The organism is Photorhabdus antumapuensis, from assembly GCF_020387775.1.
Classification (GTDB): Bacteria; Pseudomonadota; Gammaproteobacteria; order Enterobacterales; family Enterobacteriaceae; genus Photorhabdus; species Photorhabdus antumapuensis.
In genome coordinates this window covers 115,344-166,212 of sequence record NZ_JAHZMK010000033.1, presented here as the reverse complement: position 1 = coordinate 166,212, position 50,869 = coordinate 115,344, and the positions used below count along the sequence as shown (strand labels likewise).

The following is a 50,869-nucleotide window of genomic DNA, read 5'->3' as shown; positions in this document are numbered from 1 at the left end:
CCGTGATGGTGAAGATAAAGCCAAAGCAGCCGCTACCGCCGTGGCCGCAACTGCCCGTAGCGCGGTAGCGGAAGGGGAAGGGCTGGTGATGCGTTACATTGGTGGAGATGCCACCAGTGCCGGGCGCTGGCTGGCGGCACCCAATCCGGTAACGGTTGGGTTAATGGGGCTGTTTTATTCACCGGAGTTGAATGACGGTGAGGAAGATTACCTAACCCCGCATCGCTTGAGACAGATAGCGGAACAGTACGGTAAAGCTTCTACTCGCGTGCGTTTTCGCTGGATCAGAGATGAAAAAAGCGGCAGGATAACGGTTCAGGGATATCATGTCAGCCCGGAAGGCGGTCTGGATAAAGTGCCGGTTCGCATGATGACGCTGAATCGGACCACCGGTAATTACGAGTTCTGGGAACCGGGGGAGAATAGGCCAACGATTTTATGGACGCCGAACGAGCAGGAGTTTCAGGTTCCAGCCCATACCGGGAATGAAGAACGACCGTTTATTCCGTCGCAAATAACCGTGTTGCCTATCCCGGATAAAGTGGGCAGCGATATTGAATCGTTACCTATGCCGGAAGAGAAGGATTTCCGCGATTATATTTTGGTTCTCCCTATTCCGAATATGCCGCCGGTGTATGTGTATTTGAGTAAGCCGCCGGTGAAACCGCTGGAGGTAGGGGAATATAATGATCTTGCGGGGCGTAGCCGTAATGATGGAATGGATATTGATCATATTCCTTCTAAGGCAGCGTTGAAAATTTATTTGGCAGGCAAGTATGGACATAAATTATCTGGGGATCAGTTGGAAGCTATCCTGAAAGAAGGGGTTGCTATAGCTATTCCTAAGCGCATACACCAAAAATATAGTGAAACCTATGGTGGTCGTAATTCTTTGACTAGAAAGCTTCAAGATGCTTCTGATTTGAAAACAGCGGTAGATAGTAATTTTAATGCTCAATTACCCGCTTTACGGGAAGAGGGGTATACCGATGAGCAGTTAAGCAAAGCATTGGAAGAGCTACACCGATTGAACAAAGAGCAAGGGTGGTATGAATAATGGTAGATATTATAGCAATCATAAAAAGCTTGGGGCTGACGGCAGATTTTTTGGTTGAAAAGAAAATTATTTCTGCTGGAAAATTTAAGTATATGTTTGAGGGAGATGAGGAATTTTTTTATAAACCTGAATCAGGTATGAGACTTGTTTTTGATGATGCTTCAAAGCAGTTAAAATCGATACAATTCACGTTGACCAATATCTATGACAATAGTGGTGTATATAGTGGAGAAATGCCTTATCCATTTTTACATTCAATGGATAGAGCAATCGTTAGAGCATTTATGGGGGAACCTGATTCTGTTGGTAGTCCAGAGAAAATCCCTGTCATTGGTATCGTTGGTGGATATGATTCATATACACATAAGCTGAGTGAGCAATATCCTAATACAGAAATTCGTTTTCTCTATTTGGCTGATCTACGGGTGCATGCATTAATCTTTGAACGTATTGTATAAGCGCTTTCTGGAATATTTTTCTACTTTTATTGGATAGCGGTTAATAAACCGTTATCCGTGTTTATATGTTAGGAAAAAGGTGTTCTTTTGAAACCCATCATGTGGATCCGGTCAAAAATGGTGGTTAATGTTAAAGTATTAATAAATAGTCTAATAAAATCTTATTAGGAAATTCTTTATTTAAGAGCAATTTCTTAATTATTTCTCTTGGATAAAGGGTGTTAATTATGATTATTTAATCTCTCTACGAGAAAGTTTACTCCAGATTGAAAACGTTAATAAAATCATTTCATTTTGGAAAATGTATTTTATGATTAAACGACTCATGTTCTGATTTTTCTTTTTCCCCAAAATGGATATAAGTATTAATAGCATTAATTTTTGTTTTTCATTTTTCACTGATAATTTTATAATAAGCCGGTTTTAAACTGTTTTAAAAGCCATGATGTTAATCATTGGTTTTAATCGGTATAAATTTTTAACCATTTTTTCAACTATGGTTTTTACCACTTTTAACGTCTGCTTTTTATCAAGTTTAATCATCATGGCATATCGTGGTTTTACGTTTAATGAACGTTAATCATACCCGATTTTATTTTTACTGACGTTGTTTTACCGGAAATTCTGGGCAGTTTTAATAAATTACCATCCTTTATTTTATCTTGATAAATCAGTAAGTAACCTGATGAGATTACGGATAATCAACTTTTTTCAGGGCTTAAATCCTGCCAGATTAACCGTTTTATCCATTTTTTTGTTGCGTTATTTTTAGAGTTTCCTTCATAAAATAATGGCGAGAAAGCGTTTAAATACCAGTCTGTTCGGATAATATTCCTGTATTCACATTTTTAAATGGTTATAGCAGTAAAATAAGCAGAGTATAAAATCGTTGATAAGAAACCCCACGCTAATCACTTGTGATTGAGTGTGGGGAGTAAATCACACATCTTCAATGATTATGGTATACCAACAAGTTTGATTCACGACTCTACATTTACAATGCTTGTTGCTTCAGGAACCTCAATTAATTTTCCTGACTTCACATCATAGATGTACCCATATATAGCGATATTTGCGGGCACAAGGGGGTGAGTACGAATACGGTGAATATCTTCAACTAAACTATTAACTTGATTATCAATAGTAAGCCATTTGATATATTTTCCCTCGGATGAGCCTGTGCCGTTGCCGATATCTTTAAATCCCTCATCCGTCATGATTACACTTTCCAGGCTGCTTTCCAGTAGATCGCCCATGATATTGTCTGTAAAAAGTTCCATCCCACAATGAGTATGGTGAATGACAAACCACTCTTTTGTTCCAAAAAGTTTGTAAGAAATGATAAGTGAACGAATGGCATCATCACTGGCTCTTCCGCCTGCGTTACGAATAATATGAGCGTCACCTTCAGATAAACCTGCAAATTTTGCTGGGTCCAGCCTAGCATCCATACAAGTCAATATGGCAAATCGTCTGACAGCCGGTAAACCAAGATTTTTTTTATCATCACCAAAAGTTTCTGCATATGCAATATTAGCATCACTTATTTCTTTGATAACGTTGCTCATCCTCTCTCCTTCATATTTTTTGGTTTAGTAAATTATAATGTAAAACAAAAAGATAGAAATAAAACTCAACTTCTTGATAAAGCCAGAATATCTATTTAATAAATGAATATGAGTCTGAAAACACAGAATACATAAATAAAATTTATGAAAATATATACTTGTATCCTTTGTACTGGTCAAGTGAAACAGGGTGTTTTTTTGAAGGGCTCTGGATTGCATATCGAAGATTGGACTGTTTAAGAGCGCCGTAGGAATGTAAAAATACGGCGCTATTATTTGAAAATAAAGAAATTATTTCAATTTGGCAAAGCAGCGGGCGGCAGCATTAACAGTACGTTGAATATCTTCATCAGTATGAGCGATAGACATAAAACCCGCTTCAAATGCAGAAGGGGCTAAATAAACCCCTTCATCAAGCATCAGGTGGAAGAAATGTTTAAAACGTTCAATATCGCAATTCATCACATCCTGATAACTAGATACTTTTTCCTCATCGGTAAAGAAAATGCCAAACATACCGCCAACATGGTTAACCACCAGCGGAATGCCAGCCACTTTTGCTGCCTTCGTCAGGCCAGTAGCCAAATTATCTGTTAGCTCAGTCAGGCGTTGATGTACACCGGGCTGAGAAACTTCTTGCAGGCAAGCAAGGCCGGCAGCCATTGCAATCGGGTTACCGGATAAGGTTCCAGCCTGATAAACAGGGCCAATGGGGGCTAATTTCTCCATCACTTCATAACGCCCGCCGAAAGCGCCAACGGGCATACCTCCGCCAATGATTTTGCCAAGGCAAGTTATATCGGGTTCGACATCGTAATAAGATTGTGCGCCGGATAGGGCGACGCGGAAACCGGTCATCACTTCGTCGATGATCAACAAAGCACCGAATTCATCACACAGCGCGCGTAGACCGGGTAGGAATTCAGGTAATGGCGGTACGCAGTTCATGTTGCCGGCGACAGGTTCGACAATAATACAGGCGATCTCTTGAGGATATTTTTCAAACGCTTCCCGAACTGAACTCAAATCGTTATAGGTACAGGTTAGTGTATGTTTGACGAAATCAACTGGAACCCCCGGTGAATTTGGTTGGCCGATAGTCAACGCGCCAGAACCAGCTTTCACCAGCAAGCAATCAGCGTGGCCGTGATAGCAACCTTCGAATTTGATGATCTTATCGCGATGGGTATAGCCACGGGCCAACCGGATAGCACTCATGGTCGCTTCTGTGCCTGAGTTGACCATGCGTACCATATCCATTGATGGCACCAGTTCAGTTACCAATTGTGCCATTTCCACTTCGGCGGCGGTGGGGGCGCCAAAACTTAATCCTTGCTCCGCAGCTTTGATAACGGCGTTACGGATAGCGCTGTGGTTATGTCCCAGTACCATTGGCCCCCAAGAGCCGACATAATCGATATAGGCTTTACCATCAACATCATAGAGATAAGCGCCATCAGCATGTTTGATAAACAGCGGCGTGCCACCAACACCGTTAAATGCACGTACCGGAGAATTGACACCGCCGGGAATAAGTTGCTTTGCCTGAGAATAGAGGATGTCGGATTGGCTCATGGAAGGCTCCTGAATCTATTTTTAAGTGGGTTTGTCGTTTGCCCCACGGATTATAATGCTCTTAGAACGATAATTCCGGGTTTATTCTTGACATAATCAAGAAATGGCGAATCGACAACTTTTTTATTCGCAGCAAGTGAGGATGCATTCCTCAGCATTGGGCCATGATCTGTCATAATAAAAATCCCTGTGTGTGTAACATCCAGCCCGGCAAGATGAGTATATATTCCAATATAATCGCCCGTTTTTAGGTTCTTAATAACGGAATCATCGACTTTATCGCCAGGAATATATTTAATATCTCTTTTGATAACACTTAGCCCGGGGATATATTTGTTACCATCAGCCTTTTTATTTAGACTTTTGGTGATTCTTATGTAAGAGGAGCTTATTTCATCTGTTACATCTTTGGCATTTAATTTTTCTCTGGTTGACCAGTCTGTAAAGAAGTGTTTTCTTTGCAAAAAGCTAATCTTTCCGTCGATATATCTTGTTTGGATGAGATTTTTTACAAAATCATTTTGGTCGTTGGATTTCCTTAGCGATTCTACATAGTCAAGGAAAGTAAAACAGTCTAGCCCGTTGAAGTCTATAACTAATTTTTCAGATTCAGTAGGGGAACCAATGAGTTTATTTGCGGCATAGGGTGTGCCCAGGAATTGATAAGAGACGTTTTTTATTATTTCACCAGGATTATCTTTATTTCCCGGTTTTACCTGATTTTCTATAATTTCATTAATTTTTTTCGAGGCATAGCTGTCAATATCGACTTGTTTGCTATGAGCAGCACAGCCTGCCAAGGTGACAGCAAGCATCAGTGGCAACATTTTTCGCATAGGAACTCCATGTGGTTACTTTGAAAAATATTCAATAAAGTAACTAATCATGATGATAAATCAATATTTTTTCTTTCTTAACCGTTGATTGATTGACGGAGGGTTTAACTATACGTGGCGGCTTACCGCCCTTTGAGGCTATTATAAAAGGTCGGCATTTGTCGCTAAGGTAGCATCAATGGTAAACAAATGTGTGATAATTTTTTGGCGGTTCGTGTGTTACCAAAATGACAAAACTTGAACGAACTAATCAGGTATTGGATAATTCGAGTTATTAATGATCGGCAAATTTCTGAATGTTTTTGCCGGGTTCCGGTCTGGAGTAAAAATGATGAGCGATGATATCGCATTACCTTTGCAGTTTACTGATGCTGCTGCTAACAAAGTGAAAATCTTGGTTTCGGATGAAGAAAACTCAAACTTGCGTTTACGGGTTTATATCACCGGTGGAGGATGTAGTGGCTTCCAGTATGGTTTTACCTTTGATGATCAAATAAATGAAGGTGATATGACCATTGAGAAACAGGGTGTGGAGTTGGTTGTTGATCCGATGAGCCTGCAATATTTGGTTGGCGGCTGTGTTGATTATACCGAGGGTCTGGAAGGTTCACGTTTTATCGTCACGAACCCTAATGCGAAGACAACCTGTGGTTGTGGCTCTTCTTTTAGTATCTGATTCCAGGCGATTTCCCGCGATGGGGCTGTGAATATAATATGGCCTATTCGCGGGATATTCCTATACATAGTTGTTCTGCTGCCAGAATGATGCGTGGTCCTGCGCGATGAAACCAATCTTCATGTAATGTAATCACTTTGGCACGCAATTGTGGATGCCAGAAATTTTCAATTAGTCTGACCTGTTCTTGCCCACCACTGATAACAATCGTCTCAGGTTTCCGAGTAAGTACTTGCTCACGGCTTACTTGTGGCCAGGGAACGGGGCTGTCAGCGAAAATATTTCTGCCACCACAGATTGAAAGCACTTCACTTTGCAGTGTCTGTCCTGAGGCAGTAAACAGAGACTGAGTGCCGAATTGTAAAAAGACTGGTTTTGGGGTTGTAGTGGCATAGTTTTGTTTCAGTGCAGTGAATCGTTGCCGAAGTTCAGTCGCCGATTTTTTTGCCTGTTCAGGATGAGGGCTATATTCAGCGAGCCGCTCTAAATCCTGAGCTATCTGTTCGGTGGTGGTAGGATCGGAATAAAAGATTTTAATACCAAAAGAAGCGAGTTGTTCCAATGGACGTTGGGGGTTACCGCCACGCCATGCCAGAATCAAATCGGGTTTAAGGGTAATAATTCGTTCCAAATTAATGCCTTGCCAGTTGGCTACTTGCTCAAGTTTACGGGCTTGAGGGGGATAATCAGAGTAGGCGCTGGCTGCAATCAGATTGTCACCTAACCCGGCGGCATAGGCCAATTCTGTGGTTGACGGAGATAAACTGATTACCCGTAAGGGTGTAGCATACAGAAAATGACTGAAACTACTGAGAAACAGTAAAAGCAATAATCCAATTGAACCCGTGCTTTTTATCCATTTCATTGATGTTCGCTCTTTAAAACATGAAATATGTTGCCCGCAAACACGCCCGAAAATATTAATCAGGGCGTGATTCTTTCAATAATATATTATTGGTCTTTACTCAGCGTTGTCAGCATTGCGTTGACCATTAATGTAGATTGGCGGGCTGCCACGGCAAGAAATTCATCAAAGCTGATATGAGATTCTTTATCCGCCACATCAGAGATAGCACGCACAATTACAAACGGAGTGTTGTATTGGTGGCAGACATGCCCTATTGCTGCGGCTTCCATTTCTACCGCCGTCACTTGTGGGAAAGTCGCCCGGATACGTGCCAGTGGTTCCGCGCCATTAATAAATGCATCACCACTGCAAATCAGCCCACGTACTGCGTTCAGATTCAGTGAATGAATACACTTTTCTGCCAGATCAATTAGCGGGTCATCCGCTAAAAAAGCCGGGGGGCATTGTGCCATCTGACCGGGTTCATAACCAAAAGCGGTAACATCAGCATCATGATAGCGAACTTCGCTGGATACCACGATATCACCAATTTGTAGCTTCGGATCAAGACCACCCGCTGATCCGGTGTTAATAATCACATCAGGCTGACAATGTTCAAGCAGCAAAGTTGTACCAATTGCAGCAGAAACTTTACCAATACCGGATTTTAATAAAGCGATCTCCACGCCGTTGAGTTTACCGGTATAGATTTCGCAGCCACCTCGTGACAATGTTTGGCGATCTTCAATTTGATCGCGCAGTAAAGTCACTTCTTGCTTCATAGCACCTATCACGCCTACTTTCATGATGTCATACTCGCTGTTGATTAATTAATCATATAAAATCATTCCGTGTTTGAGTTTAACATCTAATACGAAACAATCAGATAATCTGTGGTGTAAAGCAGTGCTATCTCACAAGTCGGGGGATAAATGTCCGGGATAGACTTTAGTCAGAAGCTTAATTATCAGCGTAAATATCGTCAGTATGATATTGATCCTGAGGATGAAGAACGGGTTATTCGTCAGTTTGAAAGCGATCGTGGGCGGATTATGAATTCAGCGGCTATTCGCCGTTTACAGCAGAAAACACAGGTTTTTCCGTTAGAAAATAATGCGGCTGTCCGCAGTCGCCTGACGCATTCATTGGAAGTGCAACAGGTTGGGCGCTATATTTCTAAAACGATTATTAACGAATTGAAAACGCGTAATTTGCTGGCTTATTACGGGTTGGATAAACGGCTGTCATCATTTGAAAGTTTGATTGAAATGGCTTGTTTAATGCACGATATTGGTAATCCGCCATTTGGTCATTTTGGTGAAGCGGCAATTAAAGATTGGTTTGCCAGAAAGCTCGATCTTAATTTTTCCTTGGAAAATATTAAGCGAGAAGATCGATGCGAAATATTGGCGTTGCGTTTGTGTGGTGATGTGAAAAAAGATCTCTTTCGTCGCCAGTTGCGTAAAGATTTATGTCAGTTTGAAGGGAATGCTCAGGCTATCCGTATGGTGCATAGCTTATTAAAACTCAATCTGACTTATGCCCAGGTTGGCTGTATTCTAAAATATACTTGTCCTGCTTTTCGTCTTGAAGGAACACCAAATCAATTTAATTATCTGATGAAAAAACCCGGTTTTTATTGGTCGGAAAAGAATTTTGTCCGTGAATTGCGTCGTGAGCTTAAGATGGGTGAGTTTTGCCGCTTCCCGCTGACTTATATTATGGAAGCAGCAGATGATATCTCTTATTGTCTTGCTGATCTGGATGATGCTGTTGAAAAAGCGATTTTTAGCGTCGATACATTGATGGAATATTTGGAACAGGAGTGGCAAGGGAACGGCGGTCATCGGGCCGGGGATCTATTCGATGTGACGGTCAGAAAGGCGTATAAGGGAACTCATGGTAACGAATTACGTCGAAGTCAGCAGGATCAATTTTTTATGTATCTGCGGGTTTATATTACCGGTAAGCTTGTGCCTTATACTGCTCGTCGTTTTATTGATCATCTTCCAGCTGTTTTTGAGGGTTCATTTAATCAAGCGTTACTTGAAGATAAGAGCGAGGAGCATCGATTACTTAAAACGTTGAAGAACATTGCTTGTAAGAGAGTGTTTAATCATCCAGAAATTGAAGAATTGGAGTTACAGGGATATCGAGTTATTAATGGGTTATTGGATTTTTATTATCCGTTATTGAAGATGGCTCGTCAGGATTTTGTGGAATTAAACCAGAACAATTTCCACAAGGACTATTTTATGGAAACTCGACTGTTACACAAACTTTCTACCAAGCATCGTCTGGCTTATGGTGAAGCAGTGGAGAAAATAGTTGCCACTGATGAATCTGAAAAAGACCTAATGGAATTCTATTACCGTGCCCGTCTTATCCAGGATTACATCAGTGGCATGACAGATAATTATGCTTACGAAGAGTATCGCAGATTTATTGTATGCAATTGATATTTTCGCCGCTACTCAATATCTTTTGGGCGGCGGTAAGGACATGATCAATTTCATCTGTCAGTTCCAGCAATTCAGGTTCGATATTCGTTAATGGAATGCCTTGTTGTAATTGTTGTTCAATTAATTGGCAGAGGGCTTTAAGTTGTGGTACACCGCTATAACAGCAACTACCGTGTAGTTTATGGATCTGCTGTTGATAATCTTCCACCATTTCTCCTGACAACACTTTTTCTGTGATTGTTTTAATCGTTGGCAGTGAATCTACCAACATTTGCAACATGATTATAGCTAACTGCTCTTTTCCTACTGCCTGTTGTAGTGCTAATGCCCAGTTAATATGTTGTGATTTTGGCATTTTGACGTAGCGATTTAACACCGATCTCAGACGATCTTCATCGAGAGGTTTAGTCAGGAAATCTTCAAACGGAGATTGATCTGTATCGCTCTTTGGTCGGCAGGTATAAGCGGTAACCGCAATGATCGGTGTACTGCGGTGTTGCGGCAGTTGGTGGATGTGTTCGGAAGTACAGATGCCATCCATGTCTGGCATATGAATATCCATCAGAATAACATCAACATGGTGAGAGTTTGCTGACTGCAAAGCCTCTTCTCCACTGCTACATAGCACTGTTTTTTCTACGGTTTCTTCCAGTAATGAACCTATTAGTTTGAGGTTGGCTGGATTATCATCAACGGCCATGATTGTCATGGGTAAACGCGGGGGATGGATAAGTGTTTTTTGTGGTACAACTGAGTCGGTTAGAATGAAGTCATCTTTTCCTAGCCACAAATCAAAACGGAAAACAGAACCTTTTTCTGGCTCGCTGGTAAAACTAATATTTCCGCCCATTTCCCGGATTAGTTTCCTTGTAATAACCAGACCGAGGCCGGTACCGCCATAACGGCGAGAAATACTGGCATCTGCTTGATGAAAAGCCTGAAATAGATGCGGTTGCTGCTCAGGGCTGATACCGATACCTGTATCGCTGACAATAATCTCTAAATTGATTTTATGGTGTTGCTGTTGTATCAGATTGATCGTTATCTCCACGGAACCTTGATCAGTGAATTTAATTGCGTTACCAATGATATTGGTGAGTATTTGCTGAAGGCGCGTGGGATCGCCTATGACCAGGTTGGGGATTTGGGGATCAATATGGTGAGTTAGCTGAATATTCTTGCTTTTAGCGCTGAGTGTTAGTAGAACCATGACTTCATCAATCGTATCTTGTAGCAGGAATGGAACGTTTTCTAGTATCAATTTATCAGCTTCAAGCCGTGAAAAATCCAATATGTCATTGATAATGTTCAGCAGATGATTAGCGGAACGTTCAATAACATACAGATATTCAGTTTGCTGCATTGTTAAAGATGTTTTCAGTGTTTGGCGGGTAAAGCCAATTACGCCATTAAGTGGTGTGCGTAATTCATGAGACATATTTGCCAGAAATTCAGTTTTTATTCTGGCGGCTTCCTGCGCGCGTTTTTTCGCTATTGCCAGCTCAACGTTCTGAATTTCGAATTGCTCCATTGTTTCCCGCAGATCCGACGTGGCCTGATCAATATCATTTTGCATATCTTCTTTATAGCTGGAAAGCGATTTTGCCATTGCGTTAATGCCATTTTTCAGCGTATCTAATTCACCAAAATATTTCCCTCTGACACGGCTGTTTAATTGCCCTTGGCGAATGCTATCGACAGTACTGACCATATCGCTGATAGGTTTTGTGATCTTACGAACCAAATGGTAGGCGAACAGTGATGCCCAACTAAGGCAAATCAGTAATAGCAATATAAAAATAACGATTTCTTTATATTGCTGTAAGTGAGCTGATCGTAAATCAAGATCAATGGCGATATAACCAATTGGATGCAAAGATGGGGTATCATAATTTTGCTGATTCTGAGATAAATGGTGTTCTGAAATAATGGGCATGTGTAAAATAATACTGTTTTTAACCTCCATTTTTGTCAGGGTTGTTGGTAGAGGCATATCGGGTGCTATCTGTAGTTGAGCTGAATTGTATTTATAGTTTGATATATCAAATAGCTGATTATCATCATTAAAAATAGCAATCGCCCGAACTATCTCAGAATTTCTGCGGTGAAGCCGGGTTATCAATGAATTGACACGTTCACGGTTATGCAGGTTGATGCCAATTTCACTGGCGATGGAAAGAGGTTCAATAATACTGATCCCGGATCGAACAATCTGGTTTTTCAGTTCACGATAGTGATAACAGAGGAATGAGATACTGAAAAACATGCCAACCAGTAAAATTGGAACCAGAATCAGGCTCATCATGCGGATGCGTAAGCTATATTTGGTCATAATCGTCCATTATGGGAAAATAAGAACTTAATAATTCATAGTCCATAAGAATCATGGTGCAATTTTATTCCCCCAATCGCCGAACAGTAAATCGACATATCATCACAGTTACTGCTGATAATCTGGATGCCCAGGGGCAGGGCGTAGCTCGCCATCAGGGTAAAACTATTTTTATCGCCGGGTTATTGCCCGGTGAACAAGCACAGGTACAACTAACGGAGGAGAAGCGCCAGTTTGCAAAAGCAAAGTTGGTTAAGCGTTTATCTGACAGTCCATATCGTGTAAATCCTCGTTGTCCCCATTTTGGAGTATGTGGCGGTTGTCAGCAACAACATGTTGCACCGGATTTACAACGTGAAAGTAAAGCCAACGTTCTCGAACATCTGATCAAGCGGGAAACGGGTGTAGCGGTTTCTGCTAAGCCGGTGATTCTTGGTCCTGAATATGGTTATCGGCGCCGGGCAAGGCTTGGTTTACATTATCAAATCAAACAGCGCCAACTGATGATGGGATTTCGGCAAAATCAATCCAATGAATTAGTTGCTATAAAAGAATGCCCTGTTTTGCGACCTGAACTGGAACAGTTATTGCAGCCATTATCTCAGTGTCTGAATAATTTGAAAGCGGTTAAACGGTTAGGGCATGTGGAATTGGTGCTAGCAGATAATGGTCCATTGATGATATTGCGCCATCTTGATCCCTTGAAAGAGGAAGATAAGGAGAAACTATGCACGTTTTCTGTGCAACACAACGTTGCTATCTATCTAGCGGCGGATGAAACTTCACTTGAATCGCTGAATGAACCTTCGGAACCTTGGTATCAGGTAGGTGGCCTGAAACTGGTTTTCAGTCCAAGAGATTTTATTCAGGTTAACGATCAGGTGAACCAACAAATGGTTGCTCAGACGATGGAGTGGCTCGATTTACAACCGAATGACAGAGTACTCGATCTGTTCTGTGGAATGGGGAATTTTACCTTACCTATTGGTCGCATAGTGCAATCTGTGGTCGGAGTCGAAGGGGTTGCCACGTTGGTAGCGAATGGGCAATATAATGCCAGATTAAATAATTTGGATAACATATCTTTCTGCCATGAAAACCTGGAAGCTGACATACATCATCAACCCTGGGCGAAACTGGGGTTTAACAAGGTCTTATTAGATCCGGCGCGTGCTGGGGCGGTAGGCGTCATGTCACACATTGTTAAGCTGGCGCCGGAAAAGGTGGTCTACGTCTCTTGTAATCCAACAACATTGGCGCGGGACAGTAAGATTCTGCTTGAGGCTGGCTATCAAATTATCAGTGTGCGGATGCTTGACATGTTTCCGCATACGGGTCATCTGGAGTCAATGGTACTATTTAGTCGTTAGATCGTGGTTGGGTAGACGCTATGAAGTCGTCGGGAGAGATTATGGTTGCGGTAAGAAGTGCTCATTTAACCCCTGCGGGAGAGTTTGCAGTAAACAAGTGGATCGCGAGTTTAAATGTAGCGAATCTTCAATTGGGTGAAACATTAGCCGAAACCTGGCGTTATTGTCACGAAAAAGCGCAAAATCATCCTGATTCAGAACTTCTTTTATGGCGTGGTGTAGAGATGGTTGAGATCCTCTCCACGCTAAGTATGGATAATGACAGTATGCGTGCTGCGCTACTGTTCCCGCTGATGGATGCCAAATTACTTGACGATCAAACCGTCACCGAGGCGTTTGGTAGTGTGATTACCAATCTGGTGAAAGGCGTTATGGAAATGGATGCTATTCGTCAGTTGAAAGCCACTCATCACGATTCAATCTGTTCCGTGCAGGTTGATAATGTTCGCCGGATGCTACTGGCAATGGTGGAAGATTTTCGCTGTGTCATTATCAAATTGGCAGAGCGGATTGCCCATTTGCGGGAAGTTAAAGAGGAGACTGAAGATGAGCGTGTATTGGCTGCGAAAGAGTGTTCCAATATTTATGCGCCGCTCGCTAACCGACTAGGTATTGGTCAACTTAAATGGGAACTTGAGGATTACTGCTTCCGTTATCTCCATCCTGATGAATATAAAAAAATTGCGAAATTACTGCATGAGCGCCGCATTGATCGTGAGCAGTATATTGATTACTTTGTCAATACATTACGTAAGTATACGCTCAAAGAGGGTGTCACCACTGAGATATACGGGCGTCCTAAACATATCTACAGCATCTGGCGCAAAATGCAGAAAAAATCGCTGGCATTTGATGAGCTGTTTGATGTTCGGGCTGTACGGATTGTAGTTGAACGTTTGCAGGATTGTTATGCGGCACTAGGGATAGTACATACTCACTATCGTCATTTGCCGGATGAATTCGATGATTATGTGGCTAACCCGAAGCCTAATGGCTACCAATCTATTCATACCGTAGTGCTTGGGCCGGGTGGTAAGACACTGGAAATCCAGATTCGCACTCGTCAGATGCATGAAGATGCAGAATTGGGAATAGCCGCCCACTGGAAATATAAAGAGGGGGCAATGGCGGGCAGTCGTGCGGGATATGAAGGACGCATTGCATGGCTACGTAAATTGATCGCATGGCAGGAAGAGATGGCTGATTCTGGTGAGATGCTGGATGAAGTTCGCAGCCAGGTGTTTGATGATCGGGTATATGTATTTACACCGAAAGGGGATGTTATTGATCTCCCAGCCGGCTCTACGCCGTTGGATTTTGCTTACCATATTCACAGTGATGTGGGGCATCGTTGTATCGGTGCGAAAATTAGTGGTCGTATTGTGCCATTCAGCTATCAATTGCAAATGGGCGATCAGATTGACATCATCACGCAGAAACATCCGAACCCAAGCCGCGATTGGTTAAATCCAAACTTGGGCTATGTCACCACAAGCCGTGGTCGGGCGAAAATCCATAATTGGTTCCGCAAACAAGATCGGGATAAAAATATTATTGCGGGTCGTCAGATGCTGGATAACGAACTGGCCCATCTGGATCTCAGCCTAAAAGAAGCGGAAAAGTTGCTGATTGCCCGTTATAACGTCCATACACTTGATGAAGTGTTGGCGGGCATTGGTGTGGGTGATATCCGCATTAACCAGTTAACCAATTTCTTGCAAAGCAAATTTAATAAAACCACCGCAGAAGATGCAGATCGGGAAGCGCTTCGCAATTTAGAGAGTAAATCACATCCTCAGCGCAGTTCTGCTAAAAATGATGGGCGGATTGTGGTAGAAGGTGTGGGTAACTTGATGCATCACATTGCCCGTTGCTGCCAGCCCATTCCCGGCGATGAGATTGTCGGTTTTATCACTCGTGGTCGGGGTATCTCTATCCACTGGGTTGATTGTGAACAACTGGCTGAGTTGCAGGAAAATGCGCCGGAAAGGGTAGTAGATGCGGTTTGGGGAGAGAGTTACTCCAGCGGTTACTCACTGATTGTGCGTGTCGTTGCGAATGATCGCAGTGGATTATTACGTGATATCACCACGATCCTGGCGAATGAGAAGGTGAATGTGCTTGGGGTGAGTAGCCGCAGTGATGTAAAACAGCAGATTGCTACCATTGATATGAATATTGAGATTTATAACCTGCAAGTACTGGGACGGATCTTGGCGAAAACCAATCAGTTACCGGATGTTATTGAAGCCAAACGTCTTCATGGCAACTGACCGCAGGAAAATTTGGATAAAAAATGAAATCATCTGCTATATACACTATGGATTTCAAGATGCATCGCGACGGCAAGGGAGAGAATCCCCGGGAGCATAGCGAACTATGTGACCGGGGTGAGCGAGTGCAGCCAACAAAGAGGCAACTTGAAAGATGACGGGTATAAAACGGTTATTAGAGATTATGGCGCAGTTGCGCCATCCTCAACAGGGATGTCCCTGGGACAAACAACAAACATTCAAAACTATCGCACCTTATACATTAGAAGAGACTTATGAAGTCATTGATGCCATTGAGCGTGGTGATTTTTCTGATCTGAAAGAAGAATTGGGTGATCTATTATTTCAGGTGGTGTTCTATGCTGAAATGGGCAAAGAACAGCAGTTGTTTGATTTTGATGATATCTGCCATGCGATTAGCGATAAGCTGGAGCGCCGCCATCCACATATTTTCGGTCAGCAACAGAATATCAGCAGTGATGTCGCTACGAGTGGTTGGGAAAAACATAAGGCGCAGGAAAGAGCGCAAAAAGATCTACATTCGGTCCTTGATGACATTCCGACAAGTCTGCCGGCATTGATGAAAGCGTATAAAATACAGAAACGTTGTGCTGTAGTTGGTTTTGACTGGGATACTTTAGGGCCAGTGCTGGACAAAGTTTACGAAGAGATCGACGAAGTGATGGATGAAGCTCATCAGGCGGTTGTTGATCAACAGCATCTGGAAGAGGAGATTGGCGATTTATTGTTTGCCGTTGTGAACTTATCCCGCCATCTGGGATACAAACCGGAAATTGCATTGCAAAAAGCATGCAATAAGTTTGAGAACCGATTTAGAGAAGTAGAAAAACTTATCCTGAACCAAGGCCACACCTTGGAAGCGGCGACATTGGAAGAAATGGAACAAATGTGGCAACAGGTTAAGAAGCAATAATCGCAAAGCTGAGATTTTCAGTTTCTTGCAGTAAAGGCGATTTTTCTTAAAGAAACTAACCTAATGAATTTAAATAATAATTAGGGGGGGTTCTTGATTAAGGTATGGTGGAAAATACCTTATTTGCGTTCAGATTATTTGTGGCAAATTTAAGGTTCGGGTATACTGCTTTCCCGTCCTGGTTATATCCATCATCTTTAAACCTAAACTTTCAGGTTCAGCATGAAAACTAATTATATTTTTGTGACCGGCGGGGTCGTATCCTCTCTGGGTAAAGGCATTGCCGCAGCCTCTTTGGCGGCTATACTCGAAGCCCGTGGACTCAATGTCACTATTATGAAACTGGACCCGTACATCAATGTCGATCCAGGTACGATGAGCCCAATCCAACATGGGGAGGTCTTCGTTACTGAAGACGGCGCTGAAACTGATCTCGATTTAGGTCACTATGAGCGTTTCATCCGCACTAAAATGACTCGCCGCAATAACTTTACGACGGGGCGGGTTTATTCCGAAGTTCTGCGCAAAGAGCGCCGTGGCGACTATTTGGGGGCGACTGTTCAAGTTATTCCTCACATCACCAATGAAATCAAAGATCGCATCATCAGTGGTGGTGAAGGTCATGATGTGGTGCTGGTGGAAGTCGGTGGTACTGTCGGTGATATTGAATCTTTACCATTCCTTGAAGCGATTCGCCAAATGGCAGTAGAAGTTGGCCGTGAACACACTTTATATCTGCATCTGACACTGGTGCCTTATCTGGCAGCGGCTGGCGAAGTCAAAACTAAACCTACTCAGCATTCGGTAAAAGAACTGCTTTCTATCGGTATTCAACCGGATATTCTGATTTGCCGCTCAGATCGCGTCATTCCTGCTAATGAGCGTGCAAAAATTGCTCTTTTCTGTAATGTACCAGAGAAAGCGGTTATCTCCCTAAAAGACGTTGATTCCATTTATAAAATCCCAGGGCTATTGAAATCTCAAGGCTTAGATGATTATATTTGTAAACGATTCAGCCTCGATTGTCCGGAAGCAAATTTGTCCGAATGGGAGCAAGTCATTTACGAAGAAGCTAATCCTGCCGGTGAAGTTACTATTGGGATGGTGGGTAAATATGTTGAACTGCCTGATGCGTACAAATCCGTGATTGAGGCATTGAAGCACGGTGGATTGAAAAATCGCCTGACGGTTAACATCAAACTGATTGATTCCCAGGATGTTGAAACTCGTGGCGTTGAATTATTGAAGGGGCTGGATGCGATTCTGGTTCCTGGTGGTTTCGGTGGCCGTGGTGTGGAAGGCAAAATCATGACAGCCCGTTATGCTCGTGAGAACAAAACTCCTTATCTGGGGATCTGTCTCGGCATGCAGGTAGCATTGATTGAGTTTTCTCGTCATGTTGCGGGCTTGGAAAAAGCCAGCTCAACAGAATTTGAACCTGATTGCCGGTTCCCAGTTGTTGGTCTGATCACCGAATGGCGTGATGAAGACGGTAATTTAGAAGTGCGTAGCGAAGAGAGTGATCTTGGTGGAACGATGCGTGTGGGTGGTCAGCCATGTCACCTGACAAAAGATAGCTTGGTGCGCGCTTTGTATGGGGCAGATACGATTGTTGAGCGTCATCGGCATCGTTATGAAGTGAATAATTTACTGCTGAAACGTATTGAAGATGCTGGTCTGCGGGTAGCAGGTCGTTCAGTGGACAGTAAATTAGTAGAAATTATTGAGATCCCAGACCATCCTTGGTTCGTGGCTTGTCAGTTCCACCCAGAATTTACTTCCACTCCTCGTGATGGCCATCCGTTGTTTACTGGTTTTGTTAAAGCCGCCGGTAAATACCAGAAAGGCCAGCTCAAATAAGATGTGCAGTGAGTGACGGTATGAACTATTCCGTCACTTATCTGAAATGTAACTTGTACTGAGGAAAACCTAATGTCCAAAATCGTTAAAGTGATCGGTCGTGAAATCATTGACTCCCGTGGTAACCCAACCGTAGAAGCAGAAGTGCATCTGGAAGGGGGTTTTGTGGGTTTAGCGGCTGCACCCTCTGGTGCATCTACCGGTTCTCGCGAAGCGTTGGAACTGCGTGACGGTGACAAATCCCGTTTTATGGGTAAAGGTGTACTGAAAGCTGTTGATGCAGTAAATGGCCCGATTGCACAAGCAGTTATCGGTCAGGATGCTAAAGATCAGGTTAACATCGACAGAATCATGATCGACCTGGATGGTACTGAAAATAAATCTAAATTCGGTGCTAATGCGATTCTGGCGGTTTCTCTGGCTAATGCTAAAGCCGCAGCAGCAGCGAAAGGCATGCCGTTGTACGAGCACATTGCTGAATTGAATGGCACTCCGGGTAAATTCTCTATGCCATTGCCGATGATGAACATCATCAATGGTGGTGAGCACGCGGATAACAACGTTGATATCCAGGAATTTATGATTCAACCGATTGGAGCAAAAACGCTGAAAGAGGCGGTTCGTATCGGTTCTGAAGTTTTCCATCACTTGGCTAAAGTTCTGAAAGCAAAAGGCATGAGTACTGCGGTTGGTGACGAAGGTGGCTATGCGCCTAACCTGGAATCTAACGCTGCTGCGCTGGCGGCTATTAAAGAAGCGGTAGAACAAGCAGGCTATGTTCTGGGCAAAGATGTTACTTTGGCTATGGATTGTGCTGCTTCTGAATTCTACAACCCAGAAACCGGTAACTACGAACTGAAAGGGGAAGGTAAGACTTTCACTTCTCAGGAGTTCACCCATTACCTGGAAGATTTGACCAGAAAATATCCGATTGTTTCTATCGAAGATGGATTGAATGAATCTGACTGGGAAGGCTTTGCTTACCAGACGAAAGTATTGGGCGAGAAAATCCAGTTGGTTGGTGATGATCTGTTTGTTACCAATACTAAGATCTTGAAAGAAGGTATTGAGAAAGGCATTGCTAACTCCATTCTGATTAAATTCAACCAGATTGGTTCTCTGACAGAAACACTGGCAGCGATTAAAATGGCAAAAGACGCAGGTTACACTGCGGTAATCTCTCATCGTTCTGGTGAAACAGAAGATGCGACTATTGCTGATCTGGCCGTAGGTACTGCGGCAGGTCAAATCAAAACCGGTTCTATGAGCCGTTCTGATCGCGTTGCTAAATACAATCAGTTGATCCGTATTGAAGAAGCTTTGGGTAACCGAGCTCCTTTCTATGGCCTGAAAGAAGTAAAAGGTCAGTCTTAATAGGTAATTAATTAAGTATTAGAATTAAAATTAAACAGGAGGGGTAAAACCCTCCTCAGATAATTGGCTACCAAGTCATATTTATAATCTTTTGACGTGTGGCTACAAAAAGGCTACGGTGTTCTAATCAAACACACAGGGGAGCATTTACTATGACTGATACTGTTGTCAGAGCCAGGGTGTCACCAGCCTGCAAAGCGGCGGCAATGGCAAATGCCAAAGCACTTGGGCTCGATTTATCTACCGTTATACGTATGGTTATTAATCGATTAGCCGCAGAAGGTCGGCTACCGGATGGGTTGCTGCAACCGAATAGCGAGACGTTACAGGCAATTCATGATCTAGAGAACGGGATAGGTGTTCACCGTGCCAACACGCTTGATGAATTAAAAAGTGATTTAGGCTGGTAACAGTGTTGATTTTCGTTTATCAGAGCCGATTTAAAAGGGATGCCAAAAAGTACGTCAACAATAAAAAAGCGCAAGAAATCATTATGAAAACCCTTGCGCTTTTGCAAACCGGCCAGCCATTACCACCGAAGTATAAAGAACACCGCCTGAATGGTAACTATATTGGTTATTTGGAATGTCATGGAGCACCGGGTTTACTACTGATTTATCGACGTACGGACACTGAATTGATCTTGTATCGATTTGGTAGCCATGCTGATTTATTCGGATAGTAAGAGGATAACTGATGGATTTTTAAATATGTTTGTTGAGCGGAGAGCTAGCTGTGATTCGAAGAGAAAAAATTAAGTTGAGCTGTGTGTAATAGGTTGATGTTTGAGCATGACAAACCTGAAATAATTTTATTCTTCCAAATGAAAGGCTAAAACCCTCCTTCATAAGGGTAATAGCCTGATAACTTCTACAACGTCAATTTTTGAGTTTTCCTGAGGCAGTCGGTCGGTGCAGCCATGTTTTCACATATGAAACTTTTCGCCGATGGCTTAATAGCGAGAATCCCCCCTTTAATGTTGCTGAGAAGATTTACCTTGATATAACGGATTTTAGTTAGCTGTCTTAATAACAGTTCGGACATAGTCGTACTTGGCAACTGGACCTTGTATTGGTGTGACAGAATTCCCCGGTAAACTGAGAGCGGGATGATGTCCGATGGTCGGGCTCGGAGCTACGGCTGCAAGGTCAAAAAGAAAAAATGTTTAAACAAGACGAAGATCTATTTTTTGATAAAAAAGATACGCTAACCTTTATCCAACTTCTTTTATGGGAATTATACCCTTGTCTAATATCATACATACTTGTTTTATAACCGGGATCGTAAGAGAAAAAGGTATTCAGCGTACGTGAAATTATAAAGATCTCCTTATATTCCATACGTTATATCAATCACTCTTTAAGAACTCCCCTGCTCCAAAAATTAATGGATCCTTCGGGCATCCTTATACATATGATCCATCATGGTAAAGGATATTGATGAAAATGAATCAGCGAGAAACTAACGTAAGTATACTGGCAGGGAATTCACGAGTTTATCTTAATAAGGATAGTGAGATAATTGTTGAGGCTCAGTTGAAAGCCTTTGAGGCTGCTCTGATGTTCGCCAAGCGAAGCCAAGATGAATGTGGCCAATTACCGAGGATATCCGTGGCATTCGATCATCATGGGATATTCCGCCTCCAGTTCCTGATAAATAACCTCACTAATTCTCAAAAACGGAACCCCCGCCTGAGTCATCTCCATGCCTCGATCAGGAATATCTTCTTGCCCGTAGCAGAAAAATGTCAGATTCCGCTTAGTGAAATACGTGTTATTCACGAAGATTCAGCCAGGCAGCACCTTGTCCATATTTTAGCCTCCGGGGAAATACCCGAAACCATCACACGGCGGATGGTGTCCAAAAACCTCGCTGACGGCAAACCGTCGACATCAGATGTTTCTTACGAAGAGCCGACTCAGAAACTCACCTGTGCGGCAATTACGAAGGAGTATTTTGAGAAAGCCGCAGGTGATCACAAAAGCTCAGACGCTATTCTGGAGGTGTTCTTTGAGGACTGCGCTTGGTCGAGAGCCTTGGCATATGTGCGTGGGCTACAACTCAGCCATATGCTTGGTGTTTCAACTGCCATTCGTCTTAATCTTGTTAATGAAGAGGGGGAGGTGAGTAAAGGCGATGTCATTACTGCCTAGCAGATATAGTCAAGATAATAAAAAAATAATTTCATCTTTGTTTATTAAGGGGGAGAATTATGTACAACTTAACTCGGCCGATATATTTGGATAACAATGCTACAACGCCATTAGATCCCGATGTGCTTCAAACTATGATGCCTTATTTTACCTTCGCTTATGGAAATGCTTCCAGTAATAACCATGCATTTGGGTGGAAAGCTATGGAAGCTGTTGATAATGCAAGAAAAGTGATATCAACATCGATAAATGCGACGAGTCATTCCGACATTATATTCACATCTGGCTCCACTGAGTCGAACAATCTTGCAATCGCGGGCCTTCAACATCGGGGCAAAAGAGGGCATGTCATTACATCGACAATCGAGCATAAGGCGGTTCTTGATTGTTGCGGCAGGCTCGAATCAATGGGAACGGAGGTGACCTATTTACCGCCGCAAAGCGACGGCATCGTATCTCCAGACTCAATATCTCGTGCAATAAGAGATGATACTTATCTTGTTTCGATTATGGCCGCTAACAACGAGATTGGTTCAATACAAAAAATTGAAGAGATAGGCGCGATCTGTAAGGAACGTGACATTCCTTTTCATACAGACGCCACGCAAGCGCTCGGCAAAATAAAATTTGATGTACAGCGCATGAATATAAGCCTTGCCTCATTTTCCGCGCACAAAATATATGGACCAAAGGGGGTTGGTGCACTTTATATTGATTCCCGCAATAAGAATATAACACTCTCTCCTCTCATTGTTGGAGGAGGACATGAACGAGGCTTACGTTCTGGAACCCTTAACGTCCCGGGGATAGTAGGTTTCGGGCGCGCCGTCGAACTGTCTGTTAAAAACTTACCTGATGAGTCGATGAGGTTACGTTATTTACGGGATTTGCTTCGATTGTATATTATCGAGAATATGGCTGACGTTCGGATAAACGGTCATCTCACCGAATGTCTTCCCGGTCTGTTAAATGTCTCTTTCAACGGTTTGGATGCTGATTCGCTTTTGCTGGAGCTTTCCGAGATTGCGTTGTCCTCTGGGTCTGCATGCACATCCGCTAACAGAGCTCCGTCACATGTACTGAAGGCAATAGGGGTCAGTGATGCTCAGGCTCAAGCCAGTGTGCGCTTCGGACTGGGCAGATTTAATAATGAGGATGAGATACGGTATGTTTGTCTCCGTCTGGAAAAAGCGGTGAATAAACTGAGGTCGATGGCGCCAAAGCCATTCGGCATCCTGTAATAATTAAGATGGAGTTTGACTCATGCGAACAATGTCGGCACTTTTTCTCCTGTTCGGAACCCTGTTCACAGCGGGGGGATATGGCGCCACCTTTCTTATTTCCGCGTATTTTCGGTCACAAGGGGGGAGTGACATTGACACTGGGACGACCCTTGGCGTGGCCTTGGTCGGCACCTTGATTGGCGTTCCTTTGGTGGGATGGTTTGCCGGGCAACTGGAAGCATCGCGCCTTGCAGCCCTTGCGGCGTTGGCGATGTCTTGTGGTTATTTTCTTTTAGGCGGTTTCAGTGGTGAACTGAGTTACATCCCGCGTATTGCGGCGTTCTTGATTGGACTCGGTTGGGGAATGTTCTATATCAGTGGGCCTATGGCATTGTCGGAGCGTGTCACTGACGCTGACCGGGGGCACTGGTTTACTCGTTTCAGCGCGTTTCAAATGGCTGGGATTTGTGGCAGTCCCATCCTCCTTGCCGCAGCGGTTGAACAGGCAGGAATACCCATCCAAATAACGTTTCTCTTTGTTGGTGTCATTGGTATCCTCGCCTCATTACTTCTGGCGACTTTTGGGATCAAGGAGCCGCATGGTCAACGGGAGTTATCACTGAGACCTTGGGTGAAAAAAATAACCAAGATTGCTGCAAGTAGCGCGATCCGTCCCATTGTGATGGTGGGTCTGGGGGGCTGTGTATTCTCTGGAATGATGTCGTTCCAAAGTTCGCTGGTCGAAGGGACTCGAGCAAATGCAAGTACATTCTTTGCTGTACATGCAGCGACCGTGGTTGTGTCGCGGCTTTTGTTGGCCCGACATTTATCGACGATGCCTCGTATCCCGTTAGTCATCGCGCTGATGTTATTCTTAATCATGGGCATTTTGGCTTTGCTAGGCATACCTGTTCACCCTATGTTCCAGATTGTGGCGGCCATGTTAACGGGAATAGGGTATGGATTGGTGTATCCCGTTATTCAAACATGGGCAGTAAACGACTCTGCGCTTGAGAATCGTCATGCTGCCCTCACTTGGTTCGTTGTCGCCTACTTTGTGGGGATATTTGGATTTCCGGTAATAGGTGGATGGATATTAGTTGGTGCGGGCAAGACCTTATTTATCCTAACTCTAGCTGCAATAGCTTCTCTTGAACTTGTGGTGGCATTATTGGGAGGGCGGTGGTTTGATCGCATTAAGGACAGGCTGACGGCACAGAATTAAGCATGTTAACGGTTATTCAGCCAGTCGATAATTATCGACTGGCTGATTTGCCGTTGCACAAGCAATTTTTCGATGACCATAAAGTATTTAAATTTTGAATCTGTCTAGTCCCGCACTTCGACATTATCGATTGAGCTGGGAGCAGTCACTTGGCGTCATTCCTCGTAATAGAAGCGCTTTTTTAGGGCATTCTCTAATGTATTTAATGCGGCTTCCAACATTTCCCAAAACAACTAAACTTTTTGAATATTCTAATATCTAGAAAAGAAAATTTTTGAACAATTAAAGTTCATTTATGACCGTTTAATCGTTAGATATAACATTTTCCTATTCGGAGAATATTTGGCTGTACTTAACGGGGTTTTACGTCTTGGTGCAGCTATTTTTAAATATTCCGCACCAGTGCGGACTCAGGGAAAAGCTGTAACAATATAAAAATATTAATTTGAAGAGAGTATGAATATAGCACCTTGAATAACCAAACTGAGAGGAGAATAAGGAATGATTGTCAAAAACGACTGGCACCCGGCTGATATTATTGCAGGGCTTAAAAAACGGGGAACGTCGTTAGCTGCTGTTTCAAGAGAAGCGGGGCTTGCATCATCTACTTTATCAAATGCTTTGCACCGTCCGTGGCCTAAGGGTGAACAACTTATTGCTATTGCTTTGAATTGTGAGCCTTTCGAAATATGGCCAAGCAGATATTCTAAATAAATTAAAATAAACTTCTCGAAAAAAATCAATGAGAAGAGATTAAATGCCTGAAGCTTTTCTTGTGTCTTTTGGAAAGCTTCAGGCATGATTGAAATGGAGTTATTAACGTCACTCCTTGATGTTTATCATAATTAATTTTTTTGCATCAATTATTTAATCTTTTGTATTGTGTTGACACTTCTCTCTATATTTCTGTTGATTTCACGGATCGTCAGATAGGCGTAGTATTCCAAAATCGGGTAAACCAAAACTTTTTTGGCGGCGATTAGGGTTCTGTTAGACAGAACCCTAATGGAATAGTGATAATAACGATGTGGTTCATTGTTATGCCAGAGGTATATAGGGATTAGGGTTAATAAATCGGGTCGGGGCGTAGTTATCATACCCCTTACCCCTGCAATATTCTTTTAACTGGCTTAATGAGTTTATCCCTATTTTTTGGTAAATAAATTGTAACCTGCTTTGTACTGTTCTATATGTGATACCTAATTTTCTCGCTATGTCTTTAGCGCTTAGCGATTGCAACGCAAAAAATACTATATCGAACTCTCTATCTGTAAAAATCTCAGTTGGGTTGCCAAATGATAATGATTCAGGAGGTTTATTAATTTCCATATGATACATGGAAAAAACTTCTAGCTTTCTAGCTCTGCCTACTACGCCAATCGACTCTCCATTTTTTATCAAAGGCGCGACATCCGCCATAAATGGTTGAATAATTTTATCCCTACCACCATACATAAATGTAATCAAAGTAGGAATGACTTTTTTTTCCTCCATCACTCTATGGTCATTAGATTGAATGATATCAGCAACCTCAGACCAATAAACCGGACACTCACTATCCAGTTTACCTTCAACATTAAACCCTTTGGGTAGTCCGCTATGATGAAGTCCATAATCATTCATATAGATAAATCTCGACTCCTTATCTTTTATATACCAGAACTCATTACAGTTCTCCATGTATGATATGAAGGCATCAAAGCTTTTTGAATGAATATCCAGATCTTTATTTACAGAGAAATTCATCGTGTTATCTTTCATAATTTCACCTATCATGATTGAACTATAAAACTGTGATAACGTCCATGTGAGGTATCCCACAAAACTGCTTTTCGCGTTGTTAAGCGAGTTTTGGTCGGAGTATAGGGTCCTGTTAGACAGAACCCTAATGGAATAGTGGCAATAATGGTATAGTTCATCATTATGTCAGAGGTATATAGGGATTAGGGTTAATAAATCGGGTAGGAGCATAATTATCATACCCCTTACCCCTGCAATATTCTTTTAACTGGCTTAATGAATTTATCCCTATTTTCTGGTAAATAAATTGTAACCTGCTTTGTACTGTTCTATATGTGATACCTAATTTTCTCGCTATGTCTTTAGCACTTAGTGATTGCAACGCAAAAAATATTATATCGAACTCTCTGTCGGTAAATAAATCAGTTGGTGTGCCAAAAGTTAATGAGTCCGGATGTCTGTTGTTTTCAAAATGATACATGGAATAAATTTCAAGTTTTCTACCGTGCCCCACAACCCCAATACATTCTCCGTCCTTCATTAGCGGTGTAATGTCAACTAGAAACGGCTGGATCATTTTTTCTCTCCCGCCGTAAGTTAGAGTGTTTAGTACCGGAATGGTCTTTTGACTAATCCTTACGTTTCTTTCATTAGCTTGTATAATATCTGTAAACTCAGCCCACGGTGCGGGACATTCACTATCAAGCCTCCCTTCCATATTAAAACCCTTAGGGAGATTGCTGTAATAAAACGCAACATCATTAACATAGACAAATCGAGATTCGTTGTCTTTTATAACCCAAAAATCATTGCTATTTTCCATATATGATATGAAAGCATCAAAGCTTTTTGAATGAACATCCAGATCTTTATTTACAGAGAAACTCATCGTGTTATCTTTCATAATTTCACCTATCATAATTGAACTGTAAAACTAAGATAACGTCCATGTAAGGTATCCCACAAAACTGCTTTTCGCGCGGTTAAGCGAGTTTTGGTTGGAGCATAGGGTTCTGTTAGACAGAACCCTAATGGGATAGTGACGATAGTAATGTTATGCATTGTTATGCCAGAGGTATAAAAGGGTTAGGGTTAATAAATCGGGTAGGAGCATAATTATCATACCCTTTGCCCCTGCAATATTCTTTTAACTGGCTTAATGAATTTATCCCTATTTTCTGATAAATGATATGCAGCCTGCTTTGTACCGTTCTATATGAAATACCTAATTTTTTAGCTATATCTTTAGCGCTTAGCGATTGCAACGCAAAAAATACTATATCGAACTCTCTATCAGTCAATAAATCAGTTGGTGTGCCAAAAGTTAATGATTCAGGATGCCTGTTGTTTTCAAAATGGTACATGGAATAAATTTCAAGTTTTTTACCGTGCCCCACAACCCCAATACATTCTCCATCCTTCATTAGTGGTGTAACATTGACCAAAAATGGTTGGATTATTTTTTCTCTCCCGCCGTAAGTGAAGGTGTTTAGTACCGGAATGGTCTTTTGACTCGTCATTACATTGCCATCATTAGCATGTACAATATCTTCAAGCTCAGACCACGGAGCTGGACACTCACCAACAAGCCTCCCTTCTATATTAAAACCCTTAGGAAGACCACTGTAATAAATCATAGTATCATTGGCATAGACGAATCGATGTTCGTTGTCTTTTATAGCCCAAAAATCGTTGCTGTTTTCCATATATGATATAAAAGCATCAAAGCTTTTTGAATGAACATCCAGATCTTTATTTACAGAGAAACTCATCGTGTTATCTTTCATAATTTCACCTATCATGATTGAGCTGTAAAACTGTGATAACGTCCATGTGAGGTATCCCACAAAACTGCTTTTCGCGCGGTTAAGCGAGTTTTGGTCGGAGCATAAGGTTCTGTTAGACAGAACTCTAATGGCATAGTGACGACAGCAATGTTGTGCATCGTTATGCCAGAGGTATATAGGGATTAGGGTTAATAAATCGGGTAGGAGCATAATTATCATACCCCTTGCCCCTGCAATATTCTTTTAACTGGCTTAATGAGTTTATCCCTATTTTTTGGTAAATAAATTGTAACCTACTTTGTACCGTTCTATATGTGATACCTAATTTTCTCGCTATGTCTTTAGCGCTTAGCGATTGCAACGCAAAAAATATTATATCGAACTCTCTGTCGGTAAATAAATCAGTTGGTGTGCCGAAAGTTAATGAGTCAGGATGCCTGTTGTTTTCAAAATGGTACATGGAATAAATTTCAAGTTTTCTACCGTGTCCCACAACCCCAATACATTTTCCATCCTTCATTAGCGGTGTAATATTGACTAGAAGCGGTTGGATTATTTTTTCTCTTCCTCCATAAATGAAGGTATTTAATACCGGAATGGTTTTTTGACTCGCCATTACGTTTTTATCATTAGCTTGTATAATATCTACAAACTCAACCCATGGTCCTGGACATTCACTATCAAGTCTACCTTCCATGCTAAAACCTTTGGGTAGGTTGCAGTAATAATGCGTAACATCATTAGCGTAAACGAATCGAGATTCGCTGTCTTTTATGATCCAAAAATCGTTGCTGTTTTCCATGTATGATATAAAAGCATCAAAGCTTTTTGAATGAACATCCAGATCTCTGTTTACAGAGAAACTCATCGTGTTATCTTTCATAATTTCACCTATCATGATTGAACTATAAAACTGTGATAACGTCCATGTGAGGTATCCCAAAAAACTGCTTTTCGCGCGGTTAAGCGAGTTTTGGTCGGAGCATAAGGTTCTGTTAGACAGAACCCTAATGGCATAGTGACGACAGCAATGTTGTGCATCGTTATGCCAGAGGTATATAGGGATTAGGGTTAATAAATCGGGTAGGAGCATAATTATCGTACCCCTTACCCCTGCAATATTCTTTTAACTGGCTTAATGAATTTATCCCTATTTTTTGGTAAATAAATTGTAACCTACTTTGTACCGTTCTATATGTGATACCTAATTTTCTCGCTATGTCTTTAGCGCTTAGCGATTGCAACGCAAAAAATATTATATCGAACTCTCTGTCGGTAAATAAATCAGTTGGTGTGCCGAAAGTTAATGAGTCAGGATGCCTGTTGTTTTCAAAATGGTACATGGCATAAATTTCAAGTTTTTTACCGTGCCCCACAACCCCAATACATTCTCCATCCTTCATTAGCGGTGTGACATTGAGCATAAATGGTTGGATTATTTTTTCTCTTCCTCCGTAAGTGAAGGTGTTTAGTACCGGAATGGTTTTTTGGCTAATTCTTACGTTTTTATCATTAGCTTGTATAATATCTTCAAATTCAGACCACGGTGCTGGACATTCACTATCAAGCCTCCCTTCTATATTAAAACCTTTAGGAAGGCCGCTATAATAGATCATAATATCATTGGCATAGACAAATCGAGACTCGCTGTCTTTTATGATCCAAAAATCGTTGCTGTTTTCCATGTATGATATGAAGGCATCAAAGCTTTTTGAATGAACATCCAGATCTTTATTTACAGAGAAACTTATCGTGTTATCTTTCATAATTTCACCCATCATGATTGAACTGTAAAACCGTGATAACGTCCATGTGAGGTATCCCACAAAACTGCTTTTCGCGCGGTTAAGCGAGTTTTGGTTGGAGCATAGGGTTCTGTTAGACAGAACCCTAATGGCATAGTGACGACAGTAATGTTATGCATTGTTATGCCAGAGGTATATAGGGATTAGGGTTAATAAATCGGGTAGGAGCATAATTATCGTACCCCTTACCCCTGCAATATTCTTTTAACTGGCTTAATGAGTTTATCCCTATTTTTTGGTAAATAAATTGTAACCTGCTTTGTACCGTTCTATATGTGATACCTAATTTTCTCGCTATATCTTTAGCACTTAGCGATTGCAAAGCAAAAAATACTATATCGAACTCTCTATCGGTAAATAAATCAGTTGGTGTGCCAAGAGTTAATGTGCCAGGGTGCCTGTTGTTTTCAAAATGATACATGGAATAAATTTGAAGTTTTTTACCGTGCGCTACAATTCCAATGCATTTTCCATCCTTCATTAGCGGTGTAACATCGACTAGAAACTGTTGGATTATTTTTTCTTTTCCGCCGTAAATGAAAGTGTCTAGTACCGGAATGGTCTTTTGGCTAATCCTTACGTTCCTTTCATTAGCTTGTATAATATCTTCAAATTCAGCCCACGGTGCTGGACATTCACTATCAAGCCTTCCTTCTATATTAAAACCCTTAGGAAGACCACTGTAATAAAATGCAACATCATTCGCATAGACGAATCGAGATTCGTTATCTTTTATAACCCAAAAATCGTTGCTATTTTCCATGTATGATATGAAAGCGTCAAAGTTTTCTGAATGAATATCCAGATCTTTATTTACAAAAAAATTCATGCTTTTATCTTTCATAATTTCACCTATCATGATTAAACTGTGATAACCTCCATGTGAGGTATCCCACAAATCCGTCCTTCGCGCGGTTAAGCGAGTTTTGGACGGGGAGTAGAGTTCTTAGGCAGAACCCTAATGGCATAGTGACGACAGTAATGTTATGCATTGTTATGCCAGAGGTATATAGGGATTAGGGTTAATAAATCGGGTCGGGGCGTAGTTATCGTACCCCTTACCCCGGCAATATTCTTTTAACTGGCTTAATGAATTTATCCCTATTTTCTGATAAATGATATGCAGCCTGCTTTGTACTGTTCTATATGTGATACCTAATTTTCTCGCTATATCTTTAGCACTTAGCGATTGCAAAGCAAAAAATACTATATCGAACTCTCTGTCGGTAAATAAATCAGTTGGTGTGCCAAAAGTTAATGACTCTGGATGAATGTTGTTTTCAAAATGATACATGGAATAAATTTCAAGTTTTCTACCATGTCCCACAACCCCAATACATTTTCCATCCTTCATTAGCGGTGTAAGATCGGCTAAAAATGGCTGGATCATTTTTTCTTTCCCGCCGTAAGTGAAAGTGTTTAGTACCGGAATGGTTTTTTGACTCGCCATTACGTTTTTATCATTAGCTTGTATAATATCTGCAAATTCAGCCCACGGTGCTGGACATTCACCATCAAGCCTCCCTTCTATATTAAAACCTTTAGGAAGGTCGCTGTAATAAAGCGCAACATCATTCGCATAGACGAATCGAGATTCGTTGTCTTTTATAATCCAAAGATCATTGCTGTTTTCCATATATGATATGAAAGCATCAAAGCTTTTTGAATGAACATCCAGATCTTTATTTACAGAGAAACTCATCGTGTTAGTGTTATCTTTCATAATTTCACCCATCATGATTAAACTGTAAAAACTTCCATGTAAAGCTATCATTTTTACGACACAATGGATAATTATATTTATGAGTTTTGGGGCACCTATTTGGTGCGGATGATTCTACAAAGGGTAAATATCTTCAATATGCTAATATTTTATATTGTGTGAAATTTTTCTTGTTGATTATGTTATTAATGAAATATTTCAATATGAAATACACTGGATGGAATGTGTGAGAATTTACGCTGTAGGATCTGACTCGTTCAGGTTAAATCATGTGAACTATCGTTTTTCGTGCTATCTGAAAGAAAAGGATTATAGAAACTTTCACTTATTCAAGTATTAAAACTTTCCCCTCATAAAGTTATCAGTGAAAAATGAGAAAAAAATTGGCTTTATTCGCGCTCATATAAAAAACACCATACCTTAAATACGCCAGTTTAAATTTGCTTTATATCACTTTAACCCGTCAAACCGCTTGGTGGATTAATTCGCCAGATCTTTAATCATCGTTGATGCGAAAACATCCCCTCGTTTTTTAAATGGGTTTGTTAGCAACTTGAGGAGAAGTAAAACTCACCTGCTTTTGTACCCAAAAAAACTGCATAAAACGTAATGGTTTCCCATACCTATAAAGGTGTAATAATGTGATGTAACAACAAAAATTTGTATAAAATACCATCTGTTACGATTTAATCGGCTGGTTCTCGCGCTTTAGATCCCAAAATTTAAAGAATGGCATTTGCTTCCTGGGGAAGACTCCTTATATTCACACGCCTTGTATTTTTTTAACAATTGTAGCAATGGTGGATCAGATATCACCGGCGCTAATGGAGTCACCATGGATGCTTCTGAATCTTTAACATTAGCCATGAAGCCAAATTTTTCTAATAAAAAAGGCTTAATTATTCTGGCTGCTGATATTGCATTACTATTTATTCTACTTAATACATTACCGTTTGGTGAGAAAGCTAATGCAGGTTTAGCACTAATGGTATTTGTTGGCGTGCTGTGGCTTACCGAAGCTATTCACGTCACTATTACTGCATTATGCATTCCAATTCTGGCAGTTGGTATGGGGTTGATGAATACGGGAGATGCGCTGAAATCTTTTGCTAATCCCATCATCTTCCTGTTTTTTGGTGGTTTTGCTCTGGCAACGGCACTTCACATCCAAGGACTGGACAGACTGATTGCTAACCGTCTGCTGATGATTGCCCGTGGACGTTTGTCTGTAGCGGTGATGTTGCTGTTTGGTGTGACGGCTGGCCTTTCCATGTGGATCAGTAACACGGCGACTGCCGCGATGATGCTGCCATTAGTATTGGGTATTTTGTCCAATCTGGATGCGCGTTCTGAGCGCCATACGTTTGTATTTGTGTTGTTGGGGGTGGCTTATAGTGCAAGTATTGGTGGTTTAGGTACGCTGGTCGGTAGCCCACCAAACGCGATTGCTGCCGCTCAACTGGGTATCGATTTTTTCAATTGGATGAAATTTGGCATTCCTTTGGTTGTTATTTTGATGCCAATGATGGTGGGTGTCATGTATCTGATGCTGCGACCGAATTTGAATCATAAATTCGACATGAAGCTGGAAAAACAGGATTGGACTGGCAAACGTCTGATTACCATGCTGATCTTCCTATTAACCGTATTCTGTTGGATCTTTAGCACGGTTATCAGTTCTGCCTTAGGGGGCGTGAAAGATCTGGATACTATTATCGCTATTGGCGCTGCCGTTCTGATTGGTATAACGGGGGTGGCGAGTTGGTTCCAGATCCAGAATAATACCGAGTGGGGTGTATTGATACTGTTTGGTGGTGGTTTGACTTTAAGCGCTATTTTGAAAAATTCAGGTGCTAGTGAAATCATGGCGAATGGTATGGCCGCCACTTTCGGTGCAAGCCATTGGTTTGTGATTATTGTTGCGGTCGCTGCATTTATTATCTTCCTGACTGAATTTACCAGTAATACAGCTAGCGCAGCTTTGCTAGTACCAATATTCGCAACCGTTGCGGAAGCGTTGGGTATGCCGATAATGACGCTGACACTTATTATCGGTTTCGGGGCATCCTGTGCCTTTATGTTGCCGGTTGCTACACCACCTAATGCGATTGTTTTCAGCTCCGGTCATATTAAACAGACTGAAATGGTCAGAGTGGGTATAGTGCTGAATATTGCCTGCATCGCGATCATCTCTCTGTTTGCTTGGTTATTCTGGTTGTAACTGAAAATTTACTCATGTCCCTCTGGATATAATAACTATTCAATATCCCCATCAAATGTACGGTGGGGATATTGTGCCGATAACCCTATAATGCATTCCTACTGATTTTGAGTAGCCTAAAGTCTTACAATTTAGTCGCTTCAATCTAAGGTGAGGTCTGCTGACAAAACGGGTATTTCACGTCAACTTTGGTCATCAAGAATTCTCTAATAAATGACAGAGTTTTATATGATGATCACCGCATTGAATACATGACCGAAAAAATAATGACAATAAATTCAAATGATTACGCTAAATAAACCTATTGGAAAGCATACCAAGCTTAATACAATTTTCATCACGAAAAATAACAAATAATTTACCATTTTTTCAATGGGTTATATTTTTAGTTGTGATGGAATTCACAAATATATTAACTATTATATAGCTGAAATAATAAAAACTGTTAATATTACAAAGTCGGGTTAAATTTTAACCCGTAGTATTTGTTAAAGAAAATCCTATAGGAGGATAAAATGAATGTGATAACAGAGCAAGCATTTAACCACTGACTAATGATGAAACATTGAATTATAATAATGGTTTGATGAGTTCATTTCCTAATTTTAGTTGGGTACAAATCGCAAATATATAAAGTATCATTTACCTTAAAATATTAGGGTCATTTCATCGTCAGATTATGCAATTTATGCAGACAGATTATTTGATGTAAAAAAGACAATGTCATATTTAGTTTGTAGCGGGATTAGAGCCTTTAAATGATTTAGTACAAGGAATGGAATTTTTTTCAAAAAATGGCATAGTTCCAGCAATAGCAGTCTTTCATCCCGACCATGGTTCTGAATATCAAAATCACCCTAGACCTATTTTTGAAGATATTTATAAAACATATGCTGAGATGCATAAGTTATATAAAAAATATGGATTCAAACCATTTATTATCGGTAGTGGTAGAAATTCACTTGATACTGAGGCGTATTACGGGGAAAAAAAGAAATGATTAAACGCGGTTTATTTATAGCTTTTGAAGGAAATGATGGTGCAGGTAAATCAACAATTTCACGCGAAGTTTATGATATTTTATCTCTAGATTATAATAATATTGTTTTTTTGGATAAGAATTATCCTTTATTACCATCTGGCTATAGTATGTATCACATGGGAAAAATACGAGATGTGCTTTGGGATTATGACATTTCAGCTCCATTGAGTGAACTGGGTGACCGGCATTGGATTCTATTGATAGCATCATGGTTTGCTGTTTTGGATAGTTTAATTATTCAACCTTATTTATTGCAAGGTAAAATTATTATATGTGATAGTTGGTATTATAAATATTTAGCAAGGTTCTTACTTAAATCTACGGAATTAGCAGAATTAAGTAATTCGGTTCTATCTATAAATACAAAGCCGGACATGGTTATATATCTTGATGTTCCTCCAGGCATTGCTGAAAAAAGAAAAAAAATATTAAATCCTAGTGAATCTGGAAAATTAGAGACAAATGAAAAATATGATTTTATAGAGTATCAAAAACACGCTCTTAATCAATACCAGACATTTTATGATGACACTTGGAAAATTGTTGATACCGACACCTTAACTAAAGATGCAGTCATTAAATTAACCGTGGATATTATTCAAGGGGAAATACTAAGAAAGATGTAATTACTGTAAGCACTATATTTATTAAGTCTATTTTAGTTGGGGAAAAATGATGGATAAAGAATTTCGAAAATTAATATTAGCCTCATCAGGAAATTCTTTCACCTTGTATTTGGAGATGATAATATCATTCACGCTAATCACATATCATTGGAACGGTGGAGCGATATATTCATCTTTATATACAATTTCATATGCTGCATCGTTACTATTTTTAACGCCCTATGTTTCGTCATTTGTAGATGAAAATATAAAACCGAAAAAGTGCATTATTATTATTTCGTTACTTTGCGGTGTTATTACCATATTTCAATACAACATTGATGATATTAATATATATATTCTTTATTCTTTTATTAAAAACATCCTTCGTTTATTTCTAGGACCTTCTAATTTTATAATATTAAAAAACATATCAACCAACCAATTTGAAAAGAAATTTAGTTATTGGCAGGTTTTATTTCAAATATACAAAATGGCGGCCCCGTTATTTTTAGGTTTTATTCTTATCTATTACTCAATAAAACAGACTCTTGTTTTAGTATCAATGTTTTATTTTATTTCAGCAATCTTATATATTTTTGTTTCAGAACCATTGATTAATGTTAACCGCAAGAAAAACAAGATATCACTAACTAATTACTTCAATATAATGAAAGACAATAAAATATTGTTTCCATTTATTGTTATTTCTACTTTAACTTGTTTTGGCTATCTATCAGATAGCTTAATAGCGCTTAGCTTTATGGAACAGGGACTAAATGGAAGCCATTATAGTTTTGCTGTGTGCCTTTCTGGTATTTCAGGTGTTTTAATTGGTTTAGTATTTGGAAAGTATAAGATTAACATATCTTTAAGTATTATATTGTTTTCATTCTTTTTGTGGGGGACGGGGTATCTTTTAATAGGAATAACAAATCAATTTAATTATTTATCTCCTGATAAAATCAGTTTATTTTTTATATTTTTAGCAATGGTAATAATAGGAGTAGGATCGTCTATGAATAATATTATTATTACCCTTTATATGCAGAAATTTGCAACTAATGATAATTCAGCTAAAATATTTGGCTTAACGTCAATTTCTGTTGGTCTTTCCATGTTTATTGGCCCTTTGATAGGTTCCACAATATCCTATTTTTTTTCCATAAGCATCGTTTTTTTTACAACATTTATCGGTATTTTTTTAACCATAATTGTGGTTGTTTTAATAAATCGTAAATCCACGTCATGATACGGCTTTATCCTTTTACTATCGTGGTAACCCAGTGAATAAAAAACACAATTTCAGAAAGTTTAATTTCGGCAATAGCAATTATTATTAAATTCTTTCGAGTAAATATAGGTTCTCAAACCCCATGTAACCCCATTGACCTCTTCTTTATTCGGCAAGGTTGTTTTTATGGCAGCCACACGGTATTTCAGATTGAATACCATTATTGTTGAAAGACAGCTTGACTATCAGAAATTCATTCTCATATGTCTGACGATTTGGTGAGTCTGAGAGGGATCGAGGTTCATATGTCGATTTAACCTGACAGATACCGATATAAAGGTATCTGTCAACTAAATCTGTGTTATGACCTCGATTTATTATGCAGAAAATATCTACAAAGCGTCATTATCATCATCGTATGTCCGATTCATTTCTTGAATAGTAAATTCTTTGACGGATTGAACTTTGATTGGGCCGTTGGGACCATATTTGTAGATATTTCCAGCCAGATTGCTGACTAAATACATGACATACGACATTCTATCGCGCTGCCCGTTGCGTTCTGTACGAACAACACCGTGCACATTGGCCCGAACATTCGGTATTAAATCTTCTGTCAGCACTTCGATCGAACTACCAAAGTTGATAATCAGGTATCCCGGAACAGGATCAATAGCCAAAAGCTCATCATTTATGTAAGCCAATAGGCCACGTTCAGTCGATCTTAGGATGGTCACCCATCCTGAATCCCGATGAAATTTAGAGCCTCGGGTGGCTTTCTCTGATCGGAAGTGGTTAAACGATAACATCTGGTTTTTTAGCCCTTCTGAAATACCATTGGTGATGAGTTCCCAGTCACGACGAGGAATACCAACATAAGTTAACACAGAGCGTAGTACACATATACCGACGTGTGCCATATGGTGACCCAGTGTCGTGACCTCTGATGGCATGAGGTTCCAATGTTCCCGTTCGAGGCGGAAATGTTCCCATTGATCATGTTCTCTGTCGAAATAACCTTCGTAACCATTGGAAAAAGTACATGATTTGAATCCCGTATAGGGTCGAAGGTCACCTTCTGTGGCGGGTTCAAAGAAGTGGTGTGCAAATCGATCGCCGTGTTCAAAATCCATATATGGTGGTGCTTTTAGGAGGAAGAAACCATCCCGGAGGGCTCGGTTAAAGCCGTCGTTGTCAGTAAAAATAAGATTATCTCCCTCTAGATAGGAGCGCGCCATGTCTGCTGATTTATATTTTTTTGAGACTTCTCTTTCCGATGGCATTGGGGGTAGTTTGACTGGCGCTCGCGTTGTTGATGATGTTGTCATAATGATCGTCCTTAGATGTGGTAAAAGAACTTTTGTTTATTCTTTTGTATCTCGGAAATGTATATTGCCGATATTACATGTGGTGCTTATTCTTATATTCTTATATTCTTATATTCTTATATTCTTATATTATTTATTATAGTGTATTAATCTGTTTTTTCGTTATATTAAAGTCTGGTTAATTATATTAACTAGTTTATTTGTTAAAATGCTAAGTAACTATTCGGCAAAGTAATTGATATTGATTGTTAACTATCCTAGCTGACTTTTTGAATATTACAAGAATTTGATGGTTTATATATGAGAAATAATGGAAATATGAATGACCATAATGGAGTCATGTTTTTTTAATTGGTTGTTAATATTGATGTTTTATAAATTGCTTGGTTGGTTTTATTGCTTTTATTATTTATTGTTAAACATGATAATTCATCAATGATATTTTTATGGTTTTCATTAAATTTAGTAATTAATATTTTATCGTGATTATATTGTTATATTATTCTCTTGTGCTGTTTATCGATTCGTTCGATTTCGGAAAGGATAAGTTAAGGTTTATTCCACTGAATTAGGAATAGATGGCCCTAAGATAGGACCATCTATTATCTTGCTTCAACAATACTTACTAGAAAATATTTCAAGCTTCATCATAATATTCATTGATGTAAAGCGTTAATTCAATTCCTGGCTTGAACTCTGTTGTTTTTATGCCATTGTTCCAGTTCATTAAGTCCTTAATGTTGATACCGTGACGTTTAGCAATACTGGCGATTGAATCACCTTGGCGGACTCGGTAAATAATGGCATTGTCATTATTTACCCTTAATACTTGTCCAATTTTCAACAATCTGGCAGTTTTCAGATTATTCATGCGTTGTAATTCACGGGTGGAAACATTAAACCGCTTTGCAATAGCGGATAATGTATCACCTGAACGAACTTTATATTGGCTTTGTTTACTCAGTCGGCGGTTGTTTTTAGCAACTTCTTGACGAATATTGCTCAGAACTGTTTTATTTGCCAGCGAATTTTTAAACTGATCAACTTTTGCCTTTGGCAGCATGATGTAATGTGGACCGTTAGGCGATGTCACTCCTCGTTTATACCCAGGGTTATAGGCTTTAATAGATGTCAGGGACATGCCAGCCAGTTCTGCGGCTTGAGACAGCGTGATTTGTTGACCAACATCAACTTGAGCAAGTGCCCGCTGGTTATTGGATTTTGGCAGCGTAATACCATATTTATCACTGTGACGGATGACATCACTGAGCGCCAGAACTTTAGGTACATAGAGCGCAGTCTCCCGTGGTAGTGATAATGACCAAAAATCCGTTGGCTTACCTTTTGCCGCATTTTCTTTCATTGCACGCATAACACGGCCTTCGCCGCTGTTGTAAGCAGCAATAGTCAATAACCAGTCACCATTGAACATTTTATTCAGACGTTGTAACAGATTCAGGGCGGCAGTTGTTGATGCGGCAACGTCCCGGCGCGCGTCGTACCATTTATCCTGAGTAAGACCGTAATTGCGGCCCGTATCCGGGATAATCTGCCACAAACCAGCGGCCTTGGCGCGTGAGGTAGCATGCGGGTTAAAAGCACTCTCCACTATGGGTACCAGTACCAGTTCCATCGGCATATCGCGTTGCTTGATCTGCCTGACTATCCAGTACATATACGGTTCAGCCCGTAAAGTTACATCGTGGAGATAGCTCTTGTTTTTCAGGTAATAATTTCGTTGTTCACGAACCCTGTAATTATCAGGGAGCTTCATCTTCAACTCATCACGGATGTATCTCCACAGCTCCTGTTGAGCGCTGGGATCACCATCCTTCCAGTAGGCAGCAAACTGATTGGTGTCATCAGTTGCTGCTATCTTGCCTGTTTTTAGACTCGTTGAAGACGAATTCTGTGCCCGTTGCCCGGCTGTCGTCGACCAATCAGGTCCGGATTGACAGCCAACCAGCAAGACAGATGCGAACAGAATCGCTTTTGTCTTCATAATTAATTTTTATAGTTGCTTAAAAGACGAGCAATAATACTTATCTTGGCTTGATATGGCAACTATTTAAATCAGAATTGGTCTTTTTGTATTCTTAGCTGACGGAAAACGCTAGAAAGCGGTTGAGAGTGAGGTGTGATTCCAATATTTCTTTGTAAATCAATATTATCGCATTTTAAGAAAACATTGATTTTTTTCTCAGTTTGTAACGTGGTTGGTACTGTTGGTTGATTATTTTCCCTCATTTTAGTTACTTTTTGCTGGTATTCGCTAATAGTCTGGTTGGGTAAAACAGCATGAGCAAACTTCATATTAGAAACTGTATATTCATGGGCGCAACAGATAAGTGTGTCATCAGGTAATTCAGCTATTTTTCCTATAGATGTGTACATTTGTTCAGCGGTGCCTTCAAAGAGACGTCCGCAACCACCAGAGAACAATGTGTCTCCACAAAAAAGGTAAGGAGCTTGATAAAAAGCAATGTGTCCCAGAGTATGGCCTGGAACATCGATGATCTGGAAAGAAAAATGACCGAAATTGATGCTATCACCGCCACATACTATCATGGTGGCACCTTTGCTCTGGGTTTCTGCTGGGCCGTATACTAGTAGCTCAGGGAATCGATCAATAATTCCAGGGACGCCTCCAACATGATCGTGATGATGATGGGTGAGTAAAATTGCATCAGGTATCCAGCCGCGAGATTTCAAGGTATCAAGAACAGGTTGTGATTCTGCCGGATCAACGATGACAACATGTCTGTTTTCGTCACAAAGTAACCAAATGTAATTATCCGAAAGGGCAGGAATGCTGATAAGCTCCATTGTATACCTCTTATTAACAGCGGGTTATAAGGAAAAGAAGCCATGAAATCTGCACATACAATACAGAACATAAATCCCCCGGCTTCTTGGGCTGATTTACCTTGGGGGGAGTATTACCGTGCCGCTTTGGAGCGCCAATTACAACCCTGGTGGCCGAAAATATTTGGTTTCCACCTGTTGAAAGTCGGTAATTTGAGTGCTGAAATTGACAGTAATGGCTGTCCTATTTTTAATCAGATTAATGTAGGTAAGGAAGGCAAGAATATGCAGGTGATTAGCGATCCTTACCATCTGCCGTTTGAAGAAAAGTCCGTCGATGCTTGCTTACTGAGTCATATGCTGGCTTACAGCGCTGATCCCCATCGTCTTTTACGGGAAGTTGACCGGGTGATGATTGATGATGGCTGGCTCATCATCAGTGGTTTTAATTCATTGAGTCTGCTGGGTTTGGGGAAATTAGTACCGGGATTGTGGCGCCATCAACCCTATTGCAGCCGGATGTTCTCCCTGATGCGCCAACTTGATTGGTTGAGCCTGCTTAATTATGAAGTGGTGTATCGTAACAGCTTTCAAATATTGCCTTGGCGAAATGAAACAGGTTTTTCTAATCGGCACTTGTCTGTATTAGGCTGTGTTAGTCTGATTATTGCCCGCAAACGCACACTGCCATTAACACTAAACCAGAGAAAAGTGACGCGATTAAAACCTAAATTGGGCAATGCCGTTGGCGTAACAAAATGTTACCGAAAGCGTAATTAATCTTTATTTTCGAGATATCCAGAGTCGGTTTCTGTTGGTGAGTTTGCCGCCGCCCGGGCCAATTCATCACAACGTTCATTTTCATCATGTCCGGCGTGGCCTTTGACCCATTGCCAATCAATGTCATGGCGACTAATGGCTTGCTCAAGACGCCGCCATAAATCGACATTGATGACAGGAGATTTATCGGCTTTACGCCAGCCACGTTTTTTCCAGTTATGAATCCATTGTGTAATGCCTTGACGCACATACTGGCTGTCGGTGGTTAAGACAATTTTGCAAGGGCGAGTCAGCGTTTCCAGGCCAATAATTGCCGCCATGAGCTCCATTCTGTTGTTTGTTGTATGATAAAATCCTTCGCTAAGGGTTTTTTCGTGTTGTTGATAACGTAATAACACACCGTAGCCCCCAGGCCCCGGATTGCCGAGACAAGATCCATCGGTGAAAATTTCTACCTGCTTGCCCATATCTGGTAGACTCTTCTTATTCAATTCAAAACCCTGAGTTTGACATAAAAAGGCATTATGAGCACGGCAATTACACGACAAGTTGTTCTTGATACCGAAACTACCGGTATGAATAAATTAGGTGTTCACTATGAAGGGCACAAAATTATCGAAATTGGGGCGGTGGAGGTTATTAACCGTCGTCTAACCGGTCGCCATTTTCATGTCTATATTCAGCCGGATAGATTGGTCGATCCTGAGGCATTTGAAGTTCACGGAATCAGTGATGAATTTTTGCAGGATAAACCGCTGTTTGCTGATATTGCAGATGAATTCATTGAATTTATTCGCGGCGCTGAATTGATTATCCATAACGCTCCCTTCGATATCGGTTTTATGGATTATGAATTTGGGAAACTGGGCCGTGATATTCCACCAACGGCTGATTTCTGTAAGATTACCGATAGCTTGCAATTAGCAAGAGCGTTGTTTCCGGGAAAAAGAAACAACCTTGATGCGTTATGTGATCGTTATGATATAGACAATTCTAAACGAACCTTACATGGGGCGTTACTCGATGCTGAGATATTGTCTGATGTCTATTTGATCATGACAGGCGGACAGACTTCTCTTGCTTTTTCAATGGAAGGGGAGATTGCTGGCGGTGCGAATGTTTCTGAAATACAGCGTATTACTCGGCCTCAAACGGCATTAAAAGTTATTTATGCAACGGATGAAGAGCTCGCCGCTCATGAATCCAGGTTGGATTTCGTGGAGAAGAAAGGTGGGAGCTGTTTATGGCGTATAAATTCTGGACAAAGCTAACATAAAATTGCAGATAAATTACCTTTTTGGGTGAAAAGTTGATCAGGTGCGCCGCTTTGTTATAAAAAATATTGACGGAATGATCTTGGATTCGTAATATTTACCCCGTTCTCAACCAGAACACTGCGCGGTGCGGTAGTTCAGTTGGTTAGAATACCGGCCTGTCACGCCGGGGGTCGCGGGTTCGAGTCCCGTCCGCACCGCCAAAGATTCCGAAGCCCTGGGTAGTTGCCCGGGGCTTTTTTATCTATACTTATATCATTCAGTAATCTCTCGATGATAGACAATGATGGAATTGCATTGAAATAAGCCATCAAGATGTTACCAGCTTTCTATAGTGCTTGTTTCTGAAATTCTTATTAGGAATTTATTTTCTTTGCCAGGTTTATAGCGTGATGGCCAAATATCTGATGGATGTAAACCTAATTCAGTAGCGATTAATGCCTCTCCCTTAGGCCACGGGCGATGTAATGCATTACTCAGTGTCGATGATGCTAAGCCAGCTTTTCGAGAAACGGCTGAAAGATTTGTCCCTTGTTTTCTGAGTGCGGCAATAATATCTGCTGGATGCCAGTCTTGAATATCCATAAATAATCTCCAAATTTTAATTATGAGAAAATATTGATAATAGATGAATTATCAATATTTTGACTGTTTGGTAGTAATTAAGTGCAGATTATCAATGAAAGTTACTTAAATAGGCTATCGGAGAGAATACTGAATAATGGTATTAATTACTTTATGACAAAATATGACCTATATATTGAAGGTGTTTTTCTGAGTGTAAAGATGATTATTATTACTTTGAAAAATATTCTTAATTTAATAACCAGAATAACTAATAGTTTCTTATAAATACTTTCACGGTATTTTCAAGATAATTTATTAGTGATAATAAATATTAAATTTAAATAAATGTAGTGAAGTTTATTATCTTTTGCAAAACATGACTCTGAGATTCTATTCAATATATTATTTGGTTGAGTAGTCGTAAATCCAATTTTCTTACATATTGATAGATTCATATTTTTCCCTTATAACGTTATTGTTTGGTAATAATTTGAATATAAAGATGAGATTTACGAGTAAGGGAATAAAAATCTCTCTGGTATATAAAGGTTAAAATTATTCATATGGCAATACTCCTCAAATTGAGAATTAGAGCTCACTTTTAGTTTATGATATGTTTTTTCTATCTGGTTTTTTACAAATTGATAAGGAATATTAAGTCTCTCACTGATTTCCCTCTTGCTGTATTTTGCTATAAATAGGAAAATAATTTCCCATTCTTGTTGGGAAAATTGTTCTGAGGGTGCGCAAAACATAATGGATGGTGGCAGTTTTCCATTGAAAAATTCCTTTAAAGCAAGTGCTTTTGCTTTCCGTCCATGAAAAATAATACCAATACATTCATTATCTTCGTTATAAAAAGGGAATTTCTCGAAGAAATAGGAAGAGAGACGTTTTTCTTTGCCAAATCTATGTGTTTCTAATGAGCATATACTTTTTTCCAAACGCATGACTGTTCTGTCATGTCGTTGAAAGTGCTCTTCAAAAATTGCTCCTGCCCAAGGTAGTTCACAATCAAAACGCCCTTCAACGTTTAAATCAAGCGGAATATCTTGTAGCATGGCCATTGCTTTATTTTCATAAATAAAGCGAGTGCTTTTATCTTTAATGCCCCAAGGATCAGTGCTCTGTTTCATGGTATTTATTATCTGTGCTGATATACTGTTTTTCGTTTTCATCTGTTTTATTTTCCATATTATATAAACATTTTACTTCCAGGTTTTAAAAATCTTTCAGGGACATAGAGGTCAAAATCATTAAGGCGGCAATATTCAGCCAATTGTTGACCAGAGTTAATACCAATTTTCTTGTATATCCGTAACATATGCGTTTCTACTGTGCGATAAGAAATATTCAGTATTCGCCCGATTTGTTTACTGGTGTATTTCTGTAGAAATAGAAAAATGACATCCCATTCCCGTTGAGTAAATAGCTCGGAAGGTGGCTGGAACATGATGGAAGCCGGGAGCTTACCATAAAAAAAGCGTGTCAGAGAAAAGGCTTCGGCTTTCCAGGCATGGAAAATGACACCGACACATTGATTATCCTCATTATAAAATGGAAACTTTTCGAAGAAGTAGGAGGAAAGTAATTTTTCTTTACCGTATAAATGGGTTTCTAATGAGCATATTCTTTGTTCTGCTTGCATTACTGCTCTGTCATGGATCTGAAATTGTTCTGCAAAAGCGGCACCTGCCCAAGGTAGATCATTGTCCAGACGTCCTTCTACATTAAAACCACGGGGAAGATCGCGTAACATAGCCATTGCCTTGTTTTCATAGATAAAACGAGAACTTTGATCTTTTATTCCCCAGGGTTCATGACTGGTTTCCATTAGATTGATAATTTGAGACGATACGGTTAATTTTTTATAGCTCACAATATAATTCCTATTGTTATTAGAAAAATATCTGGGTTTTATACCCTTCATCTTTCAAGCTGCTGCTTTGTTGGCTGCTTTCACTCACCCCAGTCACATCGTTATCTATGCTCCTGGGGATTCGTTCACTTGCCGCCTCGCTGCAACTCGAAATCTATTAGGTATAGATTTGAATGAATAGAAACTTACAACTCTTGCATGGTTTGCATCACTTTTTGATCCTGACGACAATATTCTTCTGTATATTCGGCAATAGGTGAAGGTAATTCGTCCGTTGACAGTCCTGCAATATCGAAATCTTCAGGCAAATTGAACAGTTGGTAAAAAGCAGGGTTTGCGTATATAAATTTTGATTGGCGATCTTTAGCGCCCCACGGTTCATTACTTTTTTCCCACATGTAAATTAATTGCGGAGTGATATTATTTGGTCTGTTTTTGATATTTGACATGAAATGCCCTGGCTGTTAATTAAGTCATCATCTGTATGTCTATTTTATGTGTCCTATTTAAAATAACCCGATTATATAATGGATTGCAATAATTAATTCGCCAAAAAATAATATTTTTTTTATTTTATCTATATCTGTTAATTAAATTGCTTATTATTTTAGGTAAAAATATCATCATATAAGAAAATATAACTATAAGTATTATTTTATTTTAAATTGTTTATTTTCTTAATTGATATTAAAATAATATTGGTTTTTGATTGGTGTTTTTTATATGTATTCACTATTGATAAATTAAATTATTAAGAGAACATTGTCCTATAATTGGGAACAATATAAACAGTTAATTTAGTCGCCGAAAATTGCCATGAATCAAAAATGTGTCACCGCTTAATTGGCTATTTTATCTCTTGATTTATAACTAATATACCCAATGGATTTCAAGATGCATCGCGACGGCAAGTGAACGAATCCCCAGGAGCATAGATAACGATGTGACTGGGGTGACTGGGGTGACTGGGGTGACTGGGGTGACTGGGGTGACTGGGGTGAGTGAGTGCAGCCAACAAAGAGGCAACTTGAAAGATAACGGGTATAGCTGTGTTTAATTCATTTACCCCTTTATATGCACAATGAGTTTGTTTATTACTCTGATGATGCTGAAATTCATTATAGAACAGTAAGGCAAATCAAAGAATTACCGTTCAGATGAAATTAAGATAGTTTCCTGGTATTTGGCTTTAAAGATTGCGGTTTGTACGCTGTACTGAGAAAATTATCCCCCTAAACGTTTTTATCCCACTTGGAGTAGAAAATGACCACTCGTAAAACCCTTGCTAATGCTATTCGCTTCCTGAGCATGGATGCTGTGCAGAAAGCAAAATCAGGGCACCCTGGTGCGCCTATGGGAATGGCTGATATCGCTGAAGTTTTATGGCGTGATTATTTGAATCATAACCCAACTGATCCACATTGGGTCGATCGTGATCGTTTTGTATTGTCTAACGGTCATGGTTCTATGCTGATTTATAGCCTGTTGCATCTCACTGGTTATGATGTTTCAGTTGATGATCTGAAAAATTTCCGTCAGTTACACTCTAAAACCCCAGGCCATCCTGAGTATGGTTATACTCCAGGCGTGGAAACGACGACAGGTCCTTTAGGGCAGGGGATTGCCAACGCAGTAGGTTTTGCGATTGCTGAACGCACTCTGGCCGCGCAATTTAACCGTCCTGGTCATGAGATCGTTGACCATAATACTTATGTCTTTATGGGTGATGGCTGCATGATGGAGGGCATTTCTCATGAAGTTTGCTCTCTGGCGGGAACGTTAAAGTTAGGCAAGTTGGTTGCTTTCTATGATGACAATGGCATTTCTATTGATGGTCATGTTGAAGGCTGGTTTACGGATGATACGGCAAGCCGTTTTGAGGCTTATGGCTGGCATGTGATTCGCGGTGTTGATGGTCATAATGCAGATTCAGTCAACGCTGCTATTGAAGAAGCACGTAAAGTTGCTGATAAACCTTCTTTGTTGATGTGCAAAACGATTATCGGTTTTGGCGCGCCAACCAAAGCGGGTACCCATGATTCTCATGGCGCGCCATTGGGCGATGGGGAAATTGCCTCGACTCGCGAAGCACTGGGTTGGAATTATCCGGCATTTGAAATTCCAGCGGAAATCTATTCTGAGTGGGATGCAAAAGAAGCTGGCAATGTGAAACAAGCCGCTTGGAATGAAAAATTCGCTGCCTATGAAAAAGCGTATCCTGAATTAGCGGCTGAATTCAAACGTCGTACTGGTGGCGAGTTACCGACAAATTGGGAAGCTGAATCAAAAGCATTTATCGAACAGTTGCAAAAAAATCCGGCCAATATTGCCAGCCGTAAAGCATCTCAGAATGCCTTGGAAGCTTTTGGTAAGGTGTTGCCTGAATTTATGGGGGGATCTGCTGATTTGGCACCAAGTAACCTCACGATATGGTCAGGTTCTAAGCCATTGAACGAAGATCAGGCAGGTAACTACATCCATTATGGCGTTCGTGAATTTGGCATGTCAGCCATTATGAACGGTATTGCTCTGCATGGTGGTTTTGTGCCTTATGGTGCAACCTTCCTGATGTTCGTTGAATATGCCCGTAACGCAGTGCGTATGGCGGCATTGATGAAAATTCGCAGCATCTTTGTTTATACCCATGATTCAATTGGTTTGGGTGAAGATGGTCCGACTCACCAGCCAGTAGAACAGCTTGCCAGTTTGCGTGTGACGCCAAATTTGAGCACATGGCGCCCATGTGATCAGGTTGAATCTGCGGTGGCGTGGAAATACGCTATTGATCGTAAAGCAGGCCCATCCGCACTTATTTTCTCTCGTCAGAATTTGGCACAGCAAGAACGTACTGCTGAGCAGTTGGCTAATATTGAGAAAGGGGCTTACATCCTGAAAGATTGTCAGGGGCAGCCAGAACTGATTTTGATCGCAACGGGTTCGGAAATTGAATTGGCGGTGGATGCTTATAACCAATTGACTGAGGAAGGTCGTCAGGTGCGCGTAGTCTCTATGCCGTCTACTGACGCTTTTGATAAGCAAGATGCCGCATACCGAGAAGCGGTTCTGCCTGCTGCGGTTTCTGCACGTGTTGCAATCGAAGCGGGTATCGCCGATTACTGGTTTAAATATGTCGGTATGAATGGCGCTATCGTTGGTATGGATACATTTGGTGAATCAGCGCCTGCTGATCAGTTGTTTAAAACGTTTGGTTTCACTGTAGAGAATGTGGTCGCTAAGGCTAAAGCTCTGCTGAAATAATGAGTAAATTCATGAATGAGCGCACCTGAGGTAAACGTTGAGCGGGTGCGCTCTTTTTCTGCACGATGTCGTTATTGAAGATGGGTTGCGACAGTTTTCCTCGGCTTATGCCACGCAAATTCCAGGGACGGCTACTTTTTGGAATACGTGAGGCGAACCGACAATCCCATCAGGATACTTGGCGAGTTTCTCCTTGAATTCAGGGTCGGTGAACGCGGCGCGGAAACGCTCCAGATTCTCCCAAACGGCGTAGTTCATGAATGTGCCACTGCCAGCGATGCCGCGATGTAATTGTGCGGAAATCAGTCCTACCTTAGACCGGAAATATTCTGCATCTTCCTGCCAGGTTTCTATTAGGGTGTCAGCCATTGAGGGATCAACATGAAATATGTTCACCAGCACGATGGAGCCATCGGTGTTCGAAAATAACTGTTCCCGCAGGGTTACGTGGGTGTCCATTTCTTCTAGCTTGACCATTTCTATCTCCTGAAAATTATGTGTTTATACCCTTCATCTTTCAAGCTGCTGCTTTGTTGGCTGCTTTCACTCACCCCAGTCACATCGTTATCTATGCTCCTGGGGATTCGTTCACTTGCCGCTGCGCTGCAACTCGAAATCTATTAGGTATATATTTATGTTTGTATTGCTATCTGTAGTGCTATCTATAGCTATCTATAGTGCTATTTGGCACCGGTGATTCTTCCAGTTTCGTCTCCAAGCTGATCAAAGTGTTTAATGTCACTTTTAGCTCGTTAGGATCAGAGGATTGCACCAGTGATCCGACCCATTCAGCTTCCAGCGATATCGCCGCATCAAAAGTACGCCAACCCAGCTCGGTCAGTTGATAGAGTGGTGAGCGTTCATGCCGAGGATTAGTGATAGTTTTCACCATTCCTGAATTCAGCCCGAGATTCAATTGCTTTTGCACTCCTTGGCGTGTGATACCCATTGCGGCGGCAATCTGAGGCGCGGTAAGTGGATGTGGTGCGTGCGCAATCGCACCGAGTACTTGCCATCTCGCACTCGTGATTCCCAACGGGGCAACGAGCTGATCCCCTTTAGAGAGCAGTAGGGCGTTGAGCCGAAATACTGCCAATGTGATCTCAGTGAATACCTCAAACGCCGAAGTTTTCTCGGTTGACACGATTTACTTCCTTTTCCTTAGCGCCTCAAAAAACGACAACCAGTTTCCATTTGTTGAGATTGAATGTCAATATTTCAACAGCTGGTATTGATGATCAATGTCGCAGTTGTGAGTAAATATCTGTGGGATTGTTTCTTTTTGTTTGTCAGGTTCGGTGAGTATGAGCAAAAGTTTTTAAAGAGTAGGAAGCTTTGTTCTGGAAGGAGAGAAGATAAAGAGATCATTTTCCTGGTGACAATTAATTTCGGTATTTTCACTTCGTAGGTTGATCACTTTTTACTATTGCTATCAATTTCCTTTTCCCGTAATCTCATTATTTATAGCTGAATCGTTTCATTTTGTTGTCTGACGCGGTTTTCTGTGCTCGGTTTTGGTAATTTTGTGATAGACAATCAGTACATCAGTGATTGAGTCGGTTATTCTAAGCGGTTGCGTGGTAATAACTATATTCAGGGAGTAACATGACAATCAAGGTAGCAATAAACGGTTTCGGCAGAATAGGGCGCAGTATTTTACGTGCTCTTTATGAATCTGGGCGCCGGGCTGAAATTGCGGTTATTGCTGTTAATGAGCTGGCAGATGCTGAAGGAATTGCTCACTTGCTGAAATATGACTCTAGTCATGGTCGTTTTGCCTGGGATGTGCGTCTGAATAATGATGTGTTGCAGGTTGGTGATGATAATATTCGTTTGTTTCATCAACCTGATATATCGATGTTGCCTTGGCAAGAACTGGGGATTGATATTGTTCTTGATTGCAGTGGGATTTATGGCAGCAGAGCCGATGGCGAGGCACATCTTGCCAGTGGCGCCAAAAAAGTGCTGTTTGCTCATCCGGGGGGGAATGATTTAGATGCGACGGTGGTTTATGGTGTGAATCAGCACTTACTGACAGCAGAGGATCGCATTGTGTCTAATGCTTCCTGTACCACTAATTGCATTATTCCTATCATTAAATTATTGGATGATGAATTTGAGATTGAATCGGGTACAGTGACAACCATTCATGCTTCAATGAATGACCAACCGGTGATTGATGCTTATCACAAAGATTTACGGCGTACTCGGGCTGCTAGTCAGTCTATCATTCCGGTGGATACTAAGCTGGCCGCAGGGATAACCCGGATTTTTCCAAAGTTCTGTGACCGTTTTGAAGCTATCTCCGTGCGTGTACCAACGATTAACGTTACAGCTATCGATTTGAGTGTTACGGTGAAATCTTCAGTAACTGTTAAAAAAATCAACGAATTAATGCAAAAATCAGTAGCTACTTCATTTCGTGGTATAGTTGACTATACCGAATTGCCGTTAGTCTCAACGGATTTTAACCACGATCCCCACAGCGCGATCGTTGATGGCACACAAACGCGAGTCAGTGGGCAACATCTGATTAAGACATTAGTCTGGTGTGATAATGAGTGGGGATTTGCTAACCGAATGTTGGATACAACGTTA

At 40.7% G+C, this 50,869-nt stretch carries 45 protein-coding genes, 1 tRNA gene and 1 pseudogene (1 of these 47 running past the window's edge); 24 read left to right on the top strand and 23 right to left on the bottom strand.

Going from position 1 to position 50,869, the window contains the following annotated elements:
• Together KZ793_RS14510 and KZ793_RS14505 are read left to right on the top strand one after the other, a co-directional pair.
• The coding region (locus KZ793_RS14510; RefSeq protein WP_225815982.1) for an S-type pyocin domain-containing protein at positions 1-1,057 on the top strand (1,057 nt) is incomplete at its 5' end.
• Positions 1,057-1,515 (top strand): DUF6392 family protein, encoded by a 459-nt coding sequence (locus tag KZ793_RS14505; protein ID WP_225815981.1) that lies wholly within the window; start codon positions 1,057-1,059, stop codon positions 1,513-1,515. The genes KZ793_RS14510 and KZ793_RS14505, both read left to right, overlap by 1 nt.
• A gap of 980 nt (positions 1,516-2,495) precedes the next feature.
• Here the strand turns inward: KZ793_RS14505 and KZ793_RS14500 are convergent.
• The 3 genes from KZ793_RS14500 to KZ793_RS14490 all read right to left on the bottom strand — a co-directional run bounded on the left by KZ793_RS14500 (position 2,496) and on the right by KZ793_RS14490 (position 5,494).
• Complete coding sequence (locus KZ793_RS14500) at positions 2,496-3,083, bottom strand: beta-class carbonic anhydrase (protein WP_225815980.1); 588 nt, start codon at positions 3,081-3,083, stop codon at positions 2,496-2,498.
• A 291-nt stretch (positions 3,084-3,374) separates the two neighbouring features.
• Positions 3,375-4,658 carry a glutamate-1-semialdehyde 2,1-aminomutase gene (gene hemL, locus KZ793_RS14495; protein ID WP_225815979.1) on the bottom strand — a complete coding sequence of 428 codons (1,284 nt, stop codon included), beginning with the start codon at positions 4,656-4,658 and terminating at the stop codon, positions 3,375-3,377.
• 50 nt (positions 4,659-4,708) lie between these two features.
• A complete protein-coding gene (locus KZ793_RS14490; RefSeq protein WP_225815978.1) occupies positions 4,709-5,494 on the bottom strand; it encodes a DUF1460 domain-containing protein in 786 nt (261 codons plus the stop codon).
• Positions 5,495-5,825: 331 nt separating this feature from the next.
• Between KZ793_RS14490 and erpA the strand changes: the two genes are divergently transcribed.
• A complete protein-coding gene (erpA, locus tag KZ793_RS14485) occupies positions 5,826-6,170 on the top strand; it encodes an iron-sulfur cluster insertion protein ErpA (protein ID WP_225815987.1) in 345 nt (114 codons plus the stop codon).
• A 43-nt stretch (positions 6,171-6,213) separates the two neighbouring features.
• Here erpA and btuF read toward each other — a convergent pair whose 3' ends face one another.
• The gene (btuF, locus tag KZ793_RS14480; protein ID WP_225815977.1) at positions 6,214-7,035 is read right to left on the bottom strand and encodes a vitamin B12 ABC transporter substrate-binding protein BtuF; all 822 of its coding nucleotides are present in this window, start codon (positions 7,033-7,035) and stop codon (positions 6,214-6,216) included.
• Positions 7,036-7,121: 86 nt separating this feature from the next.
• On the bottom strand, positions 7,122-7,823 hold the full coding sequence (mtnN, locus tag KZ793_RS14475) for a 5'-methylthioadenosine/S-adenosylhomocysteine nucleosidase (RefSeq protein ID WP_225815976.1): 702 nt from the start codon (positions 7,821-7,823) through the stop codon (positions 7,122-7,124).
• A 126-nt stretch (positions 7,824-7,949) separates the two neighbouring features.
• Between mtnN and dgt the strand changes: the two genes are divergently transcribed.
• Positions 7,950-9,476, top strand: coding sequence for a dGTPase (gene dgt / locus KZ793_RS14470; RefSeq protein WP_225815975.1), 1,527 nt, complete (start codon positions 7,950-7,952; stop codon positions 9,474-9,476).
• Here dgt and KZ793_RS14465 read toward each other — a convergent pair.
• Positions 9,460-11,811, bottom strand: a complete 2,352-nt coding sequence (locus KZ793_RS14465; protein WP_225815974.1) for an ATP-binding protein — start codon at positions 11,809-11,811, stop codon at positions 9,460-9,462. The genes dgt and KZ793_RS14465 overlap by 17 nt on opposite strands.
• 53 nt (positions 11,812-11,864) lie before the next feature.
• On the opposite strand from KZ793_RS14465, the gene rlmD reads away from it, so the two are divergent.
• The 11 genes from rlmD to KZ793_RS14405 all read left to right on the top strand — a co-directional run bounded on the left by rlmD (position 11,865) and on the right by KZ793_RS14405 (position 24,937).
• A complete protein-coding gene (rlmD, locus tag KZ793_RS14460) occupies positions 11,865-13,181 on the top strand; it encodes a 23S rRNA (uracil(1939)-C(5))-methyltransferase RlmD (RefSeq protein ID WP_225815973.1) in 1,317 nt (438 codons plus the stop codon).
• 41 nt (positions 13,182-13,222) lie between these two features.
• A complete protein-coding gene (gene relA / locus KZ793_RS14455; RefSeq protein ID WP_225815986.1) occupies positions 13,223-15,454 on the top strand; it encodes a GTP diphosphokinase in 2,232 nt (743 codons plus the stop codon).
• 154 nt (positions 15,455-15,608) lie between these two features.
• On the top strand, positions 15,609-16,388 hold the full coding sequence (gene mazG, locus KZ793_RS14450; protein ID WP_225815972.1) for a nucleoside triphosphate pyrophosphohydrolase: 780 nt from the start codon (positions 15,609-15,611) through the stop codon (positions 16,386-16,388).
• 222 nt (positions 16,389-16,610) lie between these two features.
• Positions 16,611-18,248: a glutamine hydrolyzing CTP synthase gene (gene pyrG / locus KZ793_RS14445; RefSeq protein ID WP_225815971.1), complete on the top strand. Its 1,638-nt coding sequence runs from the start codon at positions 16,611-16,613 to the stop codon at positions 18,246-18,248.
• A 72-nt stretch (positions 18,249-18,320) separates the two neighbouring features.
• Positions 18,321-19,622, top strand: coding sequence for a phosphopyruvate hydratase (eno, locus tag KZ793_RS14440; protein ID WP_225815970.1), 1,302 nt, complete (start codon positions 18,321-18,323; stop codon positions 19,620-19,622).
• Between the two features lie 152 nt (positions 19,623-19,774).
• Positions 19,775-20,032, top strand: a complete 258-nt coding sequence (locus tag KZ793_RS14435; RefSeq protein WP_049583252.1) for a type II toxin-antitoxin system RelB/DinJ family antitoxin — start codon at positions 19,775-19,777, stop codon at positions 20,030-20,032.
• Between the two features lie 2 nt (positions 20,033-20,034).
• Positions 20,035-20,304 carry a type II toxin-antitoxin system RelE/ParE family toxin gene (locus KZ793_RS14430; protein ID WP_225815969.1) on the top strand — a complete coding sequence of 90 codons (270 nt, stop codon included), beginning with the start codon at positions 20,035-20,037 and terminating at the stop codon, positions 20,302-20,304.
• A gap of 763 nt (positions 20,305-21,067) precedes the next feature.
• Positions 21,068-21,775 (top strand): hypothetical protein, encoded by a 708-nt coding sequence (locus tag KZ793_RS14420; RefSeq protein WP_225815968.1) that lies wholly within the window; start codon positions 21,068-21,070, stop codon positions 21,773-21,775.
• A 59-nt stretch (positions 21,776-21,834) separates the two neighbouring features.
• Positions 21,835-23,016 (top strand): cysteine desulfurase family protein, encoded by a 1,182-nt coding sequence (locus KZ793_RS14415; RefSeq protein WP_225815967.1) that lies wholly within the window; start codon positions 21,835-21,837, stop codon positions 23,014-23,016.
• Between the two features lie 22 nt (positions 23,017-23,038).
• A complete protein-coding gene (locus tag KZ793_RS14410; protein WP_225815966.1) occupies positions 23,039-24,223 on the top strand; it encodes an MFS transporter in 1,185 nt (394 codons plus the stop codon).
• 501 nt (positions 24,224-24,724) lie between these two features.
• The gene (locus KZ793_RS14405) at positions 24,725-24,937 is read left to right on the top strand and encodes a helix-turn-helix domain-containing protein (RefSeq protein WP_118986784.1); all 213 of its coding nucleotides are present in this window, start codon (positions 24,725-24,727) and stop codon (positions 24,935-24,937) included.
• A 324-nt stretch (positions 24,938-25,261) separates the two neighbouring features.
• On the opposite strand, the gene KZ793_RS14400 is transcribed toward KZ793_RS14405, so the two are convergent.
• The 7 genes from KZ793_RS14400 to KZ793_RS14370 all read right to left on the bottom strand — a co-directional run bounded on the left by KZ793_RS14400 (position 25,262) and on the right by KZ793_RS14370 (position 31,278).
• Positions 25,262-25,984, bottom strand: a complete 723-nt coding sequence (locus KZ793_RS14400) for a helix-turn-helix transcriptional regulator (RefSeq protein WP_225815965.1) — start codon at positions 25,982-25,984, stop codon at positions 25,262-25,264.
• A gap of 160 nt (positions 25,985-26,144) precedes the next feature.
• Complete coding sequence (locus KZ793_RS14395; RefSeq protein WP_225815964.1) at positions 26,145-26,867, bottom strand: helix-turn-helix transcriptional regulator; 723 nt, start codon at positions 26,865-26,867, stop codon at positions 26,145-26,147.
• 160 nt (positions 26,868-27,027) lie between these two features.
• The gene (locus tag KZ793_RS14390) at positions 27,028-27,750 is read right to left on the bottom strand and encodes a helix-turn-helix transcriptional regulator (RefSeq protein ID WP_225815963.1); all 723 of its coding nucleotides are present in this window, start codon (positions 27,748-27,750) and stop codon (positions 27,028-27,030) included.
• 160 nt (positions 27,751-27,910) lie between these two features.
• Entirely contained in the window at positions 27,911-28,633 is a 723-nt protein-coding gene (locus KZ793_RS14385) for a helix-turn-helix transcriptional regulator (RefSeq protein WP_225815962.1), read from the bottom strand.
• Positions 28,634-28,793: 160 nt separating this feature from the next.
• The gene (locus KZ793_RS14380) at positions 28,794-29,516 is read right to left on the bottom strand and encodes a helix-turn-helix transcriptional regulator (RefSeq protein WP_225815961.1); all 723 of its coding nucleotides are present in this window, start codon (positions 29,514-29,516) and stop codon (positions 28,794-28,796) included.
• 160 nt (positions 29,517-29,676) lie between these two features.
• Positions 29,677-30,399, bottom strand: coding sequence for a helix-turn-helix transcriptional regulator (locus KZ793_RS14375; protein ID WP_225815960.1), 723 nt, complete (start codon positions 30,397-30,399; stop codon positions 29,677-29,679).
• A 150-nt stretch (positions 30,400-30,549) separates the two neighbouring features.
• Entirely contained in the window at positions 30,550-31,278 is a 729-nt protein-coding gene (locus tag KZ793_RS14370; protein WP_225815959.1) for a helix-turn-helix transcriptional regulator, read from the bottom strand.
• Between the two features lie 835 nt (positions 31,279-32,113).
• Between KZ793_RS14370 and KZ793_RS14365 the strand changes: the two genes are divergently transcribed.
• The 4 genes from KZ793_RS14365 to KZ793_RS14345 all read left to right on the top strand — a co-directional run bounded on the left by KZ793_RS14365 (position 32,114) and on the right by KZ793_RS14345 (position 36,398).
• On the top strand, positions 32,114-33,499 hold the full coding sequence (locus KZ793_RS14365; RefSeq protein WP_225815958.1) for an SLC13 family permease: 1,386 nt from the start codon (positions 32,114-32,116) through the stop codon (positions 33,497-33,499).
• Positions 33,500-34,274: 775 nt separating this feature from the next.
• Positions 34,275-34,499, top strand: a complete 225-nt coding sequence (locus KZ793_RS14355; RefSeq protein ID WP_225815957.1) for a hypothetical protein — start codon at positions 34,275-34,277, stop codon at positions 34,497-34,499.
• On the top strand, positions 34,496-35,167 hold the full coding sequence (locus KZ793_RS14350) for a dTMP kinase (protein ID WP_225815956.1): 672 nt from the start codon (positions 34,496-34,498) through the stop codon (positions 35,165-35,167). The genes KZ793_RS14355 and KZ793_RS14350 overlap by 4 nt, the downstream gene beginning before the upstream one ends.
• A gap of 46 nt (positions 35,168-35,213) precedes the next feature.
• On the top strand, positions 35,214-36,398 hold the full coding sequence (locus KZ793_RS14345; protein WP_225815955.1) for an MFS transporter: 1,185 nt from the start codon (positions 35,214-35,216) through the stop codon (positions 36,396-36,398).
• A gap of 374 nt (positions 36,399-36,772) precedes the next feature.
• On the opposite strand, the gene KZ793_RS14340 is transcribed toward KZ793_RS14345, so the two are convergent.
• The 3 genes from KZ793_RS14340 to gloB all read right to left on the bottom strand — a co-directional run bounded on the left by KZ793_RS14340 (position 36,773) and on the right by gloB (position 40,534).
• Positions 36,773-37,708 carry a 2OG-Fe(II) oxygenase family protein gene (locus tag KZ793_RS14340; protein WP_225815954.1) on the bottom strand — a complete coding sequence of 312 codons (936 nt, stop codon included), beginning with the start codon at positions 37,706-37,708 and terminating at the stop codon, positions 36,773-36,775.
• A 637-nt stretch (positions 37,709-38,345) separates the two neighbouring features.
• On the bottom strand, positions 38,346-39,710 hold the full coding sequence (gene mltD, locus KZ793_RS14335) for a murein transglycosylase D (protein ID WP_225815953.1): 1,365 nt from the start codon (positions 39,708-39,710) through the stop codon (positions 38,346-38,348).
• Between the two features lie 71 nt (positions 39,711-39,781).
• Complete coding sequence (gene gloB / locus KZ793_RS14330; protein ID WP_225815952.1) at positions 39,782-40,534, bottom strand: hydroxyacylglutathione hydrolase; 753 nt, start codon at positions 40,532-40,534, stop codon at positions 39,782-39,784.
• A 42-nt stretch (positions 40,535-40,576) separates the two neighbouring features.
• On the opposite strand from gloB, the gene KZ793_RS14325 reads away from it, so the two are divergent.
• Positions 40,577-41,293, top strand: coding sequence for a class I SAM-dependent methyltransferase (locus KZ793_RS14325; protein WP_118986769.1), 717 nt, complete (start codon positions 40,577-40,579; stop codon positions 41,291-41,293).
• Here the strand turns inward: KZ793_RS14325 and rnhA are convergent.
• Positions 41,290-41,760 (bottom strand): ribonuclease HI, encoded by a 471-nt coding sequence (gene rnhA / locus KZ793_RS14320; protein ID WP_225815985.1) that lies wholly within the window; start codon positions 41,758-41,760, stop codon positions 41,290-41,292. The two genes, KZ793_RS14325 and rnhA, sit on opposite strands and share 4 nt — an antisense overlap.
• A 57-nt stretch (positions 41,761-41,817) precedes the next feature.
• On the opposite strand from rnhA, the gene dnaQ reads away from it, so the two are divergent.
• Positions 41,818-42,564 carry a DNA polymerase III subunit epsilon gene (dnaQ, locus tag KZ793_RS14315; RefSeq protein WP_225815951.1) on the top strand — a complete coding sequence of 249 codons (747 nt, stop codon included), beginning with the start codon at positions 41,818-41,820 and terminating at the stop codon, positions 42,562-42,564.
• Between the two features lie 129 nt (positions 42,565-42,693).
• Positions 42,694-42,770, top strand: a tRNA-Asp gene (locus tag KZ793_RS14310).
• Positions 42,771-42,885: 115 nt separating this feature from the next.
• On the opposite strand, the gene KZ793_RS14305 is transcribed toward KZ793_RS14310, so the two are convergent.
• From KZ793_RS14305 to KZ793_RS14290, 4 genes and pseudogenes are all read right to left on the bottom strand, one after another.
• On the bottom strand, positions 42,886-43,152 hold the full coding sequence (locus KZ793_RS14305) for a helix-turn-helix domain-containing protein (protein ID WP_225815950.1): 267 nt from the start codon (positions 43,150-43,152) through the stop codon (positions 42,886-42,888).
• A gap of 491 nt (positions 43,153-43,643) precedes the next feature.
• Positions 43,644-44,312, bottom strand: a complete 669-nt coding sequence (locus tag KZ793_RS14300; RefSeq protein WP_225815949.1) for a helix-turn-helix transcriptional regulator — start codon at positions 44,310-44,312, stop codon at positions 43,644-43,646.
• A gap of 17 nt (positions 44,313-44,329) precedes the next feature.
• Positions 44,330-45,013, bottom strand: coding sequence for a helix-turn-helix transcriptional regulator (locus tag KZ793_RS14295; RefSeq protein ID WP_225815948.1), 684 nt, complete (start codon positions 45,011-45,013; stop codon positions 44,330-44,332).
• A 188-nt stretch (positions 45,014-45,201) separates the two neighbouring features.
• A pseudogene (locus KZ793_RS14290) lies at positions 45,202-45,462 on the bottom strand (PAS domain-containing protein); the annotation flags it as partial.
• Between the two features lie 814 nt (positions 45,463-46,276).
• Between KZ793_RS14290 and tkt the strand changes: the two are divergent.
• A complete protein-coding gene (gene tkt / locus KZ793_RS14285; RefSeq protein WP_225815947.1) occupies positions 46,277-48,271 on the top strand; it encodes a transketolase in 1,995 nt (664 codons plus the stop codon).
• A 105-nt stretch (positions 48,272-48,376) separates the two neighbouring features.
• Here the strand turns inward: tkt and KZ793_RS14280 are convergent, their stop codons facing one another.
• On the bottom strand, positions 48,377-48,748 hold the full coding sequence (locus KZ793_RS14280; protein ID WP_118986763.1) for an antibiotic biosynthesis monooxygenase family protein: 372 nt from the start codon (positions 48,746-48,748) through the stop codon (positions 48,377-48,379).
• 181 nt (positions 48,749-48,929) lie between these two features.
• Entirely contained in the window at positions 48,930-49,415 is a 486-nt protein-coding gene (locus KZ793_RS14275; protein ID WP_225815946.1) for a MarR family winged helix-turn-helix transcriptional regulator, read from the bottom strand.
• A 461-nt stretch (positions 49,416-49,876) separates the two neighbouring features.
• Here KZ793_RS14275 and epd point away from each other — a divergent pair, with 461 nt between their 5' ends.
• Positions 49,877-50,869 carry the 5' portion of an erythrose-4-phosphate dehydrogenase gene (gene epd / locus KZ793_RS14270; protein WP_225815945.1) on the top strand. It continues 27 nt past the right edge of the window, so only the first 993 of its 1,020 coding nucleotides appear in the window; it begins with the start codon at positions 49,877-49,879; its stop codon lies beyond the right edge, outside the window.

Coding starts and splice junctions, on each gene's coding strand:
- hemL (WP_225815979.1), bottom strand. CDS start 4,658: ATGAGCCAATCCGACATCCTCTATTCTCAGGCAAAGCAACTTATTCCC.
- rlmD (WP_225815973.1), top strand. CDS start 11,865: ATGGTGCAATTTTATTCCCCCAATCGCCGAACAGTAAATCGACATATC.
- btuF (WP_225815977.1), bottom strand. CDS start 7,035: ATGAAATGGATAAAAAGCACGGGTTCAATTGGATTATTGCTTTTACTG.
- KZ793_RS14435 (WP_049583252.1), top strand. CDS start 19,775: ATGACTGATACTGTTGTCAGAGCCAGGGTGTCACCAGCCTGCAAAGCG.
- dnaQ (WP_225815951.1), top strand. CDS start 41,818: ATGAGCACGGCAATTACACGACAAGTTGTTCTTGATACCGAAACTACC.
- KZ793_RS14415 (WP_225815967.1), top strand. CDS start 21,835: ATGTACAACTTAACTCGGCCGATATATTTGGATAACAATGCTACAACG.
- KZ793_RS14395 (WP_225815964.1), bottom strand. CDS start 26,867: ATGAAAGATAACACGATGAGTTTCTCTGTAAATAAAGATCTGGATGTT.
- KZ793_RS14500 (WP_225815980.1), bottom strand. CDS start 3,083: ATGAGCAACGTTATCAAAGAAATAAGTGATGCTAATATTGCATATGCA.
- gloB (WP_225815952.1), bottom strand. CDS start 40,534: ATGGAGCTTATCAGCATTCCTGCCCTTTCGGATAATTACATTTGGTTA.
- tkt (WP_225815947.1), top strand. CDS start 46,277: ATGACCACTCGTAAAACCCTTGCTAATGCTATTCGCTTCCTGAGCATG.
- KZ793_RS14385 (WP_225815962.1), bottom strand. CDS start 28,633: ATGAAAGATAACACGATGAGTTTCTCTGTAAACAGAGATCTGGATGTT.
- KZ793_RS14325 (WP_118986769.1), top strand. CDS start 40,577: ATGAAATCTGCACATACAATACAGAACATAAATCCCCCGGCTTCTTGG.
- KZ793_RS14340 (WP_225815954.1), bottom strand. CDS start 37,708: ATGACAACATCATCAACAACGCGAGCGCCAGTCAAACTACCCCCAATG.
- pyrG (WP_225815971.1), top strand. CDS start 16,611: ATGAAAACTAATTATATTTTTGTGACCGGCGGGGTCGTATCCTCTCTG.
- KZ793_RS14355 (WP_225815957.1), top strand. CDS start 34,275: ATGGAATTTTTTTCAAAAAATGGCATAGTTCCAGCAATAGCAGTCTTT.
- KZ793_RS14350 (WP_225815956.1), top strand. CDS start 34,496: ATGATTAAACGCGGTTTATTTATAGCTTTTGAAGGAAATGATGGTGCA.
- KZ793_RS14375 (WP_225815960.1), bottom strand. CDS start 30,399: ATGAAAGATAAAAGCATGAATTTTTTTGTAAATAAAGATCTGGATATT.
- mtnN (WP_225815976.1), bottom strand. CDS start 7,823: ATGAAAGTAGGCGTGATAGGTGCTATGAAGCAAGAAGTGACTTTACTG.
- KZ793_RS14380 (WP_225815961.1), bottom strand. CDS start 29,516: ATGAAAGATAACACGATAAGTTTCTCTGTAAATAAAGATCTGGATGTT.
- KZ793_RS14405 (WP_118986784.1), top strand. CDS start 24,725: ATGATTGTCAAAAACGACTGGCACCCGGCTGATATTATTGCAGGGCTT.
- dgt (WP_225815975.1), top strand. CDS start 7,950: ATGTCCGGGATAGACTTTAGTCAGAAGCTTAATTATCAGCGTAAATAT.
- mltD (WP_225815953.1), bottom strand. CDS start 39,710: ATGAAGACAAAAGCGATTCTGTTCGCATCTGTCTTGCTGGTTGGCTGT.
- KZ793_RS14410 (WP_225815966.1), top strand. CDS start 23,039: ATGCGAACAATGTCGGCACTTTTTCTCCTGTTCGGAACCCTGTTCACA.
- KZ793_RS14465 (WP_225815974.1), bottom strand. CDS start 11,811: ATGACCAAATATAGCTTACGCATCCGCATGATGAGCCTGATTCTGGTT.
- KZ793_RS14400 (WP_225815965.1), bottom strand. CDS start 25,984: ATGAAAGATAACACGATGAATTTCTCTGTAAATAAAGATCTGGATATT.
- eno (WP_225815970.1), top strand. CDS start 18,321: ATGTCCAAAATCGTTAAAGTGATCGGTCGTGAAATCATTGACTCCCGT.
- mazG (WP_225815972.1), top strand. CDS start 15,609: ATGACGGGTATAAAACGGTTATTAGAGATTATGGCGCAGTTGCGCCAT.
- erpA (WP_225815987.1), top strand. CDS start 5,826: ATGAGCGATGATATCGCATTACCTTTGCAGTTTACTGATGCTGCTGCT.
- rnhA (WP_225815985.1), bottom strand. CDS start 41,760: ATGGGCAAGCAGGTAGAAATTTTCACCGATGGATCTTGTCTCGGCAAT.
- KZ793_RS14305 (WP_225815950.1), bottom strand. CDS start 43,152: ATGGATATTCAAGACTGGCATCCAGCAGATATTATTGCCGCACTCAGA.
- relA (WP_225815986.1), top strand. CDS start 13,223: ATGGTTGCGGTAAGAAGTGCTCATTTAACCCCTGCGGGAGAGTTTGCA.
- KZ793_RS14505 (WP_225815981.1), top strand. CDS start 1,057: ATGGTAGATATTATAGCAATCATAAAAAGCTTGGGGCTGACGGCAGAT.
- KZ793_RS14390 (WP_225815963.1), bottom strand. CDS start 27,750: ATGAAAGATAACACGATGAGTTTCTCTGTAAATAAAGATCTGGATGTT.
- KZ793_RS14280 (WP_118986763.1), bottom strand. CDS start 48,748: ATGGTCAAGCTAGAAGAAATGGACACCCACGTAACCCTGCGGGAACAG.
- KZ793_RS14365 (WP_225815958.1), top strand. CDS start 32,114: ATGGATGCTTCTGAATCTTTAACATTAGCCATGAAGCCAAATTTTTCT.
- KZ793_RS14490 (WP_225815978.1), bottom strand. CDS start 5,494: ATGCGAAAAATGTTGCCACTGATGCTTGCTGTCACCTTGGCAGGCTGT.
- KZ793_RS14345 (WP_225815955.1), top strand. CDS start 35,214: ATGATGGATAAAGAATTTCGAAAATTAATATTAGCCTCATCAGGAAAT.
- KZ793_RS14300 (WP_225815949.1), bottom strand. CDS start 44,312: ATGAAAACGAAAAACAGTATATCAGCACAGATAATAAATACCATGAAA.
- KZ793_RS14420 (WP_225815968.1), top strand. CDS start 21,068: ATGAATCAGCGAGAAACTAACGTAAGTATACTGGCAGGGAATTCACGA.
- KZ793_RS14370 (WP_225815959.1), bottom strand. CDS start 31,278: ATGAAAGATAACACTAACACGATGAGTTTCTCTGTAAATAAAGATCTG.